General features: G+C 68.5%; 50 protein-coding genes and 1 pseudogene (1 of these 51 only partly in view). 18 read left to right on the top strand and 33 right to left on the bottom strand.

Annotation, left to right across the window (positions count from 1 at the left end; translation table 11 throughout):
- Window positions 1-45 precede the first annotated feature (45 nt).
- On the bottom strand, window positions 46-777 hold the full coding sequence (locus ABT288_RS09205; RefSeq protein WP_351604348.1) for a hypothetical protein: 732 nt from the start codon (window positions 775-777) through the stop codon (window positions 46-48).
- Window positions 778-1161: 384 nt separating this feature from the next.
- Here ABT288_RS09205 and ABT288_RS09200 point away from each other — a divergent pair, with 384 nt between their 5' ends.
- A complete protein-coding gene (locus ABT288_RS09200) occupies window positions 1162-2139 on the top strand; it encodes a PIN domain-containing protein (RefSeq protein WP_351604346.1) in 978 nt (325 codons plus the stop codon).
- Window positions 2140-2631: 492 nt separating this feature from the next.
- On the opposite strand, the gene ABT288_RS09195 is transcribed toward ABT288_RS09200, so the two are convergent.
- The 5 genes from ABT288_RS09195 to ABT288_RS09175 all read right to left on the bottom strand — a co-directional run bounded on the left by ABT288_RS09195 (window position 2632) and on the right by ABT288_RS09175 (window position 7793).
- Window positions 2632-3009, bottom strand: coding sequence for a hypothetical protein (locus ABT288_RS09195; RefSeq protein WP_351604344.1), 378 nt, complete (start codon window positions 3007-3009; stop codon window positions 2632-2634).
- A gap of 736 nt (window positions 3010-3745) precedes the next feature.
- The gene (locus ABT288_RS09190; RefSeq protein WP_351604342.1) at window positions 3746-4207 is read right to left on the bottom strand and encodes a hypothetical protein; all 462 of its coding nucleotides are present in this window, start codon (window positions 4205-4207) and stop codon (window positions 3746-3748) included.
- 42 nt (window positions 4208-4249) lie between these two features.
- Complete coding sequence (locus tag ABT288_RS09185) at window positions 4250-4726, bottom strand: hypothetical protein (protein WP_351604340.1); 477 nt, start codon at window positions 4724-4726, stop codon at window positions 4250-4252.
- 82 nt (window positions 4727-4808) lie between these two features.
- A complete protein-coding gene (locus ABT288_RS09180) occupies window positions 4809-6626 on the bottom strand; it encodes a VWA domain-containing protein (protein ID WP_351604338.1) in 1818 nt (605 codons plus the stop codon).
- An 87-nt stretch (window positions 6627-6713) separates the two neighbouring features.
- Window positions 6714-7793, bottom strand: coding sequence for an AAA family ATPase (locus ABT288_RS09175; RefSeq protein WP_351604360.1), 1080 nt, complete (start codon window positions 7791-7793; stop codon window positions 6714-6716).
- Between the two features lie 992 nt (window positions 7794-8785).
- Here ABT288_RS09175 and ABT288_RS09170 point away from each other — a divergent pair.
- From ABT288_RS09170 to ABT288_RS09160, 3 genes are all read left to right on the top strand, one after another.
- Window positions 8786-10522: a hypothetical protein gene (locus tag ABT288_RS09170; RefSeq protein ID WP_351604336.1), complete on the top strand. Its 1737-nt coding sequence runs from the start codon at window positions 8786-8788 to the stop codon at window positions 10520-10522.
- Between the two features lie 328 nt (window positions 10523-10850).
- Window positions 10851-13160 carry a serine/threonine-protein kinase gene (locus ABT288_RS09165; RefSeq protein ID WP_351604334.1) on the top strand — a complete coding sequence of 770 codons (2310 nt, stop codon included), beginning with the start codon at window positions 10851-10853 and terminating at the stop codon, window positions 13158-13160.
- 810 nt (window positions 13161-13970) lie between these two features.
- Window positions 13971-14231, top strand: a complete 261-nt coding sequence (locus ABT288_RS09160) for a hypothetical protein (RefSeq protein ID WP_351604332.1) — start codon at window positions 13971-13973, stop codon at window positions 14229-14231.
- Between the two features lie 67 nt (window positions 14232-14298).
- Here ABT288_RS09160 and ABT288_RS09155 read toward each other — a convergent pair whose 3' ends face one another.
- On the bottom strand, window positions 14299-15198 hold the full coding sequence (locus tag ABT288_RS09155) for an alpha/beta fold hydrolase (RefSeq protein ID WP_351604330.1): 900 nt from the start codon (window positions 15196-15198) through the stop codon (window positions 14299-14301).
- Window positions 15199-15283: 85 nt separating this feature from the next.
- Between ABT288_RS09155 and ABT288_RS09150 the strand changes: the two genes are divergently transcribed.
- On the top strand, window positions 15284-15874 hold the full coding sequence (locus ABT288_RS09150; RefSeq protein ID WP_351604328.1) for a TetR/AcrR family transcriptional regulator: 591 nt from the start codon (window positions 15284-15286) through the stop codon (window positions 15872-15874).
- 261 nt (window positions 15875-16135) lie between these two features.
- Here ABT288_RS09150 and ABT288_RS09145 read toward each other — a convergent pair whose 3' ends face one another.
- From ABT288_RS09145 to ABT288_RS09050, 20 genes are all read right to left on the bottom strand, one after another.
- A complete protein-coding gene (locus ABT288_RS09145; protein ID WP_351604326.1) occupies window positions 16136-18988 on the bottom strand; it encodes an AfsR/SARP family transcriptional regulator in 2853 nt (950 codons plus the stop codon).
- A 47-nt stretch (window positions 18989-19035) separates the two neighbouring features.
- Window positions 19036-19485, bottom strand: a complete 450-nt coding sequence (locus tag ABT288_RS09140; RefSeq protein ID WP_351604324.1) for a pilus assembly protein TadG-related protein — start codon at window positions 19483-19485, stop codon at window positions 19036-19038.
- Window positions 19482-19862, bottom strand: coding sequence for a TadE/TadG family type IV pilus assembly protein (locus tag ABT288_RS09135; RefSeq protein ID WP_351604358.1), 381 nt, complete (start codon window positions 19860-19862; stop codon window positions 19482-19484). Before ABT288_RS09135 ends, ABT288_RS09140 begins: the two co-directional genes overlap by 4 nt.
- Before the next feature lie 50 nt (window positions 19863-19912).
- A complete protein-coding gene (locus ABT288_RS09130) occupies window positions 19913-20329 on the bottom strand; it encodes a TadE/TadG family type IV pilus assembly protein (RefSeq protein WP_351604322.1) in 417 nt (138 codons plus the stop codon).
- Window positions 20330-20332: 3 nt separating this feature from the next.
- Complete coding sequence (locus ABT288_RS09125; RefSeq protein ID WP_351604320.1) at window positions 20333-20530, bottom strand: hypothetical protein; 198 nt, start codon at window positions 20528-20530, stop codon at window positions 20333-20335.
- Window positions 20531-20574: 44 nt separating this feature from the next.
- Window positions 20575-21474 (bottom strand): type II secretion system F family protein, encoded by a 900-nt coding sequence (locus ABT288_RS09120; RefSeq protein WP_351604318.1) that lies wholly within the window; start codon window positions 21472-21474, stop codon window positions 20575-20577.
- The gene (locus ABT288_RS09115; RefSeq protein ID WP_351604316.1) at window positions 21471-22385 is read right to left on the bottom strand and encodes a type II secretion system F family protein; all 915 of its coding nucleotides are present in this window, start codon (window positions 22383-22385) and stop codon (window positions 21471-21473) included. Before ABT288_RS09115 ends, ABT288_RS09120 begins: the two co-directional genes overlap by 4 nt.
- Window positions 22385-23734, bottom strand: a complete 1350-nt coding sequence (locus ABT288_RS09110; RefSeq protein ID WP_351604314.1) for a TadA family conjugal transfer-associated ATPase — start codon at window positions 23732-23734, stop codon at window positions 22385-22387. Before ABT288_RS09110 ends, ABT288_RS09115 begins: the two co-directional genes overlap by 1 nt.
- The gene (locus ABT288_RS09105; protein WP_351604312.1) at window positions 23731-24579 is read right to left on the bottom strand and encodes a MinD/ParA family ATP-binding protein; all 849 of its coding nucleotides are present in this window, start codon (window positions 24577-24579) and stop codon (window positions 23731-23733) included. The genes ABT288_RS09110 and ABT288_RS09105 overlap by 4 nt, the downstream gene beginning before the upstream one ends.
- A gap of 5 nt (window positions 24580-24584) precedes the next feature.
- Window positions 24585-25193: an SAF domain-containing protein gene (locus ABT288_RS09100; RefSeq protein WP_351604310.1), complete on the bottom strand. Its 609-nt coding sequence runs from the start codon at window positions 25191-25193 to the stop codon at window positions 24585-24587.
- A gap of 171 nt (window positions 25194-25364) precedes the next feature.
- Complete coding sequence (locus ABT288_RS09095) at window positions 25365-25907, bottom strand: hypothetical protein (RefSeq protein ID WP_351604309.1); 543 nt, start codon at window positions 25905-25907, stop codon at window positions 25365-25367.
- Between the two features lie 302 nt (window positions 25908-26209).
- The gene (locus ABT288_RS09090; RefSeq protein WP_351604308.1) at window positions 26210-26752 is read right to left on the bottom strand and encodes a hypothetical protein; all 543 of its coding nucleotides are present in this window, start codon (window positions 26750-26752) and stop codon (window positions 26210-26212) included.
- Window positions 26753-26951: 199 nt separating this feature from the next.
- Window positions 26952-27443: an ATP-binding protein gene (locus ABT288_RS09085; RefSeq protein WP_351604306.1), complete on the bottom strand. Its 492-nt coding sequence runs from the start codon at window positions 27441-27443 to the stop codon at window positions 26952-26954.
- A 372-nt stretch (window positions 27444-27815) separates the two neighbouring features.
- Window positions 27816-28952, bottom strand: a complete 1137-nt coding sequence (locus ABT288_RS09080) for a phosphoenolpyruvate carboxykinase (ATP) (RefSeq protein ID WP_351604304.1) — start codon at window positions 28950-28952, stop codon at window positions 27816-27818.
- Window positions 28949-29875, bottom strand: coding sequence for a lactate/malate family dehydrogenase (locus ABT288_RS09075; protein WP_351604303.1), 927 nt, complete (start codon window positions 29873-29875; stop codon window positions 28949-28951). Before ABT288_RS09075 ends, ABT288_RS09080 begins: the two co-directional genes overlap by 4 nt.
- Entirely contained in the window at window positions 29872-31086 is a 1215-nt protein-coding gene (locus ABT288_RS09070) for a phosphotransferase (protein WP_502972738.1), read from the bottom strand. The genes ABT288_RS09075 and ABT288_RS09070 overlap by 4 nt, the downstream gene beginning before the upstream one ends.
- A 391-nt stretch (window positions 31087-31477) precedes the next feature.
- Window positions 31478-32014, bottom strand: a complete 537-nt coding sequence (locus ABT288_RS09065; protein ID WP_351604299.1) for an ATP-binding protein — start codon at window positions 32012-32014, stop codon at window positions 31478-31480.
- Window positions 32015-32057: 43 nt separating this feature from the next.
- Window positions 32058-33017: a DUF6415 family natural product biosynthesis protein gene (locus tag ABT288_RS09060; RefSeq protein WP_351604297.1), complete on the bottom strand. Its 960-nt coding sequence runs from the start codon at window positions 33015-33017 to the stop codon at window positions 32058-32060.
- Window positions 33014-33265: a hypothetical protein gene (locus ABT288_RS09055; protein ID WP_351604295.1), complete on the bottom strand. Its 252-nt coding sequence runs from the start codon at window positions 33263-33265 to the stop codon at window positions 33014-33016. The genes ABT288_RS09060 and ABT288_RS09055 overlap by 4 nt, the downstream gene beginning before the upstream one ends.
- 221 nt (window positions 33266-33486) lie before the next feature.
- Entirely contained in the window at window positions 33487-34698 is a 1212-nt protein-coding gene (locus ABT288_RS09050; protein ID WP_351604293.1) for a helix-turn-helix domain-containing protein, read from the bottom strand.
- Window positions 34699-34813: 115 nt separating this feature from the next.
- On the opposite strand from ABT288_RS09050, the gene ABT288_RS09045 reads away from it, so the two are divergent.
- From ABT288_RS09045 to ABT288_RS50165, 8 genes are all read left to right on the top strand, one after another.
- Window positions 34814-35491 (top strand): HAD family hydrolase, encoded by a 678-nt coding sequence (locus ABT288_RS09045; protein ID WP_351604291.1) that lies wholly within the window; start codon window positions 34814-34816, stop codon window positions 35489-35491.
- A gap of 597 nt (window positions 35492-36088) precedes the next feature.
- Complete coding sequence (locus tag ABT288_RS09040; RefSeq protein WP_351604289.1) at window positions 36089-36643, top strand: DUF2563 family protein; 555 nt, start codon at window positions 36089-36091, stop codon at window positions 36641-36643.
- A gap of 1732 nt (window positions 36644-38375) precedes the next feature.
- Entirely contained in the window at window positions 38376-39539 is a 1164-nt protein-coding gene (gene mycP, locus ABT288_RS09035; RefSeq protein WP_351604287.1) for a type VII secretion-associated serine protease mycosin, read from the top strand.
- Window positions 39540-39665: 126 nt separating this feature from the next.
- Entirely contained in the window at window positions 39666-40055 is a 390-nt protein-coding gene (locus ABT288_RS09030) for a hypothetical protein (protein WP_351604285.1), read from the top strand.
- 55 nt (window positions 40056-40110) lie between these two features.
- Window positions 40111-42435 (top strand): hypothetical protein, encoded by a 2325-nt coding sequence (locus tag ABT288_RS09025; RefSeq protein ID WP_351604283.1) that lies wholly within the window; start codon window positions 40111-40113, stop codon window positions 42433-42435.
- 37 nt (window positions 42436-42472) lie between these two features.
- Window positions 42473-43564: a hypothetical protein gene (locus tag ABT288_RS09020; protein WP_351604281.1), complete on the top strand. Its 1092-nt coding sequence runs from the start codon at window positions 42473-42475 to the stop codon at window positions 43562-43564.
- A 33-nt stretch (window positions 43565-43597) separates the two neighbouring features.
- Window positions 43598-44107 carry a hypothetical protein gene (locus ABT288_RS09015; RefSeq protein ID WP_351604279.1) on the top strand — a complete coding sequence of 170 codons (510 nt, stop codon included), beginning with the start codon at window positions 43598-43600 and terminating at the stop codon, window positions 44105-44107.
- Window positions 44108-44168: 61 nt separating this feature from the next.
- Window positions 44169-44303 (top strand): hypothetical protein, encoded by a 135-nt coding sequence (locus ABT288_RS50165; RefSeq protein ID WP_502972737.1) that lies wholly within the window; start codon window positions 44169-44171, stop codon window positions 44301-44303.
- Window positions 44304-44310: 7 nt separating this feature from the next.
- Here ABT288_RS50165 and ABT288_RS09010 read toward each other — a convergent pair.
- A pseudogene (locus tag ABT288_RS09010) lies at window positions 44311-45391 on the bottom strand (glutamate--tRNA ligase); the annotation flags it as partial.
- Window positions 45392-45568: 177 nt separating this feature from the next.
- Between ABT288_RS09010 and haaT the strand changes: the two are divergent.
- The 4 genes from haaT (at window position 45569) to haaN (ending at window position 50412) form a co-directional block, all read left to right on the top strand.
- A complete protein-coding gene (gene haaT / locus ABT288_RS09005) occupies window positions 45569-48337 on the top strand; it encodes a cyclophane-containing RiPP biosynthesis TPR protein HaaT (RefSeq protein WP_351604277.1) in 2769 nt (922 codons plus the stop codon).
- A 127-nt stretch (window positions 48338-48464) separates the two neighbouring features.
- On the top strand, window positions 48465-48668 hold the full coding sequence (haaA, locus tag ABT288_RS09000) for a HaaA family cyclophane-containing RiPP peptide (protein WP_351604275.1): 204 nt from the start codon (window positions 48465-48467) through the stop codon (window positions 48666-48668).
- Window positions 48669-48681: 13 nt separating this feature from the next.
- A complete protein-coding gene (locus ABT288_RS08995; RefSeq protein ID WP_351604273.1) occupies window positions 48682-49842 on the top strand; it encodes an FxsB family cyclophane-forming radical SAM/SPASM peptide maturase in 1161 nt (386 codons plus the stop codon).
- Window positions 49843-49932: 90 nt separating this feature from the next.
- A complete protein-coding gene (gene haaN / locus ABT288_RS08990) occupies window positions 49933-50412 on the top strand; it encodes a cyclophane-containing RiPP N-acetyltransferase HaaN (RefSeq protein ID WP_351604271.1) in 480 nt (159 codons plus the stop codon).
- Between the two features lie 235 nt (window positions 50413-50647).
- On the opposite strand, the gene fxlM is transcribed toward haaN, so the two are convergent.
- The 5 genes from fxlM to ABT288_RS08965 form a co-directional block, all read right to left on the bottom strand.
- Complete coding sequence (fxlM, locus tag ABT288_RS08985) at window positions 50648-51871, bottom strand: methyltransferase, FxLD system (protein WP_351604269.1); 1224 nt, start codon at window positions 51869-51871, stop codon at window positions 50648-50650.
- Window positions 51872-51956: 85 nt separating this feature from the next.
- Window positions 51957-53132 (bottom strand): lanthionine synthetase C family protein, encoded by a 1176-nt coding sequence (locus ABT288_RS08980; protein ID WP_351604267.1) that lies wholly within the window; start codon window positions 53130-53132, stop codon window positions 51957-51959.
- The gene (locus ABT288_RS08975; RefSeq protein ID WP_351604356.1) at window positions 53132-56122 is read right to left on the bottom strand and encodes a lantibiotic dehydratase; all 2991 of its coding nucleotides are present in this window, start codon (window positions 56120-56122) and stop codon (window positions 53132-53134) included. The genes ABT288_RS08980 and ABT288_RS08975 overlap by 1 nt, the downstream gene beginning before the upstream one ends.
- 141 nt (window positions 56123-56263) lie before the next feature.
- The gene (locus ABT288_RS08970; RefSeq protein ID WP_351604265.1) at window positions 56264-56467 is read right to left on the bottom strand and encodes an FxLD family lanthipeptide; all 204 of its coding nucleotides are present in this window, start codon (window positions 56465-56467) and stop codon (window positions 56264-56266) included.
- A gap of 191 nt (window positions 56468-56658) precedes the next feature.
- Window positions 56659-56826: a hypothetical protein gene (locus ABT288_RS08965; protein ID WP_351604263.1), complete on the bottom strand. Its 168-nt coding sequence runs from the start codon at window positions 56824-56826 to the stop codon at window positions 56659-56661.
- A 629-nt stretch (window positions 56827-57455) separates the two neighbouring features.
- On the opposite strand from ABT288_RS08965, the gene ABT288_RS08960 reads away from it, so the two are divergent.
- Window positions 57456-57671, top strand: the start of a protein-coding gene (locus ABT288_RS08960; protein ID WP_351604261.1) for an ATP-binding protein. It continues 345 nt past the right edge of the window; only the first 216 of its 561 coding nucleotides appear in the window; it begins with the start codon at window positions 57456-57458; its stop codon lies beyond the right edge, outside the window.

Raw genomic sequence — 57671 nt, 5'->3', positions numbered from 1 at the left:
GCCCTGAAGGGAGGAGGCTTGCGCGCAAGACCACCGGTCATCGATTCATCGGAGGAAGAAGCCCGGCTCTCTTACGGCCACTGTGGACGCCAGGGCGCGCAGTTCGCCATCAGTGATATGTGTTCCGTACGAAGCGAGCACGGTCATGGCACCCTTCCGGCGCACGAAGTAGAAGACCGCGTGCTGCCTAACGGTGCGCCAGGTGTTCGGGGCCACCAGCTCGCACGGCATGTGGTACAGGGGGCCGCTATCGCCTTGTGCCTCGCAGACGGGTGGATGGAAGCCGGACTCCAACGGTGCCACGGTCACATGGACGGCCCAGTCATTCGGATCGTTGGCGTCGACGCCGGTCCGCTCGGGCCACAGGCGGTAGACGAACTCATGACCGTACCGAGTGGCCCATGGATGGTCGAGGCGGTAACCGGTGACGTCGGGCGCAAGCAGGGGGACCCCCGCATCCACGAGCTCACTGCGCTTGCTTGCTTCAGTGCGGTGGGCACCCACGAGCCCCGAAAGCGGCCACAACAGAGCAAGACCAATAAGCAGCACGATCCGAGGCCGCCAGAACACGGGACGGGGCGCGGTCAGGACAGTGGCCAGTGCGAACAGGGCGGCCGAGGCCAGCGGGAGAACCACTGTCGGGAAGCTTCCGGCGAGCGCCCGCTCGCTCAGCTCGATCCCGAACCAGAAGAGCAAGCTGGTGAGCACAGCAACACGCCAGGCCGGCCGGACACCCGCCAAGCGCAGCAGCAGCCAGCTCGTCAGGAAGCCCACCACCGCTGCCGCTCTGACTAGCAGAAGCGCCAACCCCAGGCAGCCCCACTCTTGCTGACCGCACGGGAGGAGTCCGTCCAAGGGCCATGCGGAAAGCGCGGCGGCAAGCGCAATCCAAGCGGTCCCGATCCCGGCTCCGACCGCCGACGACCTGGCCACACGGGTTCTCAGGAACGAGCGCCAATGGGTGGATCTCAGATCCCCTCCAGCTCGTACCGATGCCATCTTCTCAGCCGTCCCCTCCGCGAGCCTGATCCGGAGATCGATCATGGGTACGCGAGAGAGGGCGTGGCATGAGTACGCGTACTCAACTGGCCTGGTCCCTTGGCAAGTTGACCCAGTGACCGGCTGATATGGCGGTGCCTGCCGACGCGCGCCGGGTCACGCGTGGCCGATGTCATTCCTACCAGCGAGATGGCACTGCATGAGGCAGCGTTCCGCGAGGCGAACGGGTTAGCTCCTTGCAAGGACGACGGGAAGAAAACCGGAGCACGAGACGCGGCGATCTGGCTGTCAGCCGTTGAATACGCCAAGACGCACCCGGACGAAACGGTCTACTTCGTCAGCGACAACACCCGCGACTTCGGTAACGGCACCAGCTATGCGGAGCCGATGCGCGCTGACGTCGTTGATCTCGCAGAGCGGTTCGTCCACCTGACCGGTCTGGGTGAAGTCATCGATCGGTTCACGAAACCCACGACGGTCGACCAGGACATCATCCAGCACGCTTTGAAGGCGGAGCCCGCCCTTGGAGCCGTGATCCGTTTGGCGCACACCATGGGCGGCGGCAACCAACCCGAGGTTTGGCTCAGTACCTTTGGTACCAGTGGATTCCCATGCACGCCGTCCGGACCAGACTCAGAGGCTCTTCCGGTACGCGCGTTCGGCTGGGTTGGCCCGACGTTGAATGCACACGCCATGGCGATCAGCAACGTGGACTCCTACCGTGTCGGCGAGCACGTCTGGTGCATGGCAACAGTCCGATGGCTCATCGCTGGCCTCGCTATATCGGAGCCCACCATCAGGACGGTGGCCTGCACCTTGGAGACGCGGATCCTATTCGCGGCGCACAGCGACGACCCTCGCCTGACAGTGCTCCGCCACTCCACCTTCGACCGCCTCACCGACGCCAAGTTCGCCCAGGTCCACGACCAGTTGACCTGGAACCTTGTGGTCGACCCGGCCAGCGCCCAAGACGAGCTGGTGGCGCGCATAGTGCGCTCCGACGCTCTCGCCAGGACCATGGCCGACCCCGACACGAAGCCATGGATGAAGATCCTGGCAGCTACCGCGATGATGACCAGCGGCAATTCCTCGGCTTCCCGCCTGCCTGACGTGCGCCTCGGCGAGACGGACGAAGGCTGACGAGGTCAGGCTGCACCGCCTGCCGCCACAGCCGGCCCTTGCGGGGGGCTTCCGGCGACGGGCCCGGCCGCGACGGGCTGGGCGCAGGCTGAGCAGTGGACTCGGCGCCATCTTCACGCCGACCAGTGCGCCCACGGCTACCTTGAATCGAGCACATCGCACAGTCGCCGCACTTGCCAGTGGTGTTACCGAGTGCCCGGCTGGCTCCCGCCTCGCGGGCTCCATGACAACCAGTCGTCTTGATCCGCGCCGTAATCCCCATGCGGCGATCGGCTCGACCTGCGGCGTACGCTTCCCTCTGCCGTCAGCTCCTCCCAGGAAACGGTGCGTCGTCGGCGCCGTCGACGGGGCGCACGGTGGTTAGGGGGAGCCGTGCAGCTTGTCAGTGAGCAGTCGTCGAGCCCGGCTCGCCACTGCCAGTCCGCACACCTCGCAGGCCACGTTGGGGCCATCGGCCCCGTTGGCGCGCTGAGGTTCTGGCTGGCGGGACTCCTACACGGGGCCAGGGACACCGCTGTACTTGGTCGTGTCACAGGCCACTCGGTTGATCTTCGCGAACTGCACGCAGACCTTCGTGTCGGTGCCGGTATCAAAGGCCGACCATGTGTAACTCAATGTCTTGCCCACCCGTCGGGCAGTCTCCGCCCGGCCGAGTTGCTGGCCGTCCAGAGTGAGCCGCACGCTCCTCGTCTGCACGGCTCCAGGCGGATTGGTCCAGATGGCCGTGACCCGGTTCCACGTGTTGCGGCCATCCAGTCGAATACAGACCTGGGGACCCGACCAGTGGTGCGTACAGGCGCTGGTCGAGGCGGCCGCCGGCCCCGCTGCCGACAGAACAGATGCCATGGCCATGACGGCGCCCACACTCATGATGCGTTTCATATGCTGCCCAGCCGGGCGTTTTCGTGCGTCGGGACGGGGCGGCGAGACATATCACCCCTATGGCGGGCAAACGCGGCGGCCTCGCGCCTGCCCCCGGCCGGCTATGGGCATGTCACCGGAGGGAGCGTCGTCGTCCTCCGCAACCAGCGTGCCCGCACCCGCCACAGAAGCCGCCGCCGTTGCACGGACATGGGCAGTGGCCCGCCACACGGTGCCGAGCAGCCTGGCTCCCGCCCAGCGCGGGGACATCGGAGTCGGGCGGCGCAGCTTTGTCCCATCCGCGGCTGGTGCGCCGCACAGCCGCTGCGATCAGGCCCGTGCGCGCCGTAAGGGGCAACTGGTCGAGGGCCCGAAGGCAGCTCGTCAAGTTCGGGTCATGAGGTCGGATGGGAGTGCGAGTGCAAGCCAGCACCTCTGCGGCGGCCTCGGCTACGGCCCAGGCGACTGCAGGCTCATCCAGGTTGGCACGCTCCTCGGCCGACATGCGGTCCACCGTACGGACCAGCAGCGTGGCGAGCGGCGGGGCCTCCCCGTCGTCGACGGCCGCGAGGAACGCGTAGGCGCGGCGAAGGAGTTGATGCACGAACAGGCGGTGTTGTGAGGCTCCGGAGGCGGGCATGGTGAAGAGTCCTTCCGTAATAGGCGGGCCGGTGTCAGTCGCCGGCCCGCGGTGCGGAAATCGCGGAGGAGTGGGCCTGGGCCCTGCATCGGGGGCCCCGCATGGTCAACTGCGGCCGGTCACGCTTCCGATATGCCGTACAGCGACCTGGTAGCTCCCCAAGACGAGGGCCAGCTGGCTCATCTGCTGGGCGAAGCGTGCGGCATGCAGGTCAGTGGTGTGGCCGACGCTGGCGAGTAGGCCGGTGACCGGGACGAAGGCCGGGTCCATGCGCGGGTCGCAGAGGTCACCGAGGCGGTCGCGGGCGTGGGCGGCGTGGCGGCGAAGTTTGCCGTGCAGCCGGTCCGCTTCGGCGGCCGTGGTCAGGACCACGTCGGCCAGTTCGCCCAGCGCGGTGCCGCGTGCGTGACGCTCGCGGAGGAGGCACTGGTATCCGTCCTCGCCGAGGGCCGTGAGCAGAGCCTCGTGCCCGGGAGAACGCCTGGCATCGGTGTCCGTGCCAGGTGACGTCGAGAGCCCATGGGTCCGGGCGGCGGTGCCCCGGATGCGGCTGATGCGTTCGGTCATGGCTGGCGGTCCCTTCCCTGTTGAGGGTGCGGTGGTGGGGGGTCAGCGGTCTTCGCCGTAGCGGCAGGTGCTGGTATGGCCTTCGTCGACCCTGAAGGTGTCGGGCACCGTGTCCACCTCCGGGATGTCACCGGGCCTGAGCGGCGGGAGGGCCAGGTATGTGCCGAGGTCGGCGAGGTGCCGGACCAAGGCGAGGGGGACTTGGCCGGAGCATTCGGGGCAGGGGCCGAGGAGTTCGAATGCTTCGTCGTCGTAGATCGGGAAGCGGGCGAGGAAGAGGTACTGCTCGCCGGTGTCGGGGCAGGTGGCGGTGGCCAGGACCGGCTCACCCGGCGTGGAGCGGCGACGCAACCAGTCCGGAGCGGTGGTGATGTGGTCCAGGCCGAGGCCGAGGGCGGCGGCCAGCCGTACGGCGGTGCGGGCGTGTTCCTCGCCCCGGTAGCGGCCGTGCGGGCTGACGGCGGTGTTGTGGCGGATGAACACGGCGGCGGCGTGGGCGCGTTCGGCCAGTGATGTCATGGGCGTGTTGCTCCTTCACGGTCGTGGTGGGCGGTTATCGGGGGTGCCGCCTCGGACCGGCCGGGGCGGCACCCACTCGGGGTCAGGGATTGGTGGCGGCGAGGGCGGTGGTTGCGGCCTTGCCGATCGCGGTGACGGCCTGGGCCGGGTCCGTCAGCTCCAGGAGGGTGGCGCCGGGCAGCGGGCGGGGGTCGGGTTCGAAGGCGAGCCACAGCACCGCGCACCCGGCCGCGCGGAGGGTGGTGATGCGGTCGGTTGCGCGGGTGGCCTCGTCGGGGCGGTAGCGGCCGTCGGAGGCGATCACCAGCAGGCGGCCCGCTCCGGGTGTGGTGAGGTCGAGGGCTGCGGTCAGGGCGTCGGCGGCCTCGGCGAGGCTGTGGCCGCCGCCGTCGGCGTCGAACTCGGTCACCCGGGCCGGTGTGCGGCCGGGTGCGGTGATCGCGGTCAGGGCCCTGCGGTAGGCGATGGTTGCGGTGCGCGAGTCCGGGTCGGTCAGCGCGGCGGCCTTGGCGATGATCCAGGCGGCCGAGGCGATCGGGGCTGCGGCTGCGTGCATCGAGCCGGAGACGTCGACCGCGATACCCACCCGCAGGGGCGGGGTGGGGCCTTGGCGGCGCTGGGTGCGGATCCAGGGCTGGGCGGTGGGGAGGGCGCCCGCCGCCTTCTGCGCGTCCCGGGCCAGGGCGCCACGCATGCTCAGCCGCCCGGGCGGGACCGCCGAGGCGGTGACGGTGACGGCGCGTTCCCGGTAGGCCGCCGCCCGCAACGCCCGCGCCAGCCGTCCCGCCGCTGCCTTCTCCCCAGCGGTGGGCGGGCGGGTACCGGTCACCGGGGAGGGGGCGTAACGGGCCCTGCTGCGCTGGCTCTCGGGGGTGAAGGGCCGTGCCCCGGGCGTGAAGACCTTCTTGGCGATCTCGGCCGCCTCCCGGGCGTGGGCAGCCTGGGCTGCCTTGGCACGGGCGCGGGTGCTGCTGGCGGCATGGGCGCGGGCCCGGGCCGCTGCTTGGGCGGCTTCGTTCGCCGCTACTGTTGCGGCGATCTTGCCGACCACGTCGGCGAGTTCGCCCCTGGATCCGGTGGGAGCGGGGGCGGGCTCCGGTGCCTCGGGGGTGGCTCCGAGGGCCTGGCACCAGGCCTCGGCGTGCTTGATCAACGCCTGTGTGTCGTCGTCGGCGGTGGCGTGGGCGGCCGTCCAGATCTGCGCGAGGGTGTTCAGCAGGTCGGGTCCGAGGAGGGTGGTCAGTGCCTCGTTGAGGGGCTGGGTTTCGTCTGGGTCGAGGATGCCTGCGTCGCGGCGGGCCAGGATCAGTCCCGCCGCCGCCCCGGCCTGCCAGGGGTCGGTGGGTGTCTGGCTCGTGAAGTCCGGCAGGACCAGGCTCTGGACTGCGGCCCTCAGGAAGCTCCGGTCGCCGGGGCGGCGGGCCAGGTGTGCCTTCTCCACGCGTGCCTCTTCCAGGAGCTGGGCTGCCGCATCAAGTGCCGTGCCGCGTAGCGCGGCTGGTGTGCTCCAGCGGCTGTGGGCGGCGTGGGCGGCCTCGTGGGTGAAGGCTCCCCAGGCGGCCGGGTAGCGCAGTTCGTCGCCGACCCGGGTGGGGTGGATGGTGGCGGGGTTGTGCGGGGCGAACAGGCCTGCGTCGATCTCCAGTTGGGCGAGGGCGGGGTAGAAGGCGGCCGGGGCGCCGGAGCGGGTGCCGGGCTCGCAGGTGACGATCACGTCCTCGCGTCCGGCCAGTTCCGGAAGTCGCTCCCCCAGGGCGGCGGAGATCCGCAGCCACTGCGCGGCCTGCGGGCGCGGGCGCGGCTCGTGGAGGGGGCCGCCGTCGTCCGCCCAGCGGGCGAGGTCGCATTCCAGGTCGGTCAACGCGGGGGGTGCGGGCAGGAGGTGGGCGGGTGCAGGCATGGGTGATCGGGCCCTTTCCGGGAGGAGGCTGGCGGGTGGTGGGCTGGCCGGGGGCCGGGTGTGTTCCCGGCCCGCTGGGCGGGTGTGTTAGAGCTGGCGGCCCAGGGCCAGGGCGGTGACCGGGCGGCCGATGGCCTTGGTGACGATCTCGGCGACCGTGTCGCGGTCCTCCAGGGGCGCGATGCCGACCAGGTTGGCGAAGGCGGCCTCGGTGCCGAGTACGTCGGCGATCTTCTGGAAGGCGATCAGCTCCCGCAGTTGCGGGGCCCATCCGACGTCTCCGGCCTGCTGGCTGGCGGCGAGGTGGCGGGCGATGCGCACCGCCGTGCGGTTGATCTTCAAGGCGGCGGCCAGGTCGTAGTCCGAGCCGACCCGGATCTGCACGCTGAACCGCGAGGCGAGGGCTTCGGTGAGGACCGCGCCGTGCACGCCCGGGTTGTGTCCGGCGATCACGTAGAAGCCGTCGGCGGCGCTGATCGTCTCGCCCTTGTGCGCCTTGACCTGGATCTGCCTGCGCCCGTCCATCGCCGGGTACAGGGCGGCCAATACCTTCGGGGAGATCAGGGTGGCGTCATCCAGGAGGAGGGCGCGGCCCTCCTGCATGGCGGTGACGAGGGGACCGTAGATGAACTCGTAGCCGCCGCTTGAGTCCTGGGTGTACTCGCCGATCAGGTCACCGACCGTGGTGTCACCGTCCCCGGCCACCGTGATCAGGTCCGGGAACGCCGCCTCGATCAGCGACGTCTTCCCCGTCCCCGGCGGCCCGTACAACAACACCGGCACCTGCGCCTGGCGCAGCCTGCGCAGCGCCTCGACATCCGGTAGCTGCGCCAGCGCCCTGGGGTGGTACTTCTGCCCGTTCGGCCGGGTGATCGGCTCCGGCCGCCCGCCCGGCGACGGGGCCGTTGGTGCCTGCCCGGCCGACTGGTGCGGCACCGAGACAGTCGGGCTCGGCTCGGGCGCGGGTCCCGGGACCCTCTGGGCTGCGGCGCCCGTCATGGAAGTCGCCCGGTAGGTGCGGGGTTTGGCGCCCGACCGGTCCGCTTCGCCCCGGCACACCAGCGTCTCGCACGCGTTGCCGACCGCCCCGCCCGAATGCCCCAGCATCCTCGCCAGCTCCGTCACCGTGAACCCAGTGCCCGGGCTGGCGGCGAGGATCTTGGCGATCCTCGCCCGTAGCTCGCCGGGGCGGGCCTTCCCGATCGGGCCGGGCGGCGACCCCGCCGGGGTCGCGGGTGCACTGGGCGGCGCGGAGTCCGCCTGGCCGGACGCAGGGGTGGACGATGCGGGCGTGGAGGCAGGGGCGGGCGCGGCAGGGCTCGTCATCGGGCGAATTCCTTTCACTGCTTGACCGAGAACCGGCTAATTCGAATTCGAAAATAACCACCCTCTGGACACACTCCACCCGTCATCCGTTTTCGAGAGGAGCCCATCCGAGGGATTTCCTTTCCCGGCCTCTCCGGGAACAATTCAAATATAGCTCGACCTGCACCCCGCTTGAAGCGGGATTCCGGCTTGATAATGCTGGAATTCTCGTGAATTCACGACCGTTTTTCAGGGGAAATTCCGCCGGTACGACGCAAGGCGTCGTGGCCTGCGGCACGCACGACCAGAATGCAGGCACATCAGTCGCCTGGAACGGGCGGATTCGAGTGTGTGCGCGGATCGGCCTGAAGGTGCGGCCTGGGCCGGGACGCCTTCAATCGCCCTCGGACCGCCTCTCGGTCGGGGCGGCCGGTTCCAGGGGGACGCCGGCATAGGCATGGGGTGTGAAGTTGAAGGAAGTGACCGACGATGTTGCTGGCAGCAAGGCGAGTTGGCAGACGTGTCGACATGTGCGAGGAGGCAGCCGGGCCGCCGAGTTGTTGGAGATCGGGATGCGTTGCTGCACCGATATACAGTCGCCCTCACCCGCAGGTGGCTCGTAGAGCCCCTGGCCTGCACTTTCGGGTGGAACGAGGATGTCGTATCCAAGCGTGCACACGGACGCGACGGTGGATACGACACCAGATACGACGGGGCGGACGTCATGGGCTCACTGGTCAGTCCGAGATCAGTCCGGTGGATTCGGTCTGAACCGCAGGGCGTTGAGCCGTAGACTTCGGCAGGGAACGCCGACGACGTCTGGCCGGTGTGGGCCCTCGTGGGGAGGAGATCGCATGCAGGACCCTTCGGACTCGATGGAGATCGTCGAGCCTGAGGAGAACGGCCAGAGTAATACCGCCGACTCATCTGTTGTGGACGATTCGACACCCAACCCGGGCATCGACCCAATAACCGCATCGACGGTCCTAGCGGAGGTGCTCCCAGGGGTTGCTGTCGTCTTCGGTGAGGTCCCGGCGGAAATCAAGCCCGATCTGATCGACTTCGGGCTCGTCCCAGCGGCAGACCTCAAGCAGATCTCCACAGTCCTCGCCTCGATCGGAAACACCGCGACCGTGGCCGGCAACCTCGGAAACGCATTCGCCAGCGTGCAGGGGCTCTACAGGATCAGCGACGCGACACAGGCCCTACTGAGGGCCGGCGCAACCCTCGCCGTCAAGGATGGCGCGAACCTCGGAGCAGTGTTCGCCAACGGCAAGATTGTCGCTCAGGCCCGCTTCCTCCCCTTGACTGCGGTGAGCGCGGCGCAGACCGCGGCTGCGATCGGGCCAGCGCTGGCCATGATCGGCCTTCAGATGCAGCTGAGTGAGGTCACGGGCCTTGTCAGGACCAACATCGCGCTGACGAGCCAGGTACTCACAACCATCCGCAACGAGCAGTGGGCCGAACTGACGGGCCTCGTCGCCACCGTCGACCGCGCGGTCGACCACGCGCGAGAGGTCGGATCGGTCCCCACCACCTTGTGGCACAAGGTCGCGGACAAGGAGGCGAACCTGGTTAAGCAGCTTGAGCTGTACCGGCTGAACGTTCGCGACCACATCGGGCAGATCCATGAACTCGGCCTGCATGGCGGCCGTGAGTATCTCCAGACGAACGCTGCGGCGATCTTCTTCGATGCCAACGCCCTGCTGTCTTCCCTGAAGGCATGGACCGGGTATCAGGCGCTCCACGCCGCGCGGGCGAGGGCCGCTGGCCCCGATGACGTCGGCGAGGCGCGGCTCTTCGACATCATTGCGCGCGACACTGGCGAAGAGCTCGGTTCCGCTCTTGCCGAGGCGACGAGCCTGGTCGACTCGCTGACGCGGGAGCTACGAATCATCGCCGAGCTGCCCGGACGCGACACACTGCCACTGCCCTGGAAGCGCCGGGACTCGAACGCAGCCCGCCAGATCTCCGCCCGTCTTCTGGAGGCGATCGAGCCTCTTGCCGATGCCCTCCATCCGCCGGCCCCTCCACTCGAGGCTCCGGGCGTCGTCTGCGCACCGGAATCGGTGGCTATCGAGCCGTACCTGCGCATCCTGCGGTGGTTCCTCGAGGACGGTGAGACGCTACGTGTCCTCGGCTTCCCCGATCAGCCCGATGCCCTGGATCCGATTTCCGCGGTCCTCGGCGGAGCGATGGAGAAGTTGGCGGCAGCGTGGGACGAGGCCGCGGCAAAAACACTGATCGCCGTCACGGATCGCCGCATCATCACGGCCAAGACGAACGCGTTCCTTGAGCAAGGTGAGATCCGTCAAGTCATCCCGACTGACCGGGTGCGATACGTTCGAGCAGCGACCACGCAGGACAAAAGCGCGCGCTTGGTGATCGACCTCATCACGCGCGACGAGAACATCCGGTGGCTCTTCCACGCTGACATCGACCACACTCAAGTGGGCGCGCTAGCCGCCGTGCTCGCCGAGTCGATGACGATCCCGGACGTTGAACGCGATGAGCTTCAACGGCGGCGCCACGCCCCCATCGAGGCGGGCAGGAAGGACGAAAGTACTGGCCCGAGGCCTACAGGGCCGTAATCCGCCTCCGACTCCACACGCACCGTACTCTGGCCGCCCTCGACGAGCGCACGGTGAAGCGCATCGCGAAAACCCGGGCCAGGGCCCGCAATCCGGAAGCTGTCAACGCGACCCGGGCACGTAGATCGGTGTATAGCCGCGCCTACGGCGGGCGTGCGGAACGACCAGAGGGCATCTCCAGCCCAACGTCGCGCCTGGCAAGTCTCCTTGAGCATGAAGGACCCGGAGTCACCCCGAAATGTCACGGGTCTCAGCTATAACATTCCGGTGCTCCCCGCCTGCTGTCGGCGGGCCCCTCGAGCAGTAGGTTGACAACAGGGAGTTCTCCGTGACGCTGCCCCCGAGCATAGGTCCGTACAGACCACTTCACCGCATCGGCGCCGGAGGCATGGGGACGGTCTACTTCGCGTACCACCCCGCGACCGGGAAGCCGTCCGCGGTCAAGGTCCTCAGCCCGGACTACGCCAACGACCGTCACTACCGGCAGCGCTTCATACGTGAAGTCGAGGTCCTTCGCAGGGTGTCGGGTCCCTACCTGGTGCCGCTGGTGGACGCGGATACCGAAGCTGAGATCCCCTGGCTCGCGATGCCGTACGTGCCGGGTGAAACGCTGCAGCAGCACGTACATTCCCACGGATCGCTCCGGGGTCAGAATCTCCTCACCTTCGCTGCCGCCGTTGCCCTCGCGCTTGCCTACATCCACGCAGCTGGCGTCACCCATCGGGACCTCAAGCACGCCAACGTCATTCTCGCGGCGGACGGACCGCGCGTCCTCGACTTCGGCATTGCCGGCCACGTCGACGTCACAGCCTTCACCCGCACGTCCGTGCCTCGGTCCGGAAGTCACGGCTGGATGGCGCCCGAGCAACTGACGCGCGGCGAGATAACGCCGGCGTGCGACATCTTTGCCTGGGGCATCCTGGTGGCCTACGCCGCGGCTGGCAGTCATCCGTTCGGGCTGCCCACCGCCATCGAGCACCGCATCATCCACGCGGAACCGGACCTGCGGTCTGTCCCCGACGGCCTCAGGCCTCTGGTGTCCCGAGCTCTTCACAAGGACCCGGACACTCGGCCCACCGCCGCGCAGCTGGCTCAGCAAACCGCAGGCCTGCTTGGCCCCTCGGGCACCGTGGTCCTTCCCACGGTCGCATACACGCGCCGGGCCTCGCCTGCCACGCCCGAGGAAGCGACACCGGCACACAATCTGCCCTGGACGATCTCCGCCTCCGGGATCGACCTCGCGAGAACTATCCCCTTTACAAGGGGTACGGGCTGGCGCAGTGGACCGGCAGCACGAGAGTTCCTCGACGAGGCCACAGTCACCCTGTCCCGCCTCCGGGAGACACTGGCACGGACCGAGCCGGCTGGCGATGACATATCCGCCGCGCGTGCCGCTCTCGGTGGCGCCTCCGCTGCGCTGGCTGCCGCCCGCAAGGAGTACGAGCAGGCCGGCGGCGCCGACTGCGAACCTGCGGCCCAATCCGTAGAGGCCGCCACGGCGGCTATTTACGACATCCTCGCCAGGCAAGTCGAGCAGCAGGCGGAACAGCGTGAGACCCGGAACCAGAAGCCCCGGCCTCACAGGCGCCGAAGGGTCCTTGTTGCTGCGGGGGCTGCCGCTGCTGTCACCCTCACCGGCAGCGTGGCCTACACCCTCGGGCGACCAACCCACTCAACCGCACAGCCTCCGGCCGCAGCCGGCACCCATCAAACAACAACAAGCGCCGCTCCCACCACCTTCGCCCCCTCCATTAGCAACCCTTCCCCCACGGACACCCCGACGACTGCCACTCCCACTCCCACAGCGACGCCTGTCACTGTGCTCGGCGGCCTGCAGTTCACGCTCCCCGCTTCTTGGGACACGAACCAGGTGCCGCAGGACAGCCTGAACTTCGACGACGGCATGGACAGCCGGTATGCAACGGACCTGGTCCCTCACGACGGCAGCGACACCGGAGGCCTGGCCGTCGAGTGGGCACCTGGGATGACCAGCATCAAGGGAGGCTCCAACGGCACCTGGAACGACAACTTCGGTATGTTCGGCATCCGCTTCACCACAGGCGGCCCAAACCCATCCGCTGGCGGAACGTACCAGTTCGACCAGGAGGTTCGTGAGCAGACCGTCACACACGCCAGCGGGATGCAGCAGCTCCCGGTGGCAGGCGGACAAGCCCAGGCGTGGACCGTCCGCACCGACATCTTGCCGGACCACAACCACACGCGCACCGCCGTCCACCGCGTATGGTTCCTTCCTTCTTCCCATTACGTGCTGTACGACTACGGGACCTTGGAGCCCAAGCGAACCGCCGAGATCGACGCCATCCTGAAGTCGGCCAGATTCACAAAGGTCGACATGCCGCTGGACTGCGTGGACGCCGTTGACTTCCTCGACACCGCTGCTGTTGGCGGGAACCCGCAGGGAGACGACCCGTCCCAGAGCTGCCTCGACTTGACCGTGAACTCAGCAGGTACTGCGGGCACGGCCGCAGACTCGACCGCGCTCGATCCTGGGACCACGAAGTCCAAGACTGCCGCCGCCTGTCTCAGCCTGGTCAGCGTGTACGGCATCAGCAACGTGGCGGGCGACGCCAGCTACACCCGGGCGCGAAGGAATTGCGACTTCCCTCGGAGCCGGTAAGCCTTATGCCGCGCACCCTGCGCGGGACGCCTTCAGCGGAAGCCAACAGTCGCCATACCACTCCGCCACCAAGGGCGTTTCGGTGCCTCAAGACCCTCGGGCTGGAAGCGGTTCACCCAGCTCCCGGCCACCACCTGACGGCCGGCCACCGCCCCGAGACCAGGAAGGAGAGCAACCCCTGGCCTGTGGGACCCAGAGCTTCCGCAATGTCACGCGACGACTCAACGCCACCAACGGGGACATTACGGGCGCACCGATGAGGCGATCACCGAGTGGAAGCCGCTGAGGACTCGAGGCTGGGAAGAGCAGCGAGGCAAGCTGCTGGCGGGTGTAGGGCTGATGCGTTCTCAGCCAGCGAGATGAATTGATCGCGCGTGTATGCGTCGCCGCGGACGGTTTGCCCGGTTTGCCGTTGAGCGGTGTGCATCGTGAAGTCGCAGGTCACGGGCCTGGTGTGAATGGCGAGTTGGGTACTCGTGGCGGTCGGCGGCCGATGACCATGGCGTAGATCATCGGGCAGGTCCGGCTCTGGCGGGATGCCGGGTTCGGCTGCGCCCACGACCGGCTCCCGCCTACGATTCGTCAGCAGGTCGGCACGCCGTGAGAACGCGGGAGGGCGCGGGGGATGCAGGAGCGGCAGCGGATCACCGCTCGCCGGAGCGAACTGGACGCTTTCGCAGAAAAGTTGGGCAAGCAACTCCAGGAGGCAGGCCGAGCGGCACGAACTGGCGATCGCGGAGCGGAGTGTTGAAACCGCCTGGCCGAGCAGGCCCGGGCCGACGCCGGGCTGTCGCTGCGGCATCGGCGAAGGTGGCCGGGCGGGCAGTCCTGCTCATTCCGCACCGCGGCGACGCGGCCGACGAGGGCGGGCTGCCCGGCGACTACCGCAAGATCCTGGCGATCGTGCGGGAGGTAGACGGCCCGGTGCAGGTCAGGGCGGTCGGCGAGCGGTTGGGGCTGGACGCCTCGGTACACGGCAAGCTGGAACCTTTGCGGGCGAAGATGACCAAGCTCGGCGTCCGGGGCTGGCTGCACAAGCGGGGCGACGGGCGGTTCACGGCACGTCTGTAGGCGCGCGGGGCGGGCCCGTAACTGACGGGCCCCCGACGGCAATGGGGATCGCCCTCCTGCTAGAGCACTAACGGCCGCTGAAGAAGTCGGTGAGGGCGGCGGCGACGGCCTCGGGCTGCTCCTCGGGGATGTAGTGACCGGCGTCGGGCACGATGACGCCGGTCACGTTCTCGGCCCACGGGCTGATGGAGGCCGCCATATCCGGGATCGAGCCGTGGCTGCTGGAGATTCCGAGGACGGGCGCGGTCAGTCGCCGCTGCTCGAGTGCCGCGCGGTTCTTGCGCGCGGACTCGGCGGCGTCGCGGTAGTAGGCGAGGCCGGCGCGCAGGCCGCCATCGACGGCGAGGGCCGCGCCGTAGTGGTCGAGCTCTGCTTCCTCGAACGCGTCGGGCGCGAGGGACTTGGTCTTCAGGAACCAGCTGATGTACTCCCGCTCGCGCCCAGCTATCAGCGTCTCGGGAAGATCGGGCACCACGTGGAACGCGAAGTGCCAGGTCTTGAACGCCAGAGTCGGGTCGAGGGGGATCGCCTCCGGCATGGTGATACCGGGAATTCCGGCGTCGAGCAGCGCGACCCCGTGCAGTCGGCTCTCGTAGTTCAGGGCGAGGGAGAAGGCGACCCAGGCGCCGATGTCGTGCCCGGCGAGCCAGTAGTCCCGCACGCCGAGAGCGTTCACAGCGGCCTGGATGTGCGCGGCGACCGTGTGCGTGTCGTACCTGAGCTCCGGATGCTCGGAATTGCCTTGGCCCGGCCGGTCGATCGCTATGACCCGGAACCGATCGGCGAGAACAGGCATGACCTTTCGCCAGGCCCACCACGTTTGCGGGAACCCGGTGAGCAGGACGACGGCCGGTCCGTCCGGCCGACCGCCTTCGACGGCGTGCAGGCGGACGCCGTCGGCGTCGACCCAGCGGTGCGTGAATCCGGCCAGGTCATGCAGGGGCAGGGCGGGGACGGGGTGGGTCATGGGAATCCTCCATCGAGGCGGGTGGACCGTGATTCGACGCTAGCACGTCTTGAACTGATCAGTCCAAGATGGGAGGATGGGCCGCATGGCAGGCAAGAAGCAGTTCGACATGGACACGGTGCTCGACGCCGCGATGATCCAGTTCTGGCGCTCCGGCTACGCCGACACCTCGCTCGACGATCTGTCCCGGGCGACCGGCCTGAACCGCAGCTCGATCTACTCCTCGCTCGGCGATAAGGACGCGCTCTTCCTTCGCTGCCTGGATCGCTACGCCACGCGCTACGGCGACAAGTTCGACGCCGCCCTCTCGTGCGCGGCCGAGGAGCCCGTCGCCGCCGTCCGTGCGTTCTTCGACGTCACCCTGGGGCGCATCGCCGACCCCGCCGTGCCCGACGGATGCCTGATGGCCCAGTCGGTCATGGCGAGTCCGGCGCTGAGCCCGAGCGTCGCAGAGCATGTCAAAGAGTTGTTCGGCCGCCAGCGCCCGCGCCTGCGCACCGCGCTGAAGGCCGGCGGAATGTCCGACGAGAACGCCGAGGACTTCGCCGTACACGTAGCGGCCGTGAACCAGTCTCTCGCGGTGATGGGTAGGGCCGGGGCGAGCCCGGAGCAACTCCGGGCGATCGTCGGGGTGACCGTCGACGCGCTCGCGCGAGCGCTGAGACCGGTCGGATAGCTGGCATATCAAATTTCTGCCTGAGAGCCATAGGCGCTACTCAATGTTCGGAGGGGCAAGACAGATGGCTGATAGCGGAAATACGCATCACGGAGCCCTGCACGGCGGTGACCTGCGCCGACGTGCAGGGCTCCGTCGTGCCACCGCGTTGCCGTTGTCCGGCGATTGTCGTCTGGTGCCCAAGCGCCGATACCGGACAACCGTGAGCCCGCTAGAAAAGTCCGTGTCGGGGCCAACGCCACTGGCGGGTGAGCTGCGTCTTTACCTCATCTGCCGGCTCCGGATACGGGGTGCGATGAGGGCTTGAGTGGCCGGTTCTGGTTCGATGCCAAGCTCGGCGAGGTGACGCGTGAGGCGGATGTAGGTATGCCGGGCGGCGTCGTGGCGTCCGGCGGCTTGGTAGAGGCGGATGGTGTGCTGAGCGAGGCGTTCGTGGTCGGGGTGGACGATGCCCAGGTGTTCCAGTAGTGCAAGGACTACATCGAGCTCACGCGGCGTGGCACCGGCGCGTTCGGCTTGGCGGGCCAGACGGAGGGCGGCGTCGGTGGCCTTCATAGTGAGGTGTTCGCGGACCGTGTCCGCCCACAGGTAGTCACTGCCCTGGGCGAAGGGGCCTCGGTAATGGGACAGGGCGTCGCGTACGGCGGAGAGGGCATCGCTCCGTGCTTCTTCCGTATCGGATGCGGAAAATGCCTCTTTGAGGCTGCGACTGAACTCCGCCAGGTCAGTTTCCACGAGTTCTGGATTGAGTTTGTGGAGTTCCCCTTGCAGCAGGATGAACTCCTGCGCCGTGATGCCGGTAGCGGCGCGCAGGGCGCGTCTTACGGCGCGGCGCAGGTTTTTGAGTGCGTTCTGGTCGCTGCCGGGGGCGAGGTGGAGTTTGTCAGCGATGTCGGAGGCGAGCAGGCCCGTGGGGTGGGCGGCGAGGAGGGCGAGGAATTCGTGGACTTCCGCCCGCAGGTTGGTGCCGACGGGGTCTTGGTGGCCACGGGCGTAGAGGGTGATGGGGCCGAGGACGTGAAGGCGTACGGGCTTGGTCTGTGCCGGTCGCGTGGGCTCAACCGCATCCGGGTGCAGGATCTCGACCGGATGCGGGTGCGTGGGCTCGACCGCATCCGGGTGCGGGGGCTCGTCGTCCGCCGGAGGCGGGGTGGGGGTTTCGTGTTCGGAATCGGGGCGCGGGGCTTGGGTCGGGAGAACGCGCAGGCGGGGGCGCTGGCCGTGGGCGGTGAGGAGGACCTCGGTCACGTCTCGTCCGGCCTCGGGCGTGAGGTGGAACAGCCTGAGTGTCCCGGGTACTTGACCGTGTCCTTCGCTGGTGACGGTGCCGTCGTCGGCGATGTGCCATGAGCTGGAGCCGGGCAGCATGGTGTCCAGGCTGAGGACGATCAGGGTTCCTGGTCTGCTGCGCGAGGCCAGCGCCTGCAGCTGTCCCGTGTGGGCCGCGTCAGGCGTGGCGAGCAGGAGCAGGGGGCCCGGCTCGGTCTCCGGAGCGGAGTGTGGGCTCGCCTGCAAGGTTGCCGCGGGCGCGGTGTCCTGCTCGTCGTGTGCGCGGGCGTGGGCGATCAGGTGCTGTTCTGCGTATCGGATGGCGTCTGCGAGGTCGGCGCTCTGGGTCAGGGCGCTGAACTCAGCGGGCAGTCCTGGCAGCAAAGTGTCTGCCAAGTCCTGGGGGACGACCGCCGTGACGCGTGGTGGCCCGGGGCGGCGGCGTTCAGCGGCGGTGAGGACGCCGACCAGCAGGGCGCGGGCGGCGCCATCGGCGCCGGGACCGGTCCAGGCGCAGCCTCCGGGCAGGGCCAGCTCGTCGAGGGGGACCTCGGCGTCTTCCCGTACGCCGATGGTGACCGTGCCCGGGGTAAGGGGCTGCTGGGGAGGGGTGCGGCGGGGGGCCAGGGGGTGGGCTTCGGCTGGCTGGCGGGGCCGGGTTGCCGCGTGGGCGGCCTGTGCGGCCTTGTCCACCAGCGGGCTCAGAGCAGGTACGTCCGTCTCCTGGCCGGGCTCCCGCCGGCGGTGTTGGTGCCAGTACCAATAGCGGCGTGCGGCCAGCAGGCCGGCCGCCGCGGTGATGCCGATCAGGCTCGCCTCCCCAAAAGTGATGGCGGCGGGACCTTGTGGGGCGGAGGGTTTTGCGGTCGTGGCCTCGTCGTGCCGATCGGACTGTGCGGGAGTGTGTTGGCCAGCCTCCTGTCGGCCAGTGTCCTTGCGGTGGTCGAGGGTCGGCGGCGCTTGCGCCGGTGCGGGCTCGGAGGGCTTCGGGGGTGTGGTAGCCGGTGCCGGATCTGTCGGGGCGGGAACAGATGCCGGCGGCGGCGTGGCGGCCCCGCTGGCGGGGATCGTCAGTTGCCACCCGGGCAGGATCAGGTCCGGGTCGGTGAGCCGGGCTCCGTCGCCTTGGACGCGGTCCTTGTTCAGCGCATAGATGCGCGGCCACTTGAGAGGATCGCCCAGGTGCATGCGCGCGATATTCCACAGGGTGTCGCCTTCGACGACCGTGTACTCAATGTGCCGGACGGCCTCAGCCTCTCGCGCCTGTCCGGGCAGTGTGGAGTGTGTCGTAGTGGAGTTGGTCGTCGTGGCGCGCGCCGAGGCTGGTTTGCCTGCGGCCCGATGCCGGGTCGAGACAGGGATGAGAGGGGCTGTCGCGGCGGTGTGCGGCCGTACGTCTCCCGGGGAGAAGGGCTGCTGGGCACTGGCCGTTTCGGGGCGCCAGAGCCCGATTAGTGCGACGACGAGGGTGCCGATGCACAGCGCGGCAAGCGAGCCCTTCACCGATAGGGCAGCGACGTGTTCATGGTGTGCGTGGCGGTCGCGCAGCAGCTGCGGAAGGTGGGTGGCGTACCAGATGGTCTCGCGGACCACGGTGTAGGCGAAGCCGGCCCAGCACGCCCAGCCCACGACGGCCAACAGGCTGATCATCAAGGGGTCGCTGACCGGCTGCGTCAGCCGTTGCCCGACCTCGCCGAGTGAGGAGATGTGTTCCGGCCAGGGCACACCAGTGGCTCGCCACAGGACGTAGGGCATCCCGGCCAGCAGGGTGAGCGTGACGGCCAGGGTCCCGGTGGCCGTGGCGGCAGCTGTCAGGCGCTGGCGCAGCTGCGGTGGGTGTGTCATCGCCGGTTCGCTCTCGTCTGCCGGAGTGGATGGTGAGGTGAACGGTCCTATGGGGTGGTGCGTTCGGCGTGCGCGGTGCTGGTCGCGTGCATGGTGAGGGTGCGCAGGCCGATCAGTTGCAGGATCTGGGTGCGCTGGTGGTGGGTGACATGGACGGTGACGGCTTCGCCCTGGACGGTGGCGGTGGCGCTGTCTCCGGTGGAGGCGACGTATGCGCGGGCCGCCGCTGCGGCCTGGTCGCGTACGAGCCGGACCTCTTCGCCGCGCCGAAGACGGCCGATGTCCAGTTGCTGGGCGCCGGTGCGGGCGGCTTCCTGCGCCACATCCAGGGCCTGGGCCTTGCCGGCCAGGGCGAGGCCGCCGTCGACCACGATCCCGGCGAACAGCCACAGCGCGGCGAAGACGCAGACGACGAACGCGGTGACCTGTCCTCGGTCGTCCCCGGCCGGCAGCCAAACACGGACCTGAGTCAGATGTTCTCGCAGTCGTCGTTTCACGGGGTGCTCCTGAAGGTGTCAACGACGGAGAAGGCTGTGTCGGCCAGCGTCACGTGGCCAGGCAGCCCGGTGTGGGTGAGGTGGCCCAGATCGGCGGTGCAGGAGACGCGTGCCGTCACGGTGGCGCCCGGTGTAAGTCCGCCGGTGGCGAGGCGGACGCTCGGGCGCGTGCAGGAGGCTCCCGCCTCGCGCACTGCCGCGTCAGCGGCACGTTCGGCCTGGGTGTGGGCGTCCTTGTCGGTGCGGGCCAGGGAGGCGGCGCGGGCTGCTTGGTGGGCGGCGTCCGCCACGACCAGACGGGCATCGGCGAGCAGCCCGAAAGCCACCACGACCAGGAACACGAGGACGAGCAGCGGCGTGACGAGCACCAGCTCCACCGCCGCCGAACCCCGCTCTGCGTCGTCTCGTGTGCCGCGCACCGCCCCGGTCAAGGCTGGCCTCCGGTGGGTGTGGTGATCCGTTCCGTGGGACCGGAGGCGGTGCCGGAGGCGTGCAGGACAAGCCCCGGGACGGGGAGCACGCGGATCACGGTCCCCTGCACGCGCACGGTGGTGTGGGTGGCGGTGCGCTCGGCGGTGACGGACGGTGCGGTCAGAACGCGGCTGCCCAGTGCTGCAAGGCTGCGTCGTGCCTGAGCCCGGCCGGCCGCGGCGGTGCCGTTCTCGGTGCGGGCGGCGGCCAGGGCCCGCTCGGCGGCGTACTGGGCGATGTGCCGTGCGTGCCAGAGCAGCGCGAACTGCACAGCGAGGAGCGCGATCAGCAGTAGGGCCGGGACGACGAGCACCAGCTGGGTACTCGCCGCCCCGCGGTCGCTGCGCGGCCTGCGAAGGAACGTGGTGGCCACGGTTTAGCCGCCCAGGTCGATGCTGTTTGCCTTGGCGGTGACCTTGGCGACGATGATGCCCACCACGGTGAGGCCCAGGATTGCCAGCAGGGCGGTGACGACGATGGTCTCGGTGGTGTAGCCCGCGTCCGAGCGGGCCTGTCGGCGGAGTTCGGCCAGGTGCGCGCGTACCAAGCGGGCCAGGATGTCGAGTGGGAACATGGCGGAGTTCTCTCTACGGGTTTGTACTCGTACGGGTGGGCGCTTCAGGTGATCGACATGACGTGGGCAAGGGCCGGGTAGCCGATCAGCAGCAGGAACGCGGCGAAGAGTCCGACCACGGGCAGCGACATCCGCTCGGTGGCCGCCTGGGCGGCGCCGTCGGCTTCCGAGATCCTCCGCCGCCGCATCGCTCGCGCCTTCGCCCCGAGCGAGCCGCGGATCTTGGCGCCTTCGCTTCCGGCGAGGTTGAGCGTTGAGGCCAGCTCGGTGAGATCGGTCACGGCCAGGTGTCGTCCCAGGTCGCCCAGGTGGGACCAGGGGCTGGTGCGGGTGAGCTGGGCGACGTGCAGGGCGTGCCGGAGTCTCGCCGCCGCCCATCCTTGGGGTGCGGCCACCGCTTGGGCGAAAGCCTGCTGGATTCCGGCGCCGCCGGCGAGCGCGATCACCGTCAGGTCCAGGACGAGGCTGAGGGTGTGGCGCATCTCGCGGCGTCGCTGTGCGGCCTGCTGGCGTACCGACAGGTCGGGGGTGAAGAACAGTACGACGGCCAGGGCGAGGGAGCCGGCCAGCGGCATCCACCAGCCTGCCCCGATACCGGCCTCCAGGCGCAGCAGGAGCGTGGCGGCCCACGGGCCGACCAGTCCTGCGGTGGCGCAAACCGCCTTGCCCGCCAGGTGCCGTTCCTCGTCCGTGCCGCACACGGCCAGGTCCGCGCGCAGCGAGGCGGTGGGGAAGCCCAGCGCCCGCACCAGCGGTACGGCACATCTGCCCAGCCGAGTAGCCCACTCCGTGTCCTCCGCCTCGCCCGCCCGTGAAGCCGCCTGCGGTACAGGGGTGTTGAGTGCGGTGAGGACATCGGCGAGCGCGGGCCGGGGTGGGCGCAGGCCGTAGACGAGGGCGGTGGCCCCGACGCCGAACAGGGCACCGAGCAGCATGACGATCACCGTGCGCCTCCCGGCCCGGTACCCGCCGTGGTGCGGGAAGCGGTCGGGGTAATGAGCCGCACGGGTTCCTCGATGCGCCCGATCACGCTCAGGTAGGTGAAGCTCGCGGTGAACAGGGCACCCACCACCGCGAGCACCACCTGCCCGGTCAGCGAGTCGAAGGGGTCCATGTAGGGGCGGTTGAACACCACCAGCCCCAGCACCATGCCCAGAGTGACGCTGACCGTGACGCGCACTCCGGTACGTACGCTCGCCCGTCCGGCGTCGATGCGCTGCCGCATGGCCACCTGCTCGCGCACCGACTCGGCAAGCTCCCCCAGCAGCGGCGCGAGGTGACTGCCCTGCTGCTCGGCCGCCATCACGAGCGCGGCGACCACGACATCGGCCAGTGGGTCATCGGCCTCCTGCGCGAATGCCCGCAGCGCGGCCGGCAGGGGATGCCCGGAGCGGATCGCGGCGGCCAGCTTCCGCATCTCGGGTTCGAGCGCGGCCGGGGCGATGTCCGTGGTCGCCAGCACCGCCTGCTCCAGACCTGCCGCGGCGGAGAGGGTGTCGCGCAGCATCTCCGTCCAGGTGGCCAGCGCCTCCATCCGCTCCGTACGCCGGGCCGCGTGCCGGTCCGGTCCGAGCAGGCCAGGAAGGGTGAGCACGGCAATGGTGGTCAGCACCGCCGCTACCGGCCATGTCGTCAGCGTCCCCGCGACCGCCCCGGCCGTCACCGCGATCACCACGCGCCGCGTGGTCCAGTCCGCAGGCAGCCGCGATACCAGTGCACGCCACAGGCCGGGCCGCTCCTCTCGCGCCGCCCGCCGCACAACGCCGTAGCCGATGGCCACCAGGCCGAGCCCGAACACCGTCCCGCACGCCACCGCGACGCCCGTCGAGGCAGCGGGGCCGATCAGGCTGTTCATCAGGCTGCTCCCCACCACTGGTAGGCGGCTTCCCGGGCGTCCAGCCCGGCTGCGACCAGGTCATTGAGGGTCTCGGTACGCGGTGGAGTGGCGGGCACGGCACGCCCGTCGGCGCCCGGGCGGTAGACCTCGTTGGAGACGATCTGTGCCCCGTCCGCGTCGATGACCTCGCGCACCGAATCGATGACCCGCCGGCCTGCGGCGTCCCAGCCCAGATGGACGACGAAGTGGACTGCGGAGGCCACCATCAGGTTCGTCGCCTCCAGCGTGAGCCGTTCCGGGGCCTGTGCGGCGTAGGAGGCGAGTTTCGTGAACACCCCGCGCGAGGTGGAGGCGTGGATGGTGGACAACGAGCCGTCATTGCCCTGACTCATGGCATTGCACATCGGGATGACCTCGGCCCCGCGGATCTCTCCGACGATGACCCGGTCCGGGGACATCCGCAGCCCCCACCGCACCAGCTCCGCCTGGTCGATGCCGCCCTGCCCTTCGATGTTCGGCTCCCGGGCCTGCATGGCCACCACGTTCGGGTGCGCCACCGGGTCGGCGTCCAGACCGAGTTCGAAGGTGTCCTCGATCGTCACCAGCCGTTCCTCGGGCGGGATCGCGTGGGCGAAGGCTCTCAGCACCGTGGTCTTGCCGACATTGGTGCCACCGCCGATCACGATGTTCTTACGCGCCCGCACCAGCGCCCGCAGGAATTCCGCGAGCTGCTCGTTGCACACGCCCAGCCGCACCAGCTCCGCCATCGAGGTGGCCGGGAAACGGTGACGCCGGATCGTCAGCGACACCCGCCCGGTGACCGCCATCACCGCAAAGAGCCGGGAACCGTCGGGGAGCTGTAGGTTCAGGCGCGGCATGCCCCGGTCGAAGCGCCGTTCCTCCCCGCCCGTGCGGGAAGCCAGTGTGCGGACCAGTTCCACCAGTTCCTCATCCGAGGCGGCCACCGGTGCCTCACGACGCCATGCGCCTGCCGCGTCCTTGACCCACACCACATCGCAGCCGTTGACGCAGATGTTCTCGATCCGCTCATCTGCCAGCAGCCGCTCCAGGCGTCCGGTACCGAACAGCGCGTCCTTGACCGCCTGCGCGATCCGCTCCTCCACGGCGACATCCATCACCGAACCACCCCGGGCCAGCGCCTGACGCCGCTGCTCCCCCAGTTCCTCCGCGAGGAGAAGTCCCACAGTGGCCCGCCGCGCCGCTTCATCCTCCGCCGGCAAACCTGCCGACTCGCGCTCGCCGGCGTATGTCGCCAGGCGGGCCGCCACGCGCTGGCGTACCAGGTGCGCCAGTTGGTGCTCGTCGGCACCGGGCACGAACCCCGGGGGCATCAGCAGCTCGCTCATGATCCACTCTCCTCGGCTCCCGGCACCTGAACCAGACCTGTCCGGCTCCCGCCAGCCAGTTGCACCGCGTGTCTCTCGGTCACACGGCCACCGTCCGTAGCGCTAGTCCCGGTCGTGCTCTCCTGCGGACCGGTCAGCTGACGCGCCAGCATGCGCGCGGCGGTCATCAGCGGTGACGGACGGAACCCGGCGATGCGCAATGCGCTCTGCTTGGGGTTGTTCATCGCGGCGACGCCCTTGGCATCCCAGGGCAGGAAGACCACGCACCTGATCCCGAGCGTGTTCGCGATCTCGTCAGCCGGGTACGGGCACGGCCCGACCACGGCCAACGCCAGCCGCCCGGCACACGCGTCAACGTCCAGGCCGCAGGCGGACACATGGGTCAGCGGCTCCGCCCCGCCGCGCGTTACCAGCACGACCTGATCCGCAGCCTGGAGCAACGGCTCGACATCCTCGCCAAGGCGGCCCACGTCCAGCAGCACCGTGCCAAGATCATGACCATCCCCCAGCAACACACGCCGCCCGGCCTCACCAGCCAGCAGCCGCACAGCCTCCCGGCACGGACCACGGCCAGGCACCGCGACCACCGCCCGTACACCAAAGGGCAGTTCACTCACCGCCCCCAGCAAGGAGCCCGGATACGGCTGCCCGGCCGCCGCCGCGACATCCAGCAGCGAGGGAGACGACGGCAGACCAAAGCGGATCATGAGGTCACCGCCTGAGGGATCCGCCTCCACCATCACCGGCCGCACGCCGCCATCCGCCTCCGGCGGCCACACGGCGGCCAATGCCAGTGCCGTCGTCGTCACTCCCGGGGCGCCCGTGACCGACCCGAGAACGACCATCCGCCTCACGGTGCCTCACGCCCCTCGGCAGGAAGCACGACCACGCGCGGATGCTCAAGCTGCGCCGCCCGCCGTGCCGCCCCGGTCTCCACCAGCACCGTGACCACCCGCGGCCCTCCCGCCGACTCCGGCTCCCGCACGCTCGTCACCGTCCCCGCCACCGCCGACGGCGCCGTCTCCTGATCGCCCGCCGCTGCGGCACCGTCCGGGCCGGGAAGGACCGCAACACGCTCTCCGCGGGCGAGATCAGGCGGTGCGCCGCCCGGCTCCACGGCGAGCGCCACCTGCGAGAACCCCCTCGGAGGGAAGACCGCGCTCGTACCGACCTGGCCGGGAGCCAGCAACGAGCCAGCGACCAGCGGCACCTTCGCCTGCCGCCCCAGCACGGTGCCCCGATCCGCGAAGGCCACCACACCTGCGTCCGCCGCCACCTCCACGGCACGCAGATCGGCCGGCTTCAGCACCCGCCCGGCCGGCACATCGCGAGCCAGCACGAGAACCTGCTCCCGCTCCCCCACCGCCTGCGCCACCAGCGCGAAGCCGACCGCGGAGACCACCACCGCCCCGGTCCCGGCCCACACCCAGCCCAGTCTGCGACGCCGGGCACCCGTCACCGGCGGCTGCTGTGCCGGGCCCGACCGGCGCGCTCCTGGCACCCGCGACCCGCCGCCGCTCAGAGCCGAAGAAGACATGGGGGCACCCACAACTCACCTCGCGATCAGAAGAATTCCAACGTCCACCGGCCGGTCCCCGTGCAGGACAGGCCGCGCACTCAGCCCGAGCCGTCAGCGCGTGACGACGGTCTGTACCTCGTCCACCACCAACTGCCGCTCAGCAGTCATCACCAGCCCCGGCACGACCCCGGTCTGCCCGCCTCCATGCCAGTCGACATCCCAGGCGACCTGCACCGACACCGTGTACGACCGGCCCGGCGCGGACACCGACGCCCGCTGATAGGTGTAACCGCAGTCCGGCGACGACTCCTGGGGACTGTAGGCATCCGAGTACGGCGTCCCCGGCCCCCGACACACCACCTGGCCACCCTCGCCCATCGACCACACCGCCTTCCGCGGCCGCGCCGTCGCTGTCACGCTCACGCCTTCTACAGCAGCCGATGCCGACACCGGACCCCACGTAGACCGCTCCACCCACATCCACGTCGGCACGTGCACCACCTGCACGAATTCCTCGTCCGGGCTCGTGCGGATCAGCGGCTTCGGCAACTTCAGCCGCTTCACCGCCTCCTGGACGACCACCTCTACGGGCACCTGCTGCTGGCCACCGCCCGGCTTCGGCTTCTCCGACTTCTCGGGATCGAAGCGCGGCAAGATCCCAATGCCGCCACCCAGGTCGTACTCCCAACCGGTCGACGTGACCGTCGGCGGGCCTACCGGTCCTCCTCCACCACCGCGGCCGCTGGGCTTCGCCGCCCCGCCATGAGTCACCGGCCTGTCATTACCCGAACTACCCGGATTCCTTCTGACGCTCTGTGCCTCGGCATCGCAAACCCCAGGTGCGCACGTAACTGCGGAACCTGTGCTCAACCCGTCATCGGCGGCAGCATCACGTGCAGCGAGCAGTACCGCGATGCACAGCACCGCCATCACCATCGGCACAGCGGAGCTGAGCCTCAACACGTTCCCACCCTGTCGATGTACAGACGCTCGACAGTCCAGACCCCGTGTTGCCGTCGGACGGTCGCGTCGACGCGATGGTGACCACCAGGAACATCGTCCTCCCGCTTGCCGTCATTGGCGTAGTGCAGCCAATCGGTGGCATCTGCACAGTCCCGAATGACGACCGTCGTGGCATCACGCTTCCCCGCGACGGGGTCAAGACGCAGTTGCCCCTTGGTGACAACATCCTTCTTTCGGTCCTGCGTCATCATGTAACGCAGCAACTCCAACGCCTCTCCCGAGGCATGTGCCTCTAGGCGCGGATTCTTGGCATCCGATGTCTGCGCAGCGGCAGCAAGGTCGCCCCACATGGCCCGATATGCATCCATCGCTTCTGCGTGGTGCGTATTCGGTGTTCGAGAAACCGTCGTCTCAACCGACTTCTCCGGCAGCGATTTGGCATCTGATGAGCCGTCCGCGCAGCCGCCCAGGAACAGCCCTGCGGTAGCCGCACTTGCCGCCGCAAGCAGCGCCGCCGCCCGCCTTTGCGTTCTCACCAGCCCCCACTTTCCGTCACCCAAACCACTGGGGCGACAACTCTAAGTGATCGGATGCGACTGGAGATACCCGCCGCTGCGGTGAGCAATCCCCATGGGTGGGGTGAACTCCGGTCCACGGCGTGACGGTGCGCTGCTCATATGACGGTTCGCAATGAAGGTCCGGGCGGCCACCGACTCTATTCGGCGCGCACAGCTTTCAGGAACACTTCGAAGTCCACGAGACGGCCGGGAGCGCGAACCACGCCGTCTTGGTCCTCCTTTGCCCTCGGAATCCCCATGCTCCCTCGGTGAGTTGATGCACGATGTGCAGGCCGCGCCCGTGCTCGGACAGCAGCGTGCACAGCGCTTCCAAACCACCCCCGCGGTTCTCCTCGGTAGGCGTGTACGGCGGCGTTGCCGGGAATTCAGGAACCTCTGGGATGCACGGATCATGGTCCTCGACTTCGCAGATGATCCCCGCATCGGTGCGGCGCAGGCGCATCTCGTACGGGCCGACGGCGTGTGTGGTGGCGTTGGTGACGAATTCCGAGGCGGCCAGCACCGCATCGCTGATCACCTCGCCGTCGTAGCCGAGCTGGTCGAGGGCACAGCGCAGCGTGGCGCGAGCCCGGGCTACAGCGTCAGGGGTACAGCTGGTCCAGCGCAACAGAACACACGTGGTGGTGCCCGTGGCGCCGTATGCGGTCATCGCCGCCCTCCCCAGGCCGCGTGACGCCCACGCATGACGCAGCGGTGACGGTGACGTCCCGGGCGAGTGCAGTCGCGCGCTTCCCACAGCGCGAACAAGCCAGCGGCCGTCACAAACGGCAGCAGCACAGCGGTGAATGGAATCGGCGCCACGGCAGAACCTCCCGGTGATCGTGGCTGTGTCGCGACCACCACACCGTGGGCCTGCGAAGAGCGGAACACCCCTCTCAACAGGTCTTTCGAGTACTTCGGCGACGGCTCAAGCGGGGTCGCCGTAGCCCCTGAGCGCTCCCGGCTCATTCCCGGATAGCAGCCCCCCGGAGCCGCCCCGGCCCGGGCATGGCCGGGGCGACAGAGGTCGGCCTGGGTCGGTTCAGGACGATTGCAGGTCGATGAGCTTGGCGAGGAGGTCTGCATTGGCAGCGACGTCATGCCCGAGGACCACGGAGTGGTGCGGCAGTGCCGCCAGCCTGTGCGCAACCTCGTGCCGAGAGTCCTCGCTGCCGCCACCGTCAACCCGGACCAGGTCGAAGATATCCGGGTAGCGGTCTTCGGTCGCCCCGCTCATGAAGTCGCTGTCGTCCAGGCCTCGGGCCTCTCCCTTCGCGGCGGGAGCTGCCCCGGCGAGGATGGACGGGAAGAGAAGGGCGGCAGCCTCGCCCCCGGCGGCCAGCGGAATGTTGAACCATCGACCGAACTGGTCGGGAAAGACCTGGACCTTCAGCTCTTTGCCGTTCTCCCACAGTGGCGTCCGGACGCCAGCGAAGAGTGCTTGCGTCACGCGCGGGTCCTGCGTGGGGTGCAGGGCCTCGCCGACGTGCAGCCTCTGCCGCGCGATCTCGAACCAGTCCAGGGCGTCGAGCAGCCCGAGGCCGACGGCAGCAGCCGACGGCCATGGCAGAACCTCCACTCCGTCGCGGTCGTTGGGGCGGACGAACACGCGGTCGTTGGCCAGCAGCCCCCACCCGTGCCGTGCGACCAGCGCCAGTGCGGTGGTGGTCTTGCCCGCTCCCTTCCTGCCGAACGTCAGGGCCACCCGGCATTCCTGGACGACTGCCGAGGCGTGCAGCACGCACCAGCCGGCCCGCAGCAGTACGCCACGCACCATCTCCCGGGCCAGGCGGGCGGTGGCCGTGGCCACTGTCTCGGTATCGCAGCCGTAGATCGTCAGCTTCCCCGAGGCGGGCTCGGACCGATAGGCCAGCAGTTCCCCCGGGGAGACGGCCCTGATGACACCGGCAGCGTCGTCGCGGGCTACCAGGGTCTGGGCCTTGGCGTAGGTTGTGCTTGTGTGCAGGGCCTGGGTCACCGCCAGGGACGCCTCGCCGTATGCGTCTTCGTTCACTTCGGCGACAACGAGTGGCCCCTCGCAGACGCTCTCGGGCTTCGCGTCGACCGCGTTCCACCACGGTCCGAAGTAACGGGCGGACCAGTCGGTGACGGCTTTGTGGGCGGACAGAACGGTGACAGCCGCTTCGGCGGCATGCAGTCGGGTGGCGTAGCTGGTCACGGATTCCTCACTGACGGAGACGGGTTGGACAGGGCATCGCACATGGCCCGGTAGGCGGTGCGAAGTTTCTTGCGCGCGAGTTGCAGTTGCCGCTGCTCGTCCTCGTCCAGTGGCGGCATGCACGGCTGCGGCAGGCCGATGGAAAACCGGAGCGGGACACCGAAGTAGCCACCCCAGTACAGGGTCGACAGCTCGGTCAGCCCGTCGGCGAGACCGAGGGCCAGGCGCAGCGCGGACACCACGGCCCCGGCGGGCCCAGACCGGCTGCGGCCGATGCCGGCGTTGATCCGGCCCGGCCGCAGCGCGAGTTCCTCCCGGATCTGCTCGACCGGGACGGTGACCGGTCTGCCATGGACGGTGGTGGAGGAGGCACACACCACGGCGTTGTCGCCGTGCTCGCCGATGACGTGCCCCTGGACCGTGTCGACGGGCACATCCATGAGCCGGGCCAGGGTGTGCCGGTAGCGGGCGGTATCGAGGTTGGAGCCGATCCCGAGCACCCGCGAGCATCCGGACTGCTCGGCGAACAACCTCGTCATGAGATCCACTGGGTTGGTGACCATCAGCACCGTGCCGGTGTAGTGGCTCAGTTCCCGGGCCAGCCCGGCGATCACACGTGCGTTGGCGTGCAGGCCGCCCATACGGATGTCGCTGCTGCGCGGGTTCGTGAACTGGGCCCGGACGGCGATCACGACGGCGTCGCAGTCCCACAGCCGGGACACCTCTACGGCGTACGGGACGACGGGCGAACCGATCGCCGAACGCATGTCGTCCAGGTCGGCCGCCAGCGCTGCGGCCTGCTCGACCGCACGCGAAGCGATGAGCAACTGGTCGCACAGTCCAGCGAGCATCAGCGTCGCACCGACGGCTTGACCGACCGCCCCGGCGCCAGCCACACCGATGCGCAGGCCTGGTGGCGTCATGACACCACCGCCAGGGCAGCATCCAAAGCGCCGTCCCATGTGCCGTGTACTGCCGTGCCACCCTCCAGGTCGGCACTTGCCGACTCCACCATGGAGAAGACCGGCACAGCCCGGTCAATCAGCGCCGCACCTGCCCGAGGTAGAGGCAGCGCTAAGGGCGCGGACAGATACGTGGTCATGATGTTCACGGTGTCCATCAGCCATAGCATCATCAGGTTTGCCAGCCAGAGGTTCCGTTCCCTGCCGGACAGCATCGGGACCTGGGACTTCACGAAGGCGTCCAGGCCGTATAGCACTTGGTGTACGGCTGGGGCTCGCGGTCGGCGGGCGGCGAGGGTCAGTACCGTACGGCTGACCAGCTTCGCGATGTCCACCATGCGGCTCGCACGCAGCAGCCCCGGGTCCAGGAACACCGGCCGCCCGTCGATACCGTCAGGGAACACCACATGTTCCGGCTTGAGGTCGCCGTAGGCGAGGGATGTGCCATCTGCTGAGGGCAGACGCATGCGCAGGCGCCGCAGACGACCCACGGAGCGGTGCACCAGTTGCAGCATCTCCTGGCGCTGTTCCGCCTCGCGTCGGCTCACACCGAGTTGGTCCATGTAGAGGGTCCCCAACAAGCCGTTGAACTTGCGGAGAAACGTGCCGGTGATGCTGCGTTCCTCGATCACACCGACAGCCGCCAGCTGGCGGGCGGCACCCGGACGGTGCAGCGCTCGCAGCTCGACGAAGGTGCGGTCGAGCAGGACCGCGGTGTCACCGGGTCGCTCCAGCAGCAGCTCGCCCAGCGTTGGGCCGGGCACTGGTTCGGTGAAGATCACCCCAGTTCTCAGCCCGGCCAGCGGACATGCCGTCGGGCCACCCATCTCGGCCAGCAGCCTCAGCTGTGCGGCCTCGCGGTTCAGCAGCCCGTCCGAACGGTTCTCGTACTCGCGCTGTGCTTCCAGCACAGTGGACCAGGTTCCGCACGCACCACGCAGGAGTGACACCAGGGAGACGCCAAGCAGCGATGTCTTCGCGTAGAGCAAGCGGTCGCCGATCCGCGCCCGTTGTACGTACCCGGTGACGCTGGGCACGTGGCACTCCAGGTAAACGGACTGGTCTGGCCATACGGCTGCGGCGGCCCTGTGGATGTGTGCGGCGGCGTACCCGAAGACGCCCGCGACGCTGGGCTGCGCCTCGCGACGAGTCGGAACAGCAATGGTATTCATGGTCACGGACGCCTCCAATAGCTGCGTCTATCCGTGCAGGACCGCGCTCCGCGCGGAGGGCGGCTCTCCCTCCCCGACGGGGTAACGGGGAGGGAGAGATCAGTGGGGTCATCCCGGGCAGTACTCGGCCGAGTGGCGGATCGCGAAGCTGGGCGTGGCTGCTGGTCCCAACAGGACTCTGCCCGCGCCCATGGGCGCGGTCGTCACGAGAACGGTGCTGTACGTCACGACGACGCGAGTCGCATGGTGCCGACGAATGAGCCGCCAGGCTTCCGATCCAGTCCGGCCATTGGCTCGGCCCTGGACATCCGGACCCGTAATATCTGATCGAGCTGGCCGGCTCTTGGGAGAAGTGTTCGCCCTCGCGCGCTGGTGCTCCGTTCTTCGGCACTCACCTCTGCCCGGTGGCGATCACTACGCCGAGCCAGGCGGCCATCGCCACCACCATGAGCACGTACGTGATCTGCGCCGCCGAAGCAGACCACACGCGGTGGGCAACAACTGCCGGCGCAGGGTCGTCGGCCAGTACGGAGTCGTCGGCCGGTTCCACATCTGCCCAGACCCGTTTGCCCCACGGCAGGGAGTCAGTCCCCCACTGCCTCGACACGGCGTCTACGAGTGCCAGGCCTCGGCCAGTGACGTCCGCAGTACTCGCGGTCGCCAGCAGCGGCAGCGTCCGGCTCTTGTCGGTCACGGCTACCCGTACATTCCCGCCGGCGAGACGCCGGATGGTCAATCTGAAGGCGCCATGGCGCGCATGCCGGACGGCGTTGGAGGCCAGCTCGGAAACAACCAGCTCGGCCGCATCCGTCACGTCCGGCAGGCCCCAGTCGACCAAGGTCTCACGGACCAGTTGCCGGGCAACTGGCACCGACGCCGCCTCGCGAGGCAAAGAGGTGGACCGTACCGGCGAGCCGTCCTCAGCCACGAGAGCACGTCCCCGCATGGGCCCCTTACGACCGGGCAATGTGTCAGTCACCGGATCCCCTTTCACCGTGGCCGCGGTGCCGCTCGTAGACGCCACGGAGAGTCCGGCAGAACAACGCCATTTCCTCGGCCCGAACAGCAGGCTCCCGGTCGGTGGGCGGCGCCCCGGACGAGAAGTGCCTCCGGAGCCGGCCGAGGAGCCACTGCACCGACTGCCGGTTCGCGGAGCCCTCCTCCTCGATGGCCACCTCGACGCAGCGGACCAGGTATTCGAGGTAATCCCGCAGTTCGGCGACAGCGGGTTCAAGTTGCGCTGGCTGCGGCACCCTGTTCGGCAAATCGCGCGTCAGGTGCAGGATCTCGTCGCGGACCGTGCGCGCAAGGTTCAGGTCGACGCATGTCGCATCGCCCGATGTGTGCTCCGGGTTCAGGACTGTGCTCGCCATGCGGTAGCGGCCGTAGGAGACGAGCTGAGACACCGCGTTGCCATTGCCCAGGAGTCCTGGCGCGAACATGCGGACCGCCCAGTAGGAGGCTGTGCTACTCGAGTGCCCGATCACGTCCGGACGAGGCACGCTCAGCGGGCGGCCATCTCGCAGGCACTCGATGCCCAGCGCTTTCCACTCCTTGACAGTGCTCGGCTCGCACAAGATGTACAGCCACCGCTCATGCCCGCACCGGATCACCAGAGCCCCCAGCAGTGCGTCCGCCAGGTAGGCGTCCACCTCGGCGGGGACTGTGCAGCCCGCGGCGTTCTCCACCAGGTTCAGCGGCATGCGGATCGCGTGGAATGCGGCGCCGCACCGCAGGAGGGCTAGGCCTTCCGTTTCCCACGCAGTGCGGGCCTGATCGGCGTCGGACGCAGCGGCCGCCAGCAGCCAGTGCTCGATGGCAAGTGATTCTTCGCCCTTCGTGGCGACACGGTTCCGGCCCGGGTCTTCTGGGGGCTCACCGGCTGCCGCCGAAACGACCTCGCGGACCTTTGTCGACGTGCTTCTGGTCACGATGCTGCCTCTGCCCAATCGGGGATGACCTTGGTGAGTGCGATGAGCAGGGCGTCTTCGTCGGTCAGTCTGAGGGTGCCGCTCCGTGGCGGCACGAGCCAGTAGATTCCTGGCGGCGTCTGCCGCGCGGCGGGCGGCAGATCGAAGCGCGCTGTCACGCTGATCGCCTGCGTCTGCGGCCACTTCGCTGTTGAGCCGGTCTGCACGAAGAAGTACACGCCCGGTGTGGTGGACGGGTCGATCGCCACAGTGCCAGGAGTGTGCAACCGAGCCAGAGCCTGAAGGCCGTAATACCGGCCTACGCGAATGGCCTCCCAGTCCTCCCGCGCCAGGTCAGGCAGGGAGTGAAGAATGCGTGAAGGCTCTGTCGTCACGGTGCGCCCCATCTCGTCGCTGCTGATGACGAGACGGTAGGTCCGGGGAAGCACTACAACCCGAACCGTGAGTTCGGGGGATCTCCCGGTTCGGGTCAGGCAAGTCTCAAGCGCTCCGCGAGTCCGAGGACTTGGCGGCGGTACGTCGGACGAACGCGCTGCAGGAGGCGCGACACCATGTCAGTGGCCAACTTGCTGCGCACCATGTCCTGCGGACTCAGCTTCTCCAGGTCCAGCAGGTGCACGAGAACGGCGGCGTCATCGCGCCGCAGGTCGTAGCAGCGTGCCAGTTCCAGGGTGAAGGTGAACTGTCGTTCCCTGCTTGGCAGACGGGAGATGTCGACCTCGTCGGCCAGCCGCAGGCCTTCGGCGCTCTCCCCAGCCAGCATCTCGATGCTCAGGGCATGGAGATGGATGTTCGTGGGCCCGAACACCGTCCACTGGATGTTGGCGTCGCCGGCTCGCTTCGCCAACGGAGCCGCCCGCTCGACGAGCCGCTGGCGCGCACCCCACCACCGCCTGCTCTGAGCATCGGCCACTACACGCACGAGTTCCAGGGCACCCTGCATGGCCGCCTTCTCATCGCAGTCCGGAACACTCTGCAACTGCTCGACCGCCGCCTCGGCGATCGCCCCCGCTTCATCGGCACCACCCTCCTGGGAGAGCAGGCAGTGCCCGAAATTCCAGTGTGCAGCAGCCAGACGGATAGGGTCATCCGCTTCCTCCGCGGCACGACGCGCCCGATCCGCGACCATGAGCGCAAGGTCCAGGCGCCCCGTGCGCCGGCAATACGACCTCAGCAGCCCGTACAAGTCCGCTTCGATGCGCAGAACTTCGCGGCGGAGGCCGGAGTCACTACCGGTGCGATACATGCGGACGGCACCCTCGACATCGGCGATCAGTCGCGGAAGGACCTGCTCGACTTCGCTGAATCGCTCCTCGCTGGTCTGCCACGTTCTCCATGCATCCTCGACACGATCCCGAAGCTCCGCCGACGTCGCGACCGGGCCTGTGCGGACTCCCCCGTACCCCATCAGGGCACGTGCGATCTCGGGAGCCGTGCTCAGGGAGACACCGGCCTCGGGCAGAGGCTCGTCGGACAGCAGCGCGGACACAGGCACGCCCAGCTCCCGCGCGAGCCTGGCCAGCACATCAGGCGACGGCGTCTTCTTCCCGGTCTCGATCAGCGACAGATACCGCTCGGTGATCCCGCACAGGCCCGCGATGGCAGACTGTGAGCGGTTACCGTTCTTACGCCTGTAGTACCTGACCTGTCGCCCGATGGGCAGCTTCGGTGAATCGATCATCAGCCCTCCCGTCATCCGTCAGGGTAGGGCTGTCTTCCGCGTCGCGGATACCGTCCGCAACGATTGGGGGACTCAGCGCATCTGCTTGGACGTTCCGTTCGGAAGGGCCCGCCGCATGCCACAGCTCGTCTTGTGGGACATCGACCACACACTCATCGACACGCGCGGAGTCGGGCGCAGGCTGTCCGCCGCAGCGTTCGAGGAAGTGACCGGTGAGGCGATGCGCCGGCAAGCAAAGATCGACGGCATCACCGAAGCCGTGATCTTCCGGGAGACCGCCCAGCTCCACGGCCTCACCACCGACCGAGCCGACTTCGAGCGTTTCGCTGCGGCACTCACAGCGCAGCACATCCGGCGCGCCGGCGAACTGCGCGAGCAGGGGAACGCCCTGCCCGGTGCCGCAGCCGCCCTCGACGCCCTCGACGCTGCCGGGGTGCGGCAGACCGTGGTCAGCGGCAACGTGCGTGCCGTCGCCGAGATCAAGCTCAGCGTCTTTGGCTTGGACACCCACATCCAGTGGGACGGGGGCGCCTACGGCGAGGACGCAGACCTGCGACCCAGGCTCGTGGAATTGGCGCTCGTCCGCTCATCCGCCGTGCTCCAGGAGACCGTTCTGATCGGGGACACCCCCGCCGATGTCCAGGGCGGTCTGGCCACCGGTGTCCGCGTCCTCGCCGTTGCGACGGGCCGCAGCTCCGCTGAGGAACTGCGCGCGGCAGGTGCCCACGCTGTGATTCCCGACCTGACAGACACCGAGGGTCTGTTGAAGCTCGTCACCGGGAGCAGCCTGTAGGTACGGCCCGCCGATCTCTGCGGAGCCTGGCAGCCGCGGCCGGACGCGGTCACAGATGTACACCGGAGTCTTGCTGAGGTGCCGGGTGCTGGACGACTGTCGACGATCACGTAATTCCGTGATCGTCCACAGCGGAGTTCCTAAGCCTCGCCATCCCCGCCGCGTAGGGATGACAGGACCAGGCGCCCGTACCGTGTGGTGAGGGCTCCGGCTGTGGCGGCTACCGACAGTGTCAGTGATGAGCAGGTCTGTCACGGAGTTGTCGCGAGCGGTTCGAGTGTGTACAGCGCCGTGCCCGTGGGGCATGGGGCGGTCGTCCAAGACTTGCCATCATTGGTGCCGTTGGCGCCGACGTAGTCGTACGGATCGCGCTGGAGTTGTGGCGCGGGGCGTTGGTGTAGGGGCCGTAATAGGCATCGAGGCGGAAGCTCGGTTTGCCCCGGCGCGGCCACCGACACGCGCCGCCATTGAGCCTGATTCCGAGCCACCACTGACCGATTTCGATCGCCTTTGATACAGGACGAGCCAGGAGTGTCACTGGTCGTAGCTAGAGTTATTGCTGAGGCCTTGGCCTTTTGACCACAGGGGGAGGACGTTGTGCTGCCGAGCGACACGGGGGCGGGTGGGCAACCGGCATCGTGGGTGTCCCGCATGTTCGACGGGATGCAGGACGCTGTCGCCGACCTGGCCACTGAACTGTCGTCGTTCACGAAGTTCCAGAAGCGGGTCGATGACCTGATCCGCGATCTGAAGGGCTCCGCGGCCGGGCCGGGCAAGGTCGGGCAGGAGCAGCTCGTGCGCCACCAGTTCGGCGGCGGGGGCGTGGAGTGGGCGGAGGCCGGCGGCCTGTTCACTATGTACGAGGCCGTCATCAGCGATCTGGAGACCCTGTCGAAGCTGCTGTCCGATTCGATGGAGGGCATGGGCATCGCGGTGCTGGCCTCGCACAAGGGCTACCAGAACATCGACCTGGGCATCCGCGACCGCATGGCCGCGATCAGCACGGAGACGACGAAGCATTACGGCGGGAGCTACGACCCCTCTGCCCCGCAGAAGACGCACACGAGTGGCCAAGGCGGTGGCAGCGAGACCAAGGGAAGTCAGCCGCCGACGCAGACAAGCGGCGGCAGTGACGCGGGAGGCACCATCTGATGCGGCGCGGTGAGGGCACCCCTTTCGAGGACATGAGCCACGAGCAGATGCTCGCCTGGCTGGACCAGGCGAACGCCGGCACGGTGCAGTCCGCTGCCGACCGGCTGACCGCGGCAGCCGAAGAGATCCACAAGATCGCCGAGGAACTCAAGGTCCGCCCGCAGTGGGTGGAGTGGAAGGGCGCGGGCGCTGACGCTTTCCGTACTTGGGCGGGTGACCTCGCCAACTCCAGCCTCCGGCTTGGCGACTTCAGCGACGGCGCGGCGAAGTGGCTGCGAGAGGCATCCGCGGCGATCGGGACCGCGCAGGTGTCGATCCCACGCGACACCCAAGGCCCACAGACGAATCTGGACGCGGCAACGGCCGCGCACAACGACCCCGACGCTGCCACCGTCAGCGCCAAGTCCAGGGCCGAGTTGCAGGCATTGGCGGCGCATAAGGAGAGGGTGCGTCTGCAGGCCGCGGCGGAGATGCGGAAGCTGGCCCAGGCGTACTCGCATTCGGCCACGCAGATGGATGCGCTGGAGAGGCCCAAGTTTCCACCGCCGCCGAAGGCGCTTCAGCCGAAGGCACGGACAGTCGATGAAAACGAAATCGTCGCGAGCGGGGGAAGCGGAGCTGGGACGTCCTCATCTGGAGGCGCAGCTCCCGCGCCGACCGGAGTGGGAGGAAGGCACCAGACGGTGCCCGAAGTCCATGAGGTCAGAGCTGTCGCAGCCAGTGCTTCCGATACGCGGGACGGTACCGGCCGTGAGACGGTCCACCAGCCGTTGCCTGAGGCCCCAGCCCACGTAGGAACGAAAATCGACGAAACGGTGGCTTCGCCACCGGCACCGACCACACCGACGGCTCCGGGCCCGGTCGACGTGCCGACAGGGGGCCGGGCTGGAGGCGGAACGCCGCCGCCTGTAGGGCCTCTTCCGCTGCCCTCAGGCCGCGGTTTCGGCCCGCCATTGAGCCCTGGGGGCACGGGGCGTACGGTGACGGGCGGCCGTCCGATGCCCATGCCACGACAGGAGATCTCGGAACCAACGCCGACACGTGGACCAGCCACTGGCGGCACGACCACGCCCCGAGGCCCCGTGGGCCAGGCGCAACCGGTGACGGGAGGCCGTACGACTGCGATGCCCGGGCGAGCAGTCGCCGGTGAGGCACCCGGACGTGCGCCCGTCAGCAAGGGCATCATCGGCGGTCGCCCGACCGCACCCACCACGGGGCAGCCGGCCGGCAGGTTGCCGCGGGGTACCGTCGTGGGCGGCGAGACGCCCGTATCTGGCACGACCGGGCGTGGGTCCGCCGGTCGGACTATGGGCGCTGCTCCCAGAGGGGCGAACCCCGCCCAGGGGCCAGTATCGGCCGAGCGGCGAGGTGGGTTCCCGCCTGCCGAGAAGGGCATCGTGGGAGGCCGCCCACAGCAGCGGGCGCGTTCGACCGGCCGGCCGTTCAGCCGCACCACGAACCAATCGGGAGGCACGGAGACCCCTGCCGCGTCGGCGAACGGCTCCAGGCCGCCAACCTCGCGCCGGAACGGCGAGAAGAGCGAACCGCCCCGCAAGAGGGCCGAACGGCGGAAGAACGGGCGTCCGGAAGACCCCCGATCAGCGCCCCCCGCCGCCGACTGACGCCTCCAGTCACAGTAGCCCGAATCACGAGAACCACCAGAAGCAAGAGGAAGCGGATGCCTGCCGACAGGTTGAGGAACGGCCGTCTTGGGAGCGTTGTCTCCGGAGCCGTGGGTTTGCTGCTGGTGGGCATGACCGCGGCACCCGCCCAGGCGGAGACCATCCGCGAACAGCAGTGGTACCTCACGGCCATGAAGGCCGACCAGATGTGGCGGACGAGCACAGGCAAGGGCATCACAGTCGCGGTCATCGATACCGGCGTTGACGGCAACCTGCCTGATCTCAAGGGACAGGTGCTGCCCGGACTGAACGAGGCACCGCAGTCGCCCGGGGACGAACACACGAGCTACGACGGTCACGGGACCACGATGGGCCTCCTCATCGCGGGCACCGGCAAGGCGAACGGCGGTAATGGCACCTTCGGTCTCGCACCGGGCGCCAAGATCCTTCCGATCCGCGTACCGGACCGAGGCTTGGACTCCGACAGGTACACCGATGAGTTCAGCAAAGTAGTGAGCCGGGGAATCCGGTACGCCGTCGACTCCGGCGCCCAGGTCATCAACATCTCCATGAGGGCGTACAAAGGCTCTGACGAACTCACTGCTGCTGTGAAGTACGCCCTGAACAAGGGAGCACTTATCTTCGCCGGATCCGGTAATGACGGCACCTCGGAAGTCGAATACCCCGCAGGCACTCCCGGGGTGGTGGCGGTGGGCGCCGTAGGCCGTGACCTCAGCAAGACAAAGGAATCCCAGTACGGCCCACAGATCGACATGGCCGCCCCCGGCGACGAGATGTACCACGCCTGCCCGAACGGCAAGGACCTCTGCCGCTCACACGGCACCAGCGACGCCACTGCCCTCGCCTCCGCCAGCGCCGCCCTCATCTGGTCCAAGCACCCGAACTGGACCAACAACCAGGTCCTCCGCGTCATGCTCAACACCGCCGGCGCCCCCACGGACGGCGCCAAGCGCAACGACTCCATCGGCTACGGCATTGTGCGGCCGCGCATCGCCCTGCAGAACCCCGGTGATCCCGGGCCGGCCGACGCCTACCCGCTGCCGGACTTCTCAGCCGCATCCTCCGCGTCGCCCTCTCCCGGCACTGCCGGTTCCAAGGACTCCGCCCCACAGGCGAAGGATGGCAAAGCGGCGGCCGAAGCTTCCTCCGACAAGGGCGCAAGCGACACTCTGTGGGTCGCATTGGGTATCGCAGCTGCGGTACTCATCGGCGGAGCTGTTGCGGCTGTTGCCACAAGGAAGCGTCGCCACTGAGAAGCACGAGTGCGGTTGCTAGCCTGGCAGGCGCACGCCAACCGAGGTGTAACGGGGAGAGGGTTTATGTCCGAGTCGGCAGGAGATCGGCACATAGCACATGGTCATGCCACGCACCCGGTGGGTATGCGGCTCAATCACCTGCAGGACATTCCGGGCGGTGGCGGGCCCGACCTCGCGCACTCTCAGGATGAGAAGAAGGCCGCAGCGGACACTCTGCGCAAGTACATCGAACCGGATACCAAAAAGGCCGGGCAGCAGGCGGACGACGAGACGGGCGCTGTGGTGAAGGCGTTCGATGCGAAGGACGGACATGGCTGGCTCACGTCCAGCGCCGTGAGTAAGGCGCACAAGATCTGGGGCGAACAGGTCCAGGACTTTCTGGCCCGGCTGGCGGGGGATGAGTCGGCCCTCCGGAACAACAACATCGTGTTGACCGGTACGGACGCTGGAGTGGCTGGTACGGCGCGCAAGGTATCCGTGTTCGACACGTACTCACCGCCGCCGAAGCACTGACAGACAGCCGAGTTGTCTCGCACACCACCGAACTCACTGCCTCCAACGGGGACCCATGCCGACCTTCCACGAGATCCTGACGACCGACCTGTCCACGCTGACCACGGCCGCCGAACGCTGGGACGGCATGGCAAAGGACTTCAACAAGCTGGAGACCGCATACCGGCGGGACGTCCACGGCATCACCCTGCTCCCGACGTTCGCAGGTGAGAGCCGGCAGGCCGCCAACGCGTGCTTCGGCGTCAGGCTCACGGAGTTCCAAAGCGCCCAGACCGAGGCCAAGGCGATCGCCTCGCTCCTCCGTGAAACGCACACCCAGTTCGTGGACCTGCGCAAGAAGCTGGAGTCGGCGCGGGACGATGCCATCGCGGCCGGCATGAAGGTGTCGGACCAGGGCGTGGTCTCGTACGACACGGGGAAGCTCAGCCAGGGAGAGAAGCAGGAGCTGGCCCACGATCCCGACTCCCAGGAAAGCGTCCGAAAGTCCGTCGCCTCCTGGCAGGCCCGCATCGACCAGTGCGTGAAGGACGTGAACGACGCCGACAAGGGCGTCGAGGTCGCTTTCACCGCCGTCGTGAAAGGCCCCGACATGGGCGACAGCACGGTCCCCGGCTTCAACGGCAAGGCCCAGGGCGACATCGACAAGTACGAGGCCCAGGAAGCGGACGACATCGCTCGACGGGTCGCCAAGGGCGAGAAGGTTTCCGCCGCCGACCTCGCCGAACTGCGCCGCACTTTCCGGGACAACAAGGGCGACAAGACATTCAGCCAGACCTTCCTGGACGGGCTGGGGCCGGACGCAACGCTCAAGTTCACGAACAAGCTAGAAGACCTGGCGTACTTCGACGACACCAAGAACAGGAGCACCTACCTCGAAATCAATGGCGGCCTTGCGGACTCCCTGGCAGTCGCCACACGGGTGCCGGACTTCAAGGACTCCGAGGGCAGACACCTCCGCTTCGGGACCGCCGCATACAACGAGGCGTTCCAGGCCTGGACGAAGACCGATGACGCCCGGTTCTACAACAAGTGGCGTGCGGCGCTACGTGAACACGGCGACGACAAATATGCCCTCGAAGCAGCCGGAAAGAAGACAGACGTCGGGTACGGAGCCGGCCAGAAGATCCGCGGCTACCAGAGCCTCGCCACGCTCATGCAGCAGGGGCACGGCTACTCGCCCCAGTTTGTCGCGGACGTCGCTGACGACATGATCGCCACGGAGAAGAAGGACCCCAAGATCTGGGATCTCTACGGCAAGTTCAGCAACAAGGACGGCGACGGATGGTTCGCGAACGACCCCGTCGACGGCGCCCTTGAGGTCATGTCACGCAATCCGGAAGGGGCGACCGGCTATCTCGACCCCGGCACCGCCGCCGGCAAGGAACGCCTGGACTACCTCCTCGGCCACCGGGACTGGAACATCATCCACACCACGCACGAGGGCGCCAAGACCGACTACGTGGGACCCGACGTGGAGGACAGTGACGCCCGCAAAGGCTTCGGCGATGCCTTGGAGGCCGCGACCACCGGCCAGGCGCCGGGCGGCTATCATCCGGTCGGTCAGCACACCGAGCCGCAGGCCCGCATCCTGCAACACACCATCGACACACTGAACTCGGTGAACCAGGCAAAGAAACTGCCGACGAACCTTACCCTTCCGCTGGCGCACATCCTGACGGCATACACGCCGGACACCCATGAGATCAACGCGCAGTCGGATTCCCGTTTTGAGCTCCCTCCGGGCAACACAGGATCAGCCTGGAGCGACAAGAACGGAGCACACATCACTGTTGCGCGGGACTCCCTTACCAAGCTCATGCGCGGAATAGCCAATGATCCCACGGCATTCGGACACGTCTACGCCGCAGAGCAACACCACGCTCATGACCTATTGGCCGCACTTCCGCAGGACGCCGACAAGACGGTGATCAGTAATCGCATCACCGACTGTTCGCGGGCCATGGGCGCGTATGACGGGGTCCGCGCCGACATCATCTTCGGTGAACGCTTCAACAAGACGCAGTGGGCCGCCGACTTCAACCACGGCCTCAGCAGCTCGCTCAGTACCGCACTGATGTTCAAGCCAAAGAAGGCCGAATTCCTCGGCCCGGCCGGGGATGTGGCTTCGAGGGCTCTCGACCTGTACACGTACGAATCGAACAAGGAGCACATTGCCGAAGCGAACCTCAAGGCCACGCAAGACAACGTCAAGCTCTACGCAGCCGGACAGCACGACGTGGAGAACATGGTCAGGATGTGGGGCCAAAGCCGCGGCAATGACATCAACAGCGACTGGACGAAGCAATATGTCCACGTCGGTCAGCAGGACTACAACTACGGCCGTGACCGGGCGCTCGACGTTCTCCGAGCCGACCGGTGACGCCGAAGGGTGACACCGCCCGAACGAAAAGAGCACGATGAAGATCTTTGCAAGCCGCAGGCAGCGCCTGGTCGGCTGGTCCGTGGGCGGCATCCTGCTGACGCTGTACATCGTGGCGCAGACGCTCTACAGCACCGGCGTCTACGCGTCCTGGCGGGATCAACGGTCCCTAGACTCGGCATGCGACGGCACCCTGGCTCAGGGCGGCCTCGGCGACGCGCTGAATTCCTCGCATGTGCGTGCCAGAGCCACCGACGACTCGGAATACCTGGCGGCCTGCCTGATCAACAGGCCCGACACAGGTCGGCATGGCGGCGCTCTCCAGCTCATGCTCCGCTGGAGCGATCAGTCGGCCACATCCGAGGCCCTCGCGCCGTTCAGCAGGAACGCCAACGGACTCCAGGGGCAGGCGGCGCCGCTCGGCAACGGCTGGCCGGGCTACATCCGGTACGACGGGTCAGCGCAAGTCGTGGTCGCCCTTGACTGCCAGAACAACAAGAACCGGGCTCTCGTGGCATACGGCGACCTCATCCAGTGGCCGGACGATGCCAAGACGACGGAACCCGTGCTCACCGGGCTGGGCAGAGTGACGACGGAAACCGCACAGAAGGCGGCTGCCAAGTACGGGTGCCAGGCGCAGGGCGGCAGGCAGCTGACCCACGTCTCGCTCCCGTCCCCGAACGGGAAGACAGCCCCTCAGCAACTTGCAAAGGCCCAGGGCTCCTGCGTCGCGCTGCGAGGACTCGCCGGCCAGGCGTCCGACGCCGGGACGCCCGACTTCGTCGAGTACCCCGCGGACGCACACACGCCGTATGTCAACTGCTACCTGTTCACGCCCGCAGGGAAGCCAGGTTACGGGCTGTACGCGTACTACGGTGTCGTCGCCAAGGACTTTGAGTCGGTCAATTTGGCCAACCGCCGTGACGACTACGCCTTGGCCACCGCCAAGTGCCCTCAGTCGGATCAGGAGGCGGTATTTGCGCTCTACCACCTCTACGACCGGGCCACCGACAGCTACCCCGTCCGCCATTACTCGACGTCGTTCGCCAAATCCGCATTGAAGACATTCGCCGAGCACGAGGCAAAGCAGCGCGGCTGTACCGACGTGAGGATGATGTCCCGATCATGAGGCGTTGCCAGGCCCTCGCAGGTGGTTGATCTGATGGGCTTTTTCGACCTATTCACCGGTACCAAGCACCCGAAAGGCGGCGTCGCGCCGCGATCCGTCGAGGAGGTCCGGACGGCGTTGCTCGAAGTCAGCGGGCCGGACACACCTTATGTCGTGCGCGATGGTGCCGCTGAGGGGGCCGATCTGGTTGCGGAATGGTGTATCCGGGATCCGGCCTGGCACACCTTCTTCGCTCGGACCCAGGTGAGCCGGACCCTTCAGATCAGGATGCGCTTGGTCCCGGAGAGCCGCGAAGTCCGCGCTCTCGACCGCGAGTGGGAAGTCACCTGGATCGGAAGTACGCCCAGGTTGGCGCTGCCGGCAGAGCAGTCCCGCGGGCAGGTGAAGACGGTCTCCCGGCGCTGGACGGTCGAGCGGGGGGCCGACGGCCGCCTGCAGAAGACGGAAGAGTTCCTCTTCGATTCCGCGGAGCTGAAGACACCCCTGCAAGAGGCGGTCCTCGGCGCGGGATGGACATGGCGCGGGGTCCTGTTCAAACTGTGATCCCCCGAGGCCGTCCAGGAAGACGACCTGGCCGTTGTTGTGCGCGTTTAGTAGGTTGTCGGTGGCCTCGATCCGCCTCCGACCATCCGCGGGCTGCCCCCACACCGAGGCCAAGGCGGCGTACGAGGCCCTGGCACGGTTCGACCTGAACCACTTCGGCAACGCCTGGGGCAACCTCCTGGCGCAGGTCGCCTGAGCAGCGGCTAAGCCTGCGCGGCCAGCTTCTTGCTGGCGGCGTCCAGACAAGCCAGCACGTGGTCCCTCCCGGCCGAGCAGCTCCATGGACTCGAACAGCGGGAGTCCGATCGTCCGGCCGGTGACCGCGACCCGGATCGGCGCCTGCGCCTTGCCCAGCTTCAGCCCGTGCTTGTCGCCGACGGCGAGCAGGACGGCCTTCAGGTCGTCCGCCTTCCAGTCCACGACGCCAGCCAACTCGGCGCGGGCGTCCGACAGGATGTCGCCGGCACCTGCCTTCATCGCCTTGTTCCACGACGCCTCGTCCTCGACCGGCTCGTCGAGGAACAGGAAGTCCACATAGCTGGTGATCTCGGAAAGCAGCGCCAGCCGGGTCTGGGCCGGGGAAGCCGCAGCCTCGAAGACGTCCTTCTCGAACGCCTCCGGCCGCCACGGCGCGTAGGGGGCCACGAGCCAGGGTACGCAGGCGGCGGCGAACTGCTCCGGTGACAGGCCGCGGATGTACTCGCCGTTGAACGCCGTCAGCTTCTTCACATCGAAGAAGACCGGCTCGGTGTTCACGTCCTCGATCCGGAAGAGCTGCTCCAGCTCCTCGTACAGCCCGATCTCCCGGTCGTCACCCGGGCCCCAACCGAGCAGCATGAGGTAGTTCACCATCGCCTCGGGCAGGAAACCCTCGGCGAGGTAGTCCTCCAGCGCCACCTTGTCCCGGCGCTTGGACAGCTTCTGCCGCTTCTCGTTCACGATCACCGGCAGATCCGCCCACACGGGCGGCTTGGCACCGAGCGCCTCCCACAGCAGCTGCTGTTTCGGCGTGTTCGACAGGTGCTCCTCGTCTCGGATGACCTGCATGATTCCCTCATCCAGGTCGTCCACGACGTTGGCGATCAGAAAGACTGGGGACCCGTCGCCACGGGCGATCACGAAGTCCTCGATCGCACTGTTCGGGAACGTCGGCTCCCCGCGGACCAGGTCGACCACGACGGTCTCCCCCTCGTCCGGCGTCCGGAACCGCAGCGCCCGCCCCTCCTCAAAGGCCAGCCCCCGGTCCCGGCAGAACCCGTTGTACCCGAGGTGCTCCGACCCCGTGACGCTATCCATGGCGCAGAGGCGCCCTTGACCAAGGTCCACGGGAACTGTTCCGTTAGGGAAGCTGTGGCGTCGGACGGGGGTAGCCTTCGTGACCAGGTCGGTTAGCGGTTCGTGGTGTTTCGTCAACGGCACCGAGACGGTGTCGCGCACGCACCCGGCTGCAAGGGCCTTCGTATGAGAGTCCGACGCGGGATCGCGATCGGCGTCATCGCCGGAGCTGGCGCAGTGACCACACTGCTGGTCGGGCTAGTTACAAACGCGGTATCTGGTAAGTCGCGGTGGCCCGGTTGGCTGGGCTGGTTACAGGACCACCCCTGGTCCTCGTTCGTCGCACTGGGCGTGGCGATGGCGGGGCTAACGGCCCTGCTCGCAGGGCTCTCCGAGACGCGGCCTCCCATGTCATCGGGGCGGCGAGAAGATGGAGCGGGGCCGCCGGAAGCCGCCCATGTGCTTCGCTCGTTGCCGCGCGACACCGCTGCGTTCACGGACCGTACTGCGGAGCTGGAGCTGCTGGTGGGCGCGGTGCGCGACTCGCAGGAGCGTGACGCCCCTCTGCCAGTTCATGTGATCGACGGTATGCCGGGCGTCGGGAAAACCACCTTCGCTGTGCATGCCGGACACCTGCTATCCGAGCGGTTTCCCGACGGGCAGCTCTTCGTGAACCTCAACGGGCACACGCCGGGGCGCAGCCCAGTGCAGGCCAGCGAGGCGCTGGCCTCGCTTCTCTCGGCAGCCGGCGTACCGACGCAGCAGATACCTGTCGGGGACGACGTCGGAGCGGTCACTGAGGCCCGAGCCGCCATGTGGCGGAGCAGGCTCGCGGACAAGAAGGCGCTGCTCATTCTCGACAACGCGGCCAGCTATCGGCAGCTGGAGCCACTGCTTCCCGGTGGGAGCGGGTGCCTGGTGTTGGTGACCAGCCGCAAGCGGCTGGTGGCGAACGAGGAGGTTGTCATGTCGGTGGACGCGCTGCCGCCGGACCACGCTGTCGACCTCTTCGTTCGGCTCAGTGCACGGCCGGCCGAGGCGCTCGACCGGGGCGTGGTGGACGATTTGGTGCGACTGTGCGGATGTCTGCCGCTGGGGGTCTCGCTGCTCGCGGCACGGCTGCGGCACCATCCGTCCTGGACCGCCGAGGACCTGCGCGGGAGACTGGTGGCGGCGCGGGACCGACTGGGAGAGCTGCGCGCCGGGGAACGCGCCGTCACCGCGACGTTCGATCTCTCCTACCGAGATCTCACGCCGGAGCGGCAGCGCTTCTTCAGGCAACTCGGCTTCTTCCCGGGCACGGATCTCGACACCCACGTCGGGGCGGCCCTGGGTGAAGTCTCGGTCGCGGTGGCCCGCCGGCACCTCGAAGTGCTCTACGACGACCACCTGATCGACGAGCACCCGGGGAGCCGCTACCGGCTGCACGATCTCCTGCGTGACTACGCCCGCGGCCTCGCCGCCGAGGGAGACAGCATGGGCCACGTACAGGCCGTCCAGCGTGTGTGCACCTACTACCTGGCAGCTCTCGCCGTCGCGAACAGGCACATCGTTCGCAGCGGTGCCGCAGTACCACCAGCGCCGGATGACGCGTCGCAGGTCGAGACCCCGGCCTTGGAGTCGCGGGTAGATGCACTGAACTGGCTGGAGACCGAGCGGGCCAACATCCTGGCCTGCGTCAGGCGGGCGAACGGTCTAGCTCTGTACGACCTCGTGGTCCGGCTCGCCGCGGCCATGGCGCCCTTCCTGCGCCAGGCCGGCCCCTGGGACCAGGCCGTCGGGCTCCACCGGACCGCCGCCGAGGCCGCCCGCCACACCGGCGACCAGCGGGCCCGCGGCGACGCCCTCGCCGAACTCGGTGTCGTGCGCCGCTTCATGGCCGCCTACCCACAGGCGATCGAAGCCCTTAACGACGCCGTGACGGCGTACGAAGCGGTCGACGAACGGCGCGGCAAGGCGGACGCCCTGAACCAGCTCGGCATCGTTTGGTACCTGACCGCGGACAACGAGGACGCGGCCCGCGCCCAGTCCGAGGCCCTCGCCCTCTACCGTGAGCTGGGGTACCGGCTCGGACAGGCGAATGCCCTCGCGGATCTCGGCATGACACACCGGCAGTTGAGTCGGTTCGACGCTGCGGTGGAGGCGCAGAGCGAGGCTCTGGCGATCTACCGGGAACTCGGTGACCTGTACGGGGAAGGAAACTCTCTGCGGGACCTGGGCGTCGTGCACTGCCTCATGGGCGCGTACGACCTGGCCACGCGACATCACCAGGAAGCGTTCGACATCTACCTGGAGCTGGACGACCGTGTGCACCAGGCTTACGCGCTGAACGAGTTAGGCGTCGTCCGACGGCTGACCGGAGACGTCGACGGAGCCCGGACGGCGCACAGCCAGGCTCTGACGTACTTCTCCGAGCTCGGTGAACGGTTCGGTCGTACGAACAGCGTCCGTCACCTTGGCGTCGTGCACCGTGTGTCCGGAGATGCGACGGAGGCGATCCGGCTTCTGGAGGAGGCACTGGACGCCTACCGGGAGCTTGGTAGCCGCGGGGGTGAGGCCGCCTCGCTCAGCGAGCTGGGCGTGGCGCGCGGCATTGTCGGCGAGCGCGCCGGCGCGACCGAAGCCTTCCAACGCGGTTTGGAGATCCTGCGGGCACTGGGCGACCGATGCGGCCAGGCAGAAGTACTGAACCACTGGGGGATGCTGCTGCTCACCTCCGGTGAACCGACGGCCGCCCGTCGGCACTTCGACCTGGCGCTCACGCTCGCGCGGGACATCCGCTGCCCGCTGGAGGAAGCGCACGCGCTGGAGGGCATCGGCCGCTGCGACTGGACGATCGACGGGCCTGGCCACGGCGTGGGCTCGCTGCGAGCCGCCGTGACCGTGTACCGGCGGTTGGGGGTGCGCGGGGCCGCGGACGACATCGAACGGTTGCTGGTGCCGTGGTCTGGTTGACGCCGTCCATGTGGCCGAATTCCCGGTGTCCGCTCGGTCGTTGAGGATGCTACGTTTCCGGCTGCTCTGTCCCTTCAACCCCGTCCTACCGTGCCGCCTCCGGCACGTACCACACGAGGAGCGTTGAATGCCGCCACCCACGTTCGTAACCGAGCCACATACCATCACGCCCGCCGGCCGGACGTGCGTGGAGCCGGTGACGGGCGCCACAGCCGTCCTGGACCGCGTGGCCGCCCGCGTACGGCAGCGGCTGGTGGCCGAGCAGGCCCCGACGAACCGGGTCGGCGACGGGGCCCACGCAGCCTCGCTCATCTGGCCCTGGCCCTTGTGAGCGCGCCCACTCGATGACGCGCCCCGAAGTCCTCACGCCTTTCCGGACGTTCATCCTCAAGGTTGCCAACCGCTGCAACATCGACTGCGACTATTGCTTCGTCTTCAACTCCAAGGACCAAACAGCGCGGCGTCTGCCCGCCCGAATGGACCTGGACGTGGTCCGGGGGGCTGCTCGGCGTATCGGTGAGCACGCCGCAGCACACGCCCTGCCGACTGCCCATGTCGTGCTTCATGGCGGGGAGCCGCTGCTGGCCGGCGTCCGGCACATGGCAGACCTGCTGGGCGCCGTCCGGGACGGTGTGCCGACCGGGACGACGGTCCGCTTCGAACTCCAGACCAACGGGACCCTACTGTCTGGTGCCTGGCTGGATCTCTTCGAGCGGTACGGGGTGGCGGTGGGGGTCAGCCTCGACGGGCCTACGAGCGCCAACGACCGACACCGGTTGACCCACACGGGGCGGTCGAGCGCCGAGTCTGCCGTGCGCGGCATCGAGCTCGTGCGGTCCCGACCGCACCTGTTCGCGGGGCTGCTCGCCGTCGTGGACCTGGCCAACGACCCAGTTGAGGTCCACGACTACCTGGCGGCGTTCGAGCCGCCTGTGATCGACTTCGGCCTTCCGCACGCGACCCACGACGACCCGCCGCACCGCACGAACCCGAGCGTGCCCGAGTACGGGCTGTGGATGAGCAGGGTGTACGACGCCTGGCTCGCCCGGCCCGAGTACCGGCACAGCGTCCGAATGCTGGAGGACATCGTGGCCCTCAGCTCCGGCGTGCGCGGATCGGTAGAGACGCTCGGCCTGGCTCCGCCCACGAGCGTTGTGATCGAGTCCGACGGCTCCATCGAGGCCGTGGACACCCTGCGGTCGGTCGAGGAGGGCGCCTCCTGGCTCGGTCTCGACGTCTTCCAACACTCCTTCGACGACGCTCTGTCGCATCCGAAACTGATGCACCGGCAATACGGCAGGGACGCGCTCGCCGCGAAGTGCTGTGCCTGCCCGCTCGTCGAGGTGTGTGGCGGTGGTTATCTCCCGCATCGCTTCAGCACAGCCCAGGACTACAGGAATCCGTCCGTCTACTGCGCAGACCTGGAGTACCTCATCCGGCATGTCCAGGACTCCTTGCGGCAGCACGGCTGGAACGCGCATGCGCAGGCCGCCTCGTCGCTATAGGCGCGTGCGGCGTACCGCCAACGGGGATTAGGCGTTGGTACGAACGAGAGCAGCAGCGACCGAAGCTATCGAGGAACAAAGGAGGCGCCGATGACTGTGACCATCCGGCCTGCCGATAAGCGGGACGTCCTGGCCGTGGCCGAGCTGATCGAGGAGATCGAACGGTTCTACGGCGCGATCGACAGCGGCATCCAGCGACTGGAGGAACGCCGCACCCAGGTTGAGGAGGCGCTGTTCGGCTCGCCGCCGCTGGCCTCTGCGCTGCTCGTCGAGGACGAGATCGGGGACATCGTGGGACTCGCCGCCTACTCGTTCCTCTGGCCGGCCGCCGGATCCTCACACTCCCTGTTCCTCAAAGAGTTGTACGTCCGTGGCAACCTCCGACGACAGGGCATCGGGGTACGTCTCATGGACGAACTCCGTGCCATCGCCGCGGCGCGCCCTGGGTGCAGCCGCGTGGAATGGATGACCGACAGTGACAATCCAGGTGCACGGGCCTTCTACAAGTCACTCGGGTTCGCCGAGTTCGATGGAAAGATCGTCTACCGGGTCGACTCCGGCACTGCATGAGGGTGGAGCGAGGCCAGTGGTAGTAGCGAGCTCCGGCGAGTGCGGCAGCAGAATCGTCATCCGGCTCGGATGAGTGCGCGCACAGGCTTGACTCGTACGACCACATGACCAAGGACGACGTACGGCCACCATGGTGGGGAGTCTCAAATGCTCCCCGACCGCCGCGCTCTGATTCCACCCTGCTCTCGCTGCGATGGGCGCGACCGCACCCTGCCAACGGCCGCGCCAACAAGCGTCAGTAAGTGATGACGAGCCGCGCGGAAGGCCGGTTGATCACAGCTCCGCTGGCGATGTCGCTGTCTGGTGTGTCCGCAGGGTAGGCGGTGACCACGGGTTCGGCGGTCCTGGCTGGGCTCCAGGCGCGGATCTGCGCGCAGATGCGCTCCGCGAGATCGGCGCCAGCCGGGCCAGAGCCGACGGCCCCCAGCCGAAACCGGGGCTCGGCGCCCGCGTCTTCGGCGGTCCGCTCCAGAGTGAGGTACGCGATCGAGTCACCCTCGACGAGGGCGGGGCTCAGGGCCGGCGAGGCTGGCCGATGAAGGCCCGCCTCCATCGCTGCGGGCTTCGCGGTGATGCGGCAGGTCGCTCGCTCGGTGGCGCTCAGGCGCAGCCAGACGCCGTCGAACGACTCGACGGGGCCGACCGTCGCATCGGTCCAGACGACCGACTTCGGTCGGGTGAGCGAGTCGCGCAGGAGTTCCGGGACGATGGGCTGGTCCTCGTCCCAGTACAGCCTGACATGCCGACTGTCGTCGATGTAGTCGTTACGCTCTCCACCCTGGCCGATCACCGGGAGGAACCCGCACATCTTCACGGAGTCGGAGCACATCCGGTCCTTCTCACGCCGGAAGGCCACGGACCTGGACAGTCCGCGCCAGCGCAGCGGAACCACGAGTCGTCCGCCAACGGCGAGCTGGTCCCACCAGGCACCGGGGAGGTCCCACATCCCGACCGTGGCGATCATTCGGTCGTAGGGGCCGAGCTCCGGGGCACCGAGGGCGCCGTCCCTTGTGACCACACGAACATCTCCATATCCGTTGGCGTCCAGCATCCGGCGAGCGTAGGCGGTCACGTCAGCGTCGATATCGCACGTGGTGACTTGTCCCGACGTCCCGGTGAGGTACTTCAGCAAAGCGGCGTTGTAGCCGGTGCCGGCCCCGATCTCGAAGACGTTGTCACCTTCGCGGGCCGCGAGCTGGACCAGCATGAAGTGCACGACATCGGGCTGGGAAACACAGCTCAGTGGAAGTGCATCCTCGTCTGGGTTCTCCTTGATCGTCACGCTCGTGTTGGCGTATGCCTCCTCGATGGTCGCGTCGGGGAGGAAGGCGTGGCGGGGTACGGTCCGCATGGCGGTTTCGACGCGTGCGTCGCGGAGGCCGGAGACGTCCTCCCTCAGGATGTCGTCGACCAGACGGTTGCGCAGGTCCTCTGGAGAGGCGCCGGTGGTGGTTTTCATCGTGTCCTTCCGCAAGTACCCGGCCATGCATGTGGCAGGGGCAGATCGTACGATTTGTTCTGAGGGTCGGATGTGGTGCGCGGTGTCATCCCCTCAGCAGCAGGCATTGATCCCAGGGCACCGCGGGTGTCGTGTCGACAGGGTCGGCGAATCGGACCAGGTGGATGCCTGCCGTGCCGTCCATCAGGCCCGCGCCGGCCGGCAGTCCGCTGTGGTCCAGGTGCTCGTCGAGCCGGGCGTGCAGGCGAGGTAGATATCCCGCGAGTTGATCGTCAACGGCATCGGCGGCGGCCCGGGAGACGGTCTGGATGAGCCCTGCCCAGCCGTGGCAGACGGATGCGTCGGTGAGCTGAGCAAGCTGCTTGTCGTCGGCCAAACATCCGGCCAGGGCCTGTTCGGCCTGGCGTTGCCGGTCGCGGTCGCCGAGGGCGATGCCGGCGAGTTGTTGGGCGCGAGCGATGCCGGGAGTGCCGTAGCACCAGGATGGGCGCCTCGGTCCTGGGCGCTGGAGTGCGCCGCGTCGGTGTTCGTCCCTGGTGATCAGATCCGGCCACCAGGCGTGCGAGCCCGTGCCGGTGCGCCAGCGGTCGAGCCACTCGCAGATCCGTGTGATGGCCTGTGTATGGCCCGACACCGTGTGGCCATGACGCAATGCCGTAGCCAGCAGTGCCAGCGGCCCTGCGATGCCGTGGGCAAGGCCGAAGTTGCCGTGTCCGCCGGGCCATCGCGGCGTCGGTCGCAGTTCGGGGCTGTCGCCGGTCCACCAGCCGGGCATGGGCTGCGATTCGATGATGACCGGTTCGGTCAGTCGCACCAGATAGGCCAGGGTGTCTCGCAGTTCCCTCTTGTGGCCGCGGTGCAGGTGGTACGTACCCAGGCCGGTCATTCCGCTGATGAGGTCGTACTCGCCCAGGCTGGGCAACGTGCCACGGTCGATGCGGGCGTGTGCCTGCTTCAGTCCGTGGCGCGTGACATCGGCGAGGTGCCTGTCCAAGGTCGTCAGGGCACGTGCGGCGGTGCTCGTCTGCATGAAGCTGAGGACGTAGGCGACAGCCGGGGCACCCTCATACAGGCCGCATGCTTCGGGGGCGGCCTGGATCGGGCCCTTGACCATGGCGGCGGCCCACGGCCGGAGCGCGTCCCGGTCCTCTTGGCCGGCGCGGGCTCTGACGGCGTGCAGCAGGGCGACTCCCGCTGCCCCGGAGTACAGCGACTGGCCCCAGCCGGGCCTGGTGGGTGTGGGCGGTGCGTCGTGGTTCATCAGCGGCTCTCCCCCGGCCAGGCGGCCCACGCGACGGCGGACTGACGGGCCAGGCACCGACAGATCCGCTCGTCCTCCTGATCCAGGCCGCGCAGGCGGTTGTGGTGCATGTGCAGCAGGGACTCGAGGACGTCGTCGAGGTTCATGCTCTCGGTGAGGTGCTCGCGGTACAGCGCCAGGGCCACGGCGCGGCGATGCCACACGTGGGCGAGCGCGTCGCCCCAGCCGCGGGCCCGGGGCGTAGAGCGGCGGACGAGTTCGATGGCCTGATCGCTGACGTCTCGCTCGACGCGGGCCGGAGGGGCGGGGCGGTTCGTCAGCCACCGCATGCCCTCGTCGGGACCGAGCAGGCCGCAGGCGATATCCACCATCCCCACGGCGGCCAGCGCGCGTCCGTCGATGCCGCTGGCTCCCAGAGCCTGCAGGGCAGCGATGGTGTAGGCCGAGTCGGCCGTGAACACCGACTCGACACCGCGCAGGGCCGCGCCCGGGCCGTAGCGGCCGATCTCCGGGGTGTACGTGTCGAACACGAGCCTGCTGCTGAACCCCTCGCGGCGCAGCCCGGCGGCCCAGCGGGCGACGAGCTCGGTGTAGGTGGCGTACTGCCCGGGGCCGCGGGTGCGGATGCGTAGACGCAGGTGGTCGGGGTCGTGGGGAGTGCGGTATCGGACGAACCACCACTCGGGTGCGTCCGGAAGCCGAGCTGTAAGCCGCGTGAGGTGGGTGCCGATCAGCTCCTCGAACTGGTCCGGGTGGCTGTAGATCTTGGCGTTCAGCCAAGGGGCTTGTACCGAACCCGGTACGGGTCCGAGGGTGCTGTTAGTGAGCACCGGGAGAACGCCGGAGAGCGGGTCGGGAGTCGGCGGGCGAGTGCTGATCATCGGCAGGGCGATCTCATGGACGTGGCCGCCGATCCAGCCGTAGCTCTCCTCATCAGGCGCCTCGGTGAGCACGGCATGGCCTTCCCGGTCCAAGTGGGCGCGCAAGACGGCGGCGTGGGCGGGCACATCGAGTTGTAGCCGCCGTGTCCGGTCGTCCTCGCGCAGCTCGAGGGCACCCTGGCAGTGCCACTGCTTCCTCCACCGGCCGAGGGCTTCCACCCACTCCCGCGAGTCCGCGCCGCAGCCCGGCAAAGCGTCGGCCGTCAGGTTCCAGCGGCGGGGAGAGAGGATCACGCGACCGTAGCGGACGCATGGCAGGAACGGCAGCCGTGCGCCATGTGGGCCCCAGTCGAAACTGGTCCAGGCAGGGCCGAAGGCACGGGTGAGGTGGGCGAGGAAGCGAGCCAGGGGCGGTGGTTGCTTGTCCAGTGCCATCGCATGGAAGACCTGCGGGTCCACCACGCGGCGGTGGGAGATGCTGACCAGGTACAGGCGGCTGTGCGTTGCAGTGACCGCGAGGTCCTTGATGTCGATGAGCGTGGAGGCGGTGTCGTCGGTGCCGCGGTGCTCGCCCAACGGGATCACGTGCGAGAGATACCCGGGGACACGGGCGACGTTCTCTGTGTGCGGATACAGGGGCGGGAAGGAGAGCTGGGCGGTCAGAGCGTTCTCGACGCCCGCGGGGACCTGGCGGTAGATCTCAGCGAGTCCCGTGCCGATGGCCACCGGAGTGAAACGGGACGTGAGCGTTCCCGCCGCGCGGGCCGGCGTCACGGTGAGCGTGAAGTCCCCGCGTTCCAGGGCGGAGAGGTTGTCGGCGTGCAGGCGCGCGCACATCTCCACGTGGGGCGGCGCCGCCTGCTCGGCCGATGCCTCGCCGCCCAGCCGGTCGATCAGGTCGTTGGTGAGGACGATTTCCCTGCTGCCGTCGGCCAGTGCCTGGCAGGCCAGTGCCAGCAGCCGCTCGTCGCGCTCGCAGATCGCCGGTGGCGAGGCGGTCATGCGGCTACCGGGATACTCAGCCGGATAGCCCAGACCGGACGCCGGGTCGACGACCTCCTTCACCGGCACCAGCGTGCCGGTGCCGTACCGTTCCCAGAACGCGACCTGGTACTCCTTCCACACGCCCTGACCCGTCGGTCGGCGCGTCAACCGCAGCAGCACGTCGGCCGCCCTCTCCATCTCCTGCGCGACGCTCTCGGGGATCCGCACCTCGACGTCCAGGAGCAGGTCGACGGCCAGCGGGCTACGGCCCGCGTCGGAGAGTCCACGCAGCCGGGTCGTGAGTTTCTGCCGAGCCGTTCCTTGAGCGCTCTCCGGACGCCGGTTGTGCTCGTGCACGACGTGGCGCGCCGCTTCCAACTTGTGCAGCACCTCTGCAACCTGAGGCACTGTGGCGGCGTCCACGCCGTGCAGCCGCTCGATCAGGTGGGAGAGCGGATCTGTGTCGGTCATCGGCGCGCGTAGGTTGGTGATCAGGAACTTCTCGCGCACCAGCGCGTCGAGCAGGGCGCCGATGGTCTGTGGCTCGGTACGGGGGAAGTAGGCGGCCAACTGCTCGACAAGGGCGCCGAAGCGGACCGGGCCGCGTGCGAGCTCCTCGATCAAGCGGACCGCGCTGGTGCGCCGGGCGGTGGCCCCCATCGGTCCGCCATGCGGGACGTGCAGTCGGCCACCGCGACGCACGGCGAGGTTGTTCAGGACCACGTCCAAGCGCTCCAGCAGCGCCGGGCACGCCTCCAAACGGACGATGACGTCGTCCAGCCACTCCGTGTCCACCCGCGCCACGGCCCGGTGTGCGTCGCCCCATCTCACGTACGGGGTGGAACCCACGCAGGCCGGGGTCACACCAGCGAAGAGGCCGAACGGGGTCGGTCGCCCGGCGGCACGCAGCACGTAGCGGACGGTGGCCATGGCCGCACGCCGGACCTGCCTGGGGCGCGCCGACCGCCCAGTGCAGATCGCGTCGACCCGTGTGGCGAGATCACCGCTCGCATGCCGAACGGCATCGGCGAAGCGCACATCAGACCACACCTGTTTCAGCCACCTGCCACACGCCTCCGCGTCGGACGGATCGGGCCACCATCCCGGCAGACTCGTTAGCGGCATCGCCGCGGCCCGAAGCAGGGCCGCGCCTGTGTACCGGTAGATCTTTCCGTCGCTTGCCATCCGAGTGCCTCCGCCATCAGTGCTGTGAACGGGCGGGGGCCGGGAGCAGCAGCGCCCCCGACCCCTGTGCACGAGCGGTCGTCAGACGGCGCTCGCACAGGACGATGCGCAGGTCGACGCGCACCCGTCGCCTGTACCGCACGCCTTCGGCAACCGGTCGGCGCCGACCTCCGTGACGATGGTCAGGTCGATGTCGAACGGGTCGGCGGGCACCTCGGGGACGCCTGCCGCGACGGGCGCCTCGGTGGTGGCCGTCGTGACCGGACTGAGCGTGGTTGCGGTCATCGCATTTCCTTTTCCTGTCGGAGGGATCCGGACGGTTTGTCGTGCTGCCCGGCTGACGTGGGGCATCGCCGCACCTCAGCCGGGGTCCTGCGTGCGCACCCTGCGGTGCGGCCCCTCTCCGGCTGATCGGACTCCGTGGGGGACGTGGAATCGGAGCATCCGGAGAGGGGAGCCAAGGACACGGATCGGAGCTACCGGAGCTGGCCCGCGTAGAGCGTGGTCAACGCGGTGCCGGTCACCAGGACGGGCAAGAACAGCACTTGGAAGGCGTCGAAGCCGAACCGGGCGAGGTAGTTCGCCGGATGCCGCAGCACCCAGGCAACCTGGCCCAGCAACTGCCGGAGAGTCCGTTGCCGCATGCTGGTCATCACGCCGCCAGCCTCCGTGAGGCCGCAGAGCCGACAGCATCGACGACCGCCCACGGCGTCGAAAGCAACGCCCCTATCCGGGCCGGCCGTGCCGCCGGAGGGTTCCACCTGTCCCCCTCGAGACCACCCAACATCACGAGCAGGGAACGTAACGATCCCGGCCGCCCTCCCCTGCTCGACCGCAGCCAGAGCGTTGTGCCAGCCCTCGCACAGAGCGCGGCTCTCTAACGGTGCCACCCGGTCGACGTACGTCTCGACCGCCTCCCAGCCGGCATCGGCGACGTACCGCCGTGTGCTGGCCACGCTGTGGTCGGTGACCTCACCGTGCGACGCGGGCAGGCAGGCGTACAACACCAGGCGCGTGCCTGGGGGCACCTCGTGTGGTGCGGTCTGCCGCACACTGCTCATTCCGCGTTACCTCCAGCCAAGGTGGGTCGAGACGCCAAGGGCCGGCGCCTCGACGAAGAGCCTCGCCGGGGGCAGTCGGCGGCGGTACGCCGTCGGCACGCCGTTCGTCCGCCATCCGGCGGCGCGCGAAGAGACGGAGGCGCGGCGTACCGCCGCGCCTCACGCGTGGCGAGGCTGGTCGGTCCAGTGCCTACCGGAAACGAGAAGCGGCGATGGACGCGGTGGACGAAGAGCGCCTCTACAGGCGGACACCAGTACGGCGTCATTGGGTGAAGCTGGCAGACTGCGCCGAGCCTTCGCGCCTCGCGCGCAGGCATGTACGCGAGGTCCTCGAGGGACGTGCCTCGCCAGAGCGGGTCGACGACGCGGTTCTGGTCGCCTCGGAGCTCGTGGGCAACGCGCTCAGGCACACAGCCGGCGGTCCGGAC

Origin of the sequence: Streptomyces sp. NPDC001093, assembly GCF_040298985.1 — a bacterium.
In the GTDB taxonomy this organism is placed as follows: domain Bacteria; phylum Actinomycetota; class Actinomycetes; order Streptomycetales; family Streptomycetaceae; genus Streptomyces.
This window is presented reverse-complemented; position numbering and strand designations above follow the sequence as displayed.

Bases quoted from the DNA above. Each gene is read 5' to 3' on its own strand.
- ABT288_RS09195 (WP_351604344.1), bottom strand. From the start codon at position 3,009: ATGAGTGTGGGCGCCGTCATGGCCATGGCATCTGTTCTGTCGGCAGCG.
- ABT288_RS09190 (WP_351604342.1), bottom strand. From the start codon at position 4,207: ATGACCGAACGCATCAGCCGCATCCGGGGCACCGCCGCCCGGACCCAT.
- ABT288_RS09185 (WP_351604340.1), bottom strand. From the start codon at position 4,726: ATGACATCACTGGCCGAACGCGCCCACGCCGCCGCCGTGTTCATCCGC.
- ABT288_RS09180 (WP_351604338.1), bottom strand. From the start codon at position 6,626: ATGCCTGCACCCGCCCACCTCCTGCCCGCACCCCCCGCGTTGACCGAC.
- ABT288_RS09170 (WP_351604336.1), top strand. From the start codon at position 8,786: ATGCAGGACCCTTCGGACTCGATGGAGATCGTCGAGCCTGAGGAGAAC.
- ABT288_RS09155 (WP_351604330.1), bottom strand. From the start codon at position 15,198: ATGACCCACCCCGTCCCCGCCCTGCCCCTGCATGACCTGGCCGGATTC.
- ABT288_RS09150 (WP_351604328.1), top strand. From the start codon at position 15,284: ATGGCAGGCAAGAAGCAGTTCGACATGGACACGGTGCTCGACGCCGCG.
- ABT288_RS09145 (WP_351604326.1), bottom strand. From the start codon at position 18,988: ATGACACACCCACCGCAGCTGCGCCAGCGCCTGACAGCTGCCGCCACG.
- ABT288_RS09125 (WP_351604320.1), bottom strand. From the start codon at position 20,530: ATGTTCCCACTCGACATCCTGGCCCGCTTGGTACGCGCGCACCTGGCC.
- ABT288_RS09115 (WP_351604316.1), bottom strand. From the start codon at position 22,385: ATGAACAGCCTGATCGGCCCCGCTGCCTCGACGGGCGTCGCGGTGGCG.
- ABT288_RS09110 (WP_351604314.1), bottom strand. From the start codon at position 23,734: ATGAGCGAGCTGCTGATGCCCCCGGGGTTCGTGCCCGGTGCCGACGAG.
- ABT288_RS09105 (WP_351604312.1), bottom strand. From the start codon at position 24,579: ATGGTCGTTCTCGGGTCGGTCACGGGCGCCCCGGGAGTGACGACGACG.
- ABT288_RS09085 (WP_351604306.1), bottom strand. From the start codon at position 27,443: ATGACCGCATACGGCGCCACGGGCACCACCACGTGTGTTCTGTTGCGC.
- ABT288_RS09075 (WP_351604303.1), bottom strand. From the start codon at position 29,875: ATGACGCCACCAGGCCTGCGCATCGGTGTGGCTGGCGCCGGGGCGGTC.
- ABT288_RS09070 (WP_502972738.1), bottom strand. From the start codon at position 31,086: ATGAATACCATTGCTGTTCCGACTCGTCGCGAGGCGCAGCCCAGCGTC.
- ABT288_RS09050 (WP_351604293.1), bottom strand. From the start codon at position 34,698: ATGATCGATTCACCGAAGCTGCCCATCGGGCGACAGGTCAGGTACTAC.
- ABT288_RS09045 (WP_351604291.1), top strand. From the start codon at position 34,814: ATGCCACAGCTCGTCTTGTGGGACATCGACCACACACTCATCGACACG.
- ABT288_RS09030 (WP_351604285.1), top strand. From the start codon at position 39,666: ATGCGGCTCAATCACCTGCAGGACATTCCGGGCGGTGGCGGGCCCGAC.
- ABT288_RS09025 (WP_351604283.1), top strand. From the start codon at position 40,111: ATGCCGACCTTCCACGAGATCCTGACGACCGACCTGTCCACGCTGACC.
- ABT288_RS09020 (WP_351604281.1), top strand. From the start codon at position 42,473: ATGAAGATCTTTGCAAGCCGCAGGCAGCGCCTGGTCGGCTGGTCCGTG.
- ABT288_RS09015 (WP_351604279.1), top strand. From the start codon at position 43,598: ATGGGCTTTTTCGACCTATTCACCGGTACCAAGCACCCGAAAGGCGGC.
- haaT (WP_351604277.1), top strand. From the start codon at position 45,569: ATGAGAGTCCGACGCGGGATCGCGATCGGCGTCATCGCCGGAGCTGGC.
- haaA (WP_351604275.1), top strand. From the start codon at position 48,465: ATGCCGCCACCCACGTTCGTAACCGAGCCACATACCATCACGCCCGCC.
- ABT288_RS08995 (WP_351604273.1), top strand. From the start codon at position 48,682: ATGACGCGCCCCGAAGTCCTCACGCCTTTCCGGACGTTCATCCTCAAG.
- haaN (WP_351604271.1), top strand. From the start codon at position 49,933: ATGACTGTGACCATCCGGCCTGCCGATAAGCGGGACGTCCTGGCCGTG.
- fxlM (WP_351604269.1), bottom strand. From the start codon at position 51,871: ATGAAAACCACCACCGGCGCCTCTCCAGAGGACCTGCGCAACCGTCTG.
- ABT288_RS08980 (WP_351604267.1), bottom strand. From the start codon at position 53,132: ATGAACCACGACGCACCGCCCACACCCACCAGGCCCGGCTGGGGCCAG.
- ABT288_RS08975 (WP_351604356.1), bottom strand. From the start codon at position 56,122: ATGCCGCTAACGAGTCTGCCGGGATGGTGGCCCGATCCGTCCGACGCG.
- ABT288_RS08970 (WP_351604265.1), bottom strand. From the start codon at position 56,467: ATGACCGCAACCACGCTCAGTCCGGTCACGACGGCCACCACCGAGGCG.
- ABT288_RS08965 (WP_351604263.1), bottom strand. From the start codon at position 56,826: ATGCGGCAACGGACTCTCCGGCAGTTGCTGGGCCAGGTTGCCTGGGTG.